The organism is Streptomyces sp. NPDC001070 (genome assembly GCF_053598835.1).
In genome coordinates this window covers 54,256-109,538 of the sequence record NZ_JBSFLB010000020.1, presented here as the reverse complement: position 1 = coordinate 109,538, position 55,283 = coordinate 54,256, and the positions used below count along the sequence as shown (strand labels likewise).

General features: G+C 73.8%; 54 protein-coding genes and 4 pseudogenes (1 of these 58 running past the window's edge). 34 read left to right on the top strand and 24 right to left on the bottom strand.

The features are described from left to right. Positions 1-450, top strand: partial view of a TIGR03842 family LLM class F420-dependent oxidoreductase gene (locus ACWDAS_RS24335; protein ID WP_450394509.1) — the end only. 573 nt of this gene lie to the left of the window's left edge; 450 of the gene's 1,023 nt are visible here — the last part of the coding sequence; its start codon lies off the left edge, out of view; its stop codon occupies positions 448-450. 76 nt (positions 451-526) lie between these two features. Beyond that, positions 527-2,059, top strand: coding sequence for an NCS1 family nucleobase:cation symporter-1 (locus tag ACWDAS_RS24330; protein ID WP_450394506.1), 1,533 nt, complete (start codon positions 527-529; stop codon positions 2,057-2,059). 40 nt (positions 2,060-2,099) lie between these two features. Here the strand turns inward: ACWDAS_RS24330 and ACWDAS_RS24325 are convergent, their stop codons facing one another. Then, entirely contained in the window at positions 2,100-3,743 is a 1,644-nt protein-coding gene (locus ACWDAS_RS24325; protein ID WP_450394504.1) for a PucR family transcriptional regulator, read from the bottom strand. A gap of 134 nt (positions 3,744-3,877) precedes the next feature. Here ACWDAS_RS24325 and ACWDAS_RS24320 point away from each other — a divergent pair. After that, a pseudogene (locus ACWDAS_RS24320) lies at positions 3,878-4,237 on the top strand (helix-turn-helix domain-containing protein); the annotation flags it as partial. On the opposite strand, the gene ACWDAS_RS24315 reads toward ACWDAS_RS24320, so the two are convergent. The 5 genes from ACWDAS_RS24315 to ACWDAS_RS24295 are packed head-to-tail and all read right to left on the bottom strand — an operon-like array spanning position 4,225 to position 8,495. Further along, a complete protein-coding gene (locus ACWDAS_RS24315; protein WP_450394501.1) occupies positions 4,225-5,073 on the bottom strand; it encodes an amidohydrolase family protein in 849 nt (282 codons plus the stop codon). The pseudogene ACWDAS_RS24320 and the gene ACWDAS_RS24315 sit on opposite strands and share 13 nt — an antisense overlap. Positions 5,074-5,075: 2 nt before the next feature. Beyond that, a complete protein-coding gene (locus tag ACWDAS_RS24310; protein WP_450394498.1) occupies positions 5,076-5,387 on the bottom strand; it encodes an L-rhamnose mutarotase in 312 nt (103 codons plus the stop codon). Next, entirely contained in the window at positions 5,384-6,376 is a 993-nt protein-coding gene (locus ACWDAS_RS24305) for an aldo/keto reductase (protein ID WP_450394496.1), read from the bottom strand. Before ACWDAS_RS24305 ends, ACWDAS_RS24310 begins: the two co-directional genes overlap by 4 nt. Positions 6,377-6,390: 14 nt before the next feature. Then, entirely contained in the window at positions 6,391-7,158 is a 768-nt protein-coding gene (locus ACWDAS_RS24300) for an SDR family NAD(P)-dependent oxidoreductase (RefSeq protein WP_450394493.1), read from the bottom strand. Next, a complete protein-coding gene (locus tag ACWDAS_RS24295) occupies positions 7,155-8,495 on the bottom strand; it encodes an enolase C-terminal domain-like protein (protein WP_450394490.1) in 1,341 nt (446 codons plus the stop codon). Before ACWDAS_RS24295 ends, ACWDAS_RS24300 begins: the two co-directional genes overlap by 4 nt. 225 nt (positions 8,496-8,720) lie before the next feature. On the opposite strand from ACWDAS_RS24295, the pseudogene ACWDAS_RS24290 reads away from it, so the two are divergent. Beyond that, positions 8,721-9,800, top strand: a pseudogene (locus ACWDAS_RS24290) (ATP-binding cassette domain-containing protein); the annotation flags it as partial. 2 nt (positions 9,801-9,802) lie between these two features. Continuing rightward, positions 9,803-10,849, top strand: a complete 1,047-nt coding sequence (locus ACWDAS_RS24285) for an ABC transporter permease (RefSeq protein ID WP_450394488.1) — start codon at positions 9,803-9,805, stop codon at positions 10,847-10,849. Between the two features lie 27 nt (positions 10,850-10,876). On the opposite strand, the gene ACWDAS_RS24280 is transcribed toward ACWDAS_RS24285, so the two are convergent. Both ACWDAS_RS24280 and ACWDAS_RS24275 read right to left on the bottom strand, forming a co-directional pair. Continuing rightward, positions 10,877-11,311, bottom strand: coding sequence for a nucleoside deaminase (locus ACWDAS_RS24280; RefSeq protein WP_450394485.1), 435 nt, complete (start codon positions 11,309-11,311; stop codon positions 10,877-10,879). A 2-nt stretch (positions 11,312-11,313) separates the two neighbouring features. Then, the gene (locus ACWDAS_RS24275) at positions 11,314-12,159 is read right to left on the bottom strand and encodes an LLM class flavin-dependent oxidoreductase (RefSeq protein ID WP_450394482.1); all 846 of its coding nucleotides are present in this window, start codon (positions 12,157-12,159) and stop codon (positions 11,314-11,316) included. Between the two features lie 93 nt (positions 12,160-12,252). On the opposite strand from ACWDAS_RS24275, the gene ACWDAS_RS24270 reads away from it, so the two are divergent. Beyond that, positions 12,253-12,714 (top strand): Lrp/AsnC family transcriptional regulator, encoded by a 462-nt coding sequence (locus ACWDAS_RS24270; protein ID WP_450394479.1) that lies wholly within the window; start codon positions 12,253-12,255, stop codon positions 12,712-12,714. Between the two features lie 2 nt (positions 12,715-12,716). Continuing rightward, complete coding sequence (locus tag ACWDAS_RS24265) at positions 12,717-13,094, top strand: nuclear transport factor 2 family protein (protein ID WP_450394477.1); 378 nt, start codon at positions 12,717-12,719, stop codon at positions 13,092-13,094. Between the two features lie 54 nt (positions 13,095-13,148). Here the strand turns inward: ACWDAS_RS24265 and ACWDAS_RS24260 are convergent, their stop codons facing one another. After that, positions 13,149-15,209 carry a phosphocholine-specific phospholipase C gene (locus ACWDAS_RS24260; protein ID WP_450394474.1) on the bottom strand — a complete coding sequence of 687 codons (2,061 nt, stop codon included), beginning with the start codon at positions 15,207-15,209 and terminating at the stop codon, positions 13,149-13,151. A 197-nt stretch (positions 15,210-15,406) separates the two neighbouring features. Here ACWDAS_RS24260 and ACWDAS_RS24255 point away from each other — a divergent pair, with 197 nt between their 5' ends. From ACWDAS_RS24255 to meaB, 4 genes are all read left to right on the top strand, one after another. Then, positions 15,407-16,168 carry a potassium channel family protein gene (locus tag ACWDAS_RS24255; RefSeq protein WP_450394473.1) on the top strand — a complete coding sequence of 254 codons (762 nt, stop codon included), beginning with the start codon at positions 15,407-15,409 and terminating at the stop codon, positions 16,166-16,168. Positions 16,169-16,265: 97 nt separating this feature from the next. Next, positions 16,266-18,161, top strand: a complete 1,896-nt coding sequence (mutA, locus tag ACWDAS_RS24250) for a methylmalonyl-CoA mutase small subunit (RefSeq protein WP_450394470.1) — start codon at positions 16,266-16,268, stop codon at positions 18,159-18,161. Then, on the top strand, positions 18,161-20,362 hold the full coding sequence (gene scpA, locus ACWDAS_RS24245) for a methylmalonyl-CoA mutase (protein ID WP_450394467.1): 2,202 nt from the start codon (positions 18,161-18,163) through the stop codon (positions 20,360-20,362). The genes mutA and scpA overlap by 1 nt, the downstream gene beginning before the upstream one ends. A 4-nt stretch (positions 20,363-20,366) precedes the next feature. Beyond that, entirely contained in the window at positions 20,367-21,350 is a 984-nt protein-coding gene (gene meaB, locus ACWDAS_RS24240; protein WP_450394464.1) for a methylmalonyl Co-A mutase-associated GTPase MeaB, read from the top strand. A gap of 11 nt (positions 21,351-21,361) precedes the next feature. Here meaB and ACWDAS_RS24235 read toward each other — a convergent pair whose 3' ends face one another. Further along, on the bottom strand, positions 21,362-21,649 hold the full coding sequence (locus ACWDAS_RS24235; RefSeq protein ID WP_450394462.1) for a hypothetical protein: 288 nt from the start codon (positions 21,647-21,649) through the stop codon (positions 21,362-21,364). A 175-nt stretch (positions 21,650-21,824) separates the two neighbouring features. Beyond that, a complete protein-coding gene (locus ACWDAS_RS24230) occupies positions 21,825-22,634 on the bottom strand; it encodes an AraC family transcriptional regulator (RefSeq protein WP_450394459.1) in 810 nt (269 codons plus the stop codon). Positions 22,635-22,708: 74 nt separating this feature from the next. Here ACWDAS_RS24230 and ACWDAS_RS24225 point away from each other — a divergent pair, with 74 nt between their 5' ends. The 3 genes from ACWDAS_RS24225 to ACWDAS_RS24215 all read left to right on the top strand — a co-directional run bounded on the left by ACWDAS_RS24225 (position 22,709) and on the right by ACWDAS_RS24215 (position 25,979). Beyond that, on the top strand, positions 22,709-23,293 hold the full coding sequence (locus ACWDAS_RS24225; protein WP_450394456.1) for a TIGR03086 family metal-binding protein: 585 nt from the start codon (positions 22,709-22,711) through the stop codon (positions 23,291-23,293). A 95-nt stretch (positions 23,294-23,388) separates the two neighbouring features. Then, positions 23,389-25,410, top strand: coding sequence for an FAD-dependent oxidoreductase (locus tag ACWDAS_RS24220; protein WP_450394454.1), 2,022 nt, complete (start codon positions 23,389-23,391; stop codon positions 25,408-25,410). Between the two features lie 26 nt (positions 25,411-25,436). Then, on the top strand, positions 25,437-25,979 hold the full coding sequence (locus ACWDAS_RS24215) for a PadR family transcriptional regulator (protein ID WP_450394451.1): 543 nt from the start codon (positions 25,437-25,439) through the stop codon (positions 25,977-25,979). 133 nt (positions 25,980-26,112) lie between these two features. Here ACWDAS_RS24215 and ACWDAS_RS24210 read toward each other — a convergent pair whose 3' ends face one another. After that, a complete protein-coding gene (locus ACWDAS_RS24210; RefSeq protein ID WP_450394448.1) occupies positions 26,113-27,204 on the bottom strand; it encodes a PP2C family protein-serine/threonine phosphatase in 1,092 nt (363 codons plus the stop codon). 154 nt (positions 27,205-27,358) lie between these two features. Between ACWDAS_RS24210 and rpmG the strand changes: the two genes are divergently transcribed. Then, positions 27,359-27,523: a 50S ribosomal protein L33 gene (gene rpmG / locus ACWDAS_RS24205; protein WP_450394445.1), complete on the top strand. Its 165-nt coding sequence runs from the start codon at positions 27,359-27,361 to the stop codon at positions 27,521-27,523. A 50-nt stretch (positions 27,524-27,573) separates the two neighbouring features. After that, positions 27,574-27,831 (top strand): type B 50S ribosomal protein L31, encoded by a 258-nt coding sequence (locus ACWDAS_RS24200; RefSeq protein ID WP_450394443.1) that lies wholly within the window; start codon positions 27,574-27,576, stop codon positions 27,829-27,831. Between the two features lie 25 nt (positions 27,832-27,856). Here the strand turns inward: ACWDAS_RS24200 and dhaM are convergent, their stop codons facing one another. The 4 genes from dhaM to ACWDAS_RS24180 all read right to left on the bottom strand — a co-directional run bounded on the left by dhaM (position 27,857) and on the right by ACWDAS_RS24180 (position 30,897). Next, the gene (gene dhaM / locus ACWDAS_RS24195) at positions 27,857-28,255 is read right to left on the bottom strand and encodes a dihydroxyacetone kinase phosphoryl donor subunit DhaM (RefSeq protein WP_361791652.1); all 399 of its coding nucleotides are present in this window, start codon (positions 28,253-28,255) and stop codon (positions 27,857-27,859) included. Then, positions 28,252-28,923: a dihydroxyacetone kinase subunit DhaL gene (gene dhaL, locus ACWDAS_RS24190; RefSeq protein WP_450394440.1), complete on the bottom strand. Its 672-nt coding sequence runs from the start codon at positions 28,921-28,923 to the stop codon at positions 28,252-28,254. Before dhaL ends, dhaM begins: the two co-directional genes overlap by 4 nt. 22 nt (positions 28,924-28,945) lie before the next feature. Continuing rightward, positions 28,946-29,938 (bottom strand): dihydroxyacetone kinase subunit DhaK, encoded by a 993-nt coding sequence (gene dhaK / locus ACWDAS_RS24185; protein ID WP_450394438.1) that lies wholly within the window; start codon positions 29,936-29,938, stop codon positions 28,946-28,948. Between the two features lie 248 nt (positions 29,939-30,186). Then, on the bottom strand, positions 30,187-30,897 hold the full coding sequence (locus tag ACWDAS_RS24180) for a GntR family transcriptional regulator (RefSeq protein ID WP_450394436.1): 711 nt from the start codon (positions 30,895-30,897) through the stop codon (positions 30,187-30,189). 95 nt (positions 30,898-30,992) lie between these two features. On the opposite strand from ACWDAS_RS24180, the pseudogene ACWDAS_RS24175 reads away from it, so the two are divergent. The 5 genes and pseudogenes from ACWDAS_RS24175 to ACWDAS_RS24155 all read left to right on the top strand — a co-directional run. Beyond that, positions 30,993-31,600: pseudogene (locus tag ACWDAS_RS24175) on the top strand (D-glutamate cyclase family protein); the annotation flags it as partial. A gap of 88 nt (positions 31,601-31,688) precedes the next feature. Then, positions 31,689-32,453, top strand: a complete 765-nt coding sequence (locus ACWDAS_RS24170) for a LamB/YcsF family protein (protein WP_450394433.1) — start codon at positions 31,689-31,691, stop codon at positions 32,451-32,453. After that, positions 32,450-33,079 (top strand): 5-oxoprolinase subunit B family protein, encoded by a 630-nt coding sequence (locus ACWDAS_RS24165; RefSeq protein WP_450394432.1) that lies wholly within the window; start codon positions 32,450-32,452, stop codon positions 33,077-33,079. The genes ACWDAS_RS24170 and ACWDAS_RS24165 overlap by 4 nt, the downstream gene beginning before the upstream one ends. Continuing rightward, positions 33,076-33,939 (top strand): 5-oxoprolinase subunit C family protein, encoded by an 864-nt coding sequence (locus ACWDAS_RS24160; protein WP_450394430.1) that lies wholly within the window; start codon positions 33,076-33,078, stop codon positions 33,937-33,939. Before ACWDAS_RS24165 ends, ACWDAS_RS24160 begins: the two co-directional genes overlap by 4 nt. Positions 33,940-34,029: 90 nt before the next feature. Then, a complete protein-coding gene (locus ACWDAS_RS24155) occupies positions 34,030-35,220 on the top strand; it encodes an acyl-CoA dehydrogenase family protein (protein ID WP_450394428.1) in 1,191 nt (396 codons plus the stop codon). 241 nt (positions 35,221-35,461) lie between these two features. Here the strand turns inward: ACWDAS_RS24155 and ACWDAS_RS24150 are convergent. Beyond that, positions 35,462-35,572 (bottom strand): annotated as a pseudogene (locus tag ACWDAS_RS24150) (IMP dehydrogenase); the annotation flags it as partial. 48 nt (positions 35,573-35,620) lie between these two features. Beyond that, the gene (locus ACWDAS_RS24145) at positions 35,621-36,793 is read right to left on the bottom strand and encodes an MFS transporter (RefSeq protein ID WP_450394425.1); all 1,173 of its coding nucleotides are present in this window, start codon (positions 36,791-36,793) and stop codon (positions 35,621-35,623) included. A gap of 473 nt (positions 36,794-37,266) precedes the next feature. Between ACWDAS_RS24145 and ACWDAS_RS24140 the strand changes: the two genes are divergently transcribed. The 8 genes from ACWDAS_RS24140 to ACWDAS_RS24105 all read left to right on the top strand — a co-directional run bounded on the left by ACWDAS_RS24140 (position 37,267) and on the right by ACWDAS_RS24105 (position 45,977). Continuing rightward, a complete protein-coding gene (locus ACWDAS_RS24140; protein WP_450394423.1) occupies positions 37,267-37,722 on the top strand; it encodes an SPW repeat domain-containing protein in 456 nt (151 codons plus the stop codon). 145 nt (positions 37,723-37,867) lie between these two features. Next, the gene (locus ACWDAS_RS24135) at positions 37,868-38,734 is read left to right on the top strand and encodes an oxygenase MpaB family protein (protein WP_450394421.1); all 867 of its coding nucleotides are present in this window, start codon (positions 37,868-37,870) and stop codon (positions 38,732-38,734) included. An 86-nt stretch (positions 38,735-38,820) separates the two neighbouring features. Then, positions 38,821-40,857 (top strand): tetratricopeptide repeat protein, encoded by a 2,037-nt coding sequence (locus ACWDAS_RS24130; RefSeq protein WP_450394419.1) that lies wholly within the window; start codon positions 38,821-38,823, stop codon positions 40,855-40,857. A gap of 9 nt (positions 40,858-40,866) precedes the next feature. Beyond that, positions 40,867-41,493, top strand: a complete 627-nt coding sequence (locus tag ACWDAS_RS24125; protein WP_450394417.1) for a hypothetical protein — start codon at positions 40,867-40,869, stop codon at positions 41,491-41,493. A gap of 54 nt (positions 41,494-41,547) precedes the next feature. Beyond that, positions 41,548-42,651 carry an NAD(P)H-dependent flavin oxidoreductase gene (locus tag ACWDAS_RS24120; RefSeq protein WP_450394414.1) on the top strand — a complete coding sequence of 368 codons (1,104 nt, stop codon included), beginning with the start codon at positions 41,548-41,550 and terminating at the stop codon, positions 42,649-42,651. Positions 42,652-42,664: 13 nt separating this feature from the next. Next, positions 42,665-44,233 carry an acyl-CoA synthetase gene (locus tag ACWDAS_RS24115; protein WP_450394412.1) on the top strand — a complete coding sequence of 523 codons (1,569 nt, stop codon included), beginning with the start codon at positions 42,665-42,667 and terminating at the stop codon, positions 44,231-44,233. A 147-nt stretch (positions 44,234-44,380) separates the two neighbouring features. After that, positions 44,381-45,202 (top strand): universal stress protein, encoded by an 822-nt coding sequence (locus ACWDAS_RS24110; protein ID WP_450394409.1) that lies wholly within the window; start codon positions 44,381-44,383, stop codon positions 45,200-45,202. A 73-nt stretch (positions 45,203-45,275) separates the two neighbouring features. Then, positions 45,276-45,977 (top strand): alpha/beta fold hydrolase, encoded by a 702-nt coding sequence (locus ACWDAS_RS24105; protein WP_450394406.1) that lies wholly within the window; start codon positions 45,276-45,278, stop codon positions 45,975-45,977. On the opposite strand, the gene ACWDAS_RS24100 is transcribed toward ACWDAS_RS24105, so the two are convergent. The 6 genes from ACWDAS_RS24100 to ACWDAS_RS24075 form a co-directional block, all read right to left on the bottom strand. Next, a complete protein-coding gene (locus tag ACWDAS_RS24100) occupies positions 45,943-46,368 on the bottom strand; it encodes a rhodanese-like domain-containing protein (protein WP_450394405.1) in 426 nt (141 codons plus the stop codon). The two genes, ACWDAS_RS24105 and ACWDAS_RS24100, sit on opposite strands and share 35 nt — an antisense overlap. Continuing rightward, complete coding sequence (locus ACWDAS_RS24095) at positions 46,365-46,952, bottom strand: cysteine dioxygenase (RefSeq protein WP_450394402.1); 588 nt, start codon at positions 46,950-46,952, stop codon at positions 46,365-46,367. Before ACWDAS_RS24095 ends, ACWDAS_RS24100 begins: the two co-directional genes overlap by 4 nt. A 217-nt stretch (positions 46,953-47,169) precedes the next feature. Next, positions 47,170-47,712, bottom strand: a complete 543-nt coding sequence (gene cpt / locus ACWDAS_RS24090; RefSeq protein ID WP_450394399.1) for a chloramphenicol phosphotransferase CPT — start codon at positions 47,710-47,712, stop codon at positions 47,170-47,172. A 300-nt stretch (positions 47,713-48,012) separates the two neighbouring features. Continuing rightward, the gene (locus ACWDAS_RS24085; RefSeq protein ID WP_450394396.1) at positions 48,013-48,432 is read right to left on the bottom strand and encodes a hypothetical protein; all 420 of its coding nucleotides are present in this window, start codon (positions 48,430-48,432) and stop codon (positions 48,013-48,015) included. Then, the gene (locus ACWDAS_RS24080) at positions 48,423-48,944 is read right to left on the bottom strand and encodes an isochorismatase family protein (RefSeq protein WP_450394393.1); all 522 of its coding nucleotides are present in this window, start codon (positions 48,942-48,944) and stop codon (positions 48,423-48,425) included. The genes ACWDAS_RS24085 and ACWDAS_RS24080 overlap by 10 nt, the downstream gene beginning before the upstream one ends. A gap of 50 nt (positions 48,945-48,994) precedes the next feature. Then, positions 48,995-50,626 carry an acyl-CoA synthetase gene (locus ACWDAS_RS24075; RefSeq protein WP_450394390.1) on the bottom strand — a complete coding sequence of 544 codons (1,632 nt, stop codon included), beginning with the start codon at positions 50,624-50,626 and terminating at the stop codon, positions 48,995-48,997. A 190-nt stretch (positions 50,627-50,816) separates the two neighbouring features. Here ACWDAS_RS24075 and ACWDAS_RS24070 point away from each other — a divergent pair, with 190 nt between their 5' ends. From ACWDAS_RS24070 to ACWDAS_RS24050, 5 genes are all read left to right on the top strand, one after another. After that, positions 50,817-51,620, top strand: coding sequence for a crotonase/enoyl-CoA hydratase family protein (locus tag ACWDAS_RS24070; RefSeq protein ID WP_450394387.1), 804 nt, complete (start codon positions 50,817-50,819; stop codon positions 51,618-51,620). A 20-nt stretch (positions 51,621-51,640) separates the two neighbouring features. Beyond that, positions 51,641-52,591, top strand: coding sequence for a Zn-ribbon domain-containing OB-fold protein (locus ACWDAS_RS24065; RefSeq protein WP_450394384.1), 951 nt, complete (start codon positions 51,641-51,643; stop codon positions 52,589-52,591). Beyond that, positions 52,588-53,649: a thiolase domain-containing protein gene (locus tag ACWDAS_RS24060; RefSeq protein ID WP_450394382.1), complete on the top strand. Its 1,062-nt coding sequence runs from the start codon at positions 52,588-52,590 to the stop codon at positions 53,647-53,649. Before ACWDAS_RS24065 ends, ACWDAS_RS24060 begins: the two co-directional genes overlap by 4 nt. After that, entirely contained in the window at positions 53,646-54,824 is a 1,179-nt protein-coding gene (locus ACWDAS_RS24055; protein ID WP_450394380.1) for a thiolase domain-containing protein, read from the top strand. The genes ACWDAS_RS24060 and ACWDAS_RS24055 overlap by 4 nt, the downstream gene beginning before the upstream one ends. Before the next feature lie 108 nt (positions 54,825-54,932). Further along, positions 54,933-55,172 (top strand): DUF397 domain-containing protein, encoded by a 240-nt coding sequence (locus ACWDAS_RS24050; RefSeq protein ID WP_450394378.1) that lies wholly within the window; start codon positions 54,933-54,935, stop codon positions 55,170-55,172. Positions 55,173-55,283 lie beyond the last annotated feature (111 nt).

Below are 55,283 nucleotides of genomic sequence, written 5' to 3'. Positions count from 1 at the left end.
GTCGCCGCGGGGCGCGACCCGTCCGAGGTGAAGATCTGCGTGGCCGCGCCCGCCTACGTCACCGAGGACGACTCGCCGCGGGCGCTCGCCCACGCCCGCGAGCAGTGCCGCTGGTTCGGCGGCATGGTCGGCAACCACGTCGCCGACCTCGTCGGCAGGTACGGCGAGGCGTCGAGCGCCGTCCCCCAGGAGCTGACGGATTACATCAAGGCCCGTCAGGGGTACGACTATTCCCACCACGGCCGTACCGGCAACCCCGACACCGCGTTCGTCCCCGACGAGATCGTCGACCGCTTCTGCGTCATCGGCACCGCGGAGCAGCACATCGAGAAGCTGCGCGCCCTCCAGGCCCTCGGCGTCGACCAGTTCGCCCTGTACAACATGCAGGACGCCAAGGAGTCCGTCATCGAAGTGTACGGCTCCACCGTCATCCCCGCGCTCCGCGGCTGACACCGGCCCCGCCATCCCCCCCCCGCACGGCACGTTCGATCCCCGTTTTCCCGCCTCGAACGAAGGGGCTGCTGCCATGACAGCCACCGCTCCACCCCCCGCCGGAAGAGCCGAGGCCGACGGCCGCGTCGAGCTCTCGCCCGACGCCGTCCCGTCCGGCCCTTACGCCAACGAGGACCTGCTCCCGGTTCCGCTCGCCAAGCGGAAGTGGACCACGTACAACTTCACCGCCCTGTGGGTCGGCATGGCCCACAACGTCGCCTCCTGGACCCTCGCCTCGGGCCTGGTCGCCCTGGGTATGGACTGGAAGCAGGCGGTGCTCACCATCGCCCTCGCCAATGTCATCGTGCTCGTGCCGATGCTGCTGACCGGCCACGCGGGACCCAAGTACGGCATCCCGTTCCCGGTCTTCGCACGCGCCTCGTTCGGCGTGCGCGGGGCCAACCTCCCCGCCCTGGTCCGGGCGGCCGTCGCCTGTGTGTGGTTCGGCATCCAGACCTGGATCGGCGGCTCCGGCATCTTCCTGCTCGCCGGGAAGCTGTTCGGCGACTCATGGGCGACCGCCGGGACGATCGGCGGCTACCCGTGGACGCAGTGGCTGTCCTTCGTCGTCTTCTGGATCGTTCAGGTCGCGATCATCGTGCGCGGCATGGAGATGGTCCGGCGGTTCGAGAACTGGGCCGCGCCCTTCGTCATCGTCGGCGCCATCGCCCTGCTGATCTGGATGAGCGTCAAGGCCGGGGGCTTCGGCCCGCTGCTCGACCAGCCGTCCGCGCTCGGCTGGGGCGGTGACTTCTGGAAGGTCTTCTTCCCCGCCCTCATGGGCATGATCGGCTTCTGGTCGACGCTCTCCCTCAACATCCCCGACTTCACCCGTTACGCCGCCGGCCAGCGTGCCCAGCTGTGGGGGCAGTCCCTGGGGCTGCCCACCACGATGACGCTGTTCGCCCTGCTGTCGGTGCTGGTGACCTCCGGCTCGCAGGCCGTGTACGGCGAGCCGATCTGGGACCCGGTGGCGCTGGCCGCCAAGCTCGACAACTGGGCCGCGGTGCTCTTCGCGCTCATCACCGTCCTGGTGGCCACCCTCTCCGTGAACATCGCGGCGAACGTGGTCTCGCCCGCCTTCGACCTGTCCAACATCGCTCCGCGCAGGATCGGTTTCCGCACCGGCGCGCTGATCACGGCGGTCGTGGGCGTCGTCATCTTCCCCTGGAAGCTGCTGGCCAGTCCGCAGGCGTACATCTTCACCTGGCTCGGCACCGTCGGCGGCCTGCTCGGCACCGTGGCCGGCATCCTCATCGCCGACTACTGGATCGTCCGCCGCACCCGGCTGGACCTCGCCGACCTGTACAAATCCGAGGGCCGCTACTGGTACGACGGCGGCTGGAACTGGCGGGCGCTGGCCGCCTTCGTGGTCGGCGGCGTGCTCGCCATCGGCGGCTCGCACTCCGGCCTGGACGCCAAGGGCGTCAAGCAGGGGCCGTTCCCGGTCGACGGGCTGATCCCGTTCCTGAAGCCGCTCGCGGACTACGGATGGGCCGTCGGCCTCGCCGGCTCCCTCGTCGTCTACTTCCTGCTGACCCGCCTCGCGCCCGACCGCAGGAGCTGACGCCGCACCGACCGCGCCCCGGGGCCCGGGCCCGCCGCCCTCAGCGGCCGGACCCGGGCCCCGCGGCGCGCTGGGCCTCGTGCGCGAGCAGCGCCACGTACAGCGAGGTGAGCTGCTCCCAGTCGTCCAGGTCGATGCCCAGCAGCGACTCGATGCTCTGCAGCCGCCGGTACAGGGCGGGGCGGCTGACGTGGTGCACCTGGGCCGCCGCCGACTTGTTGCGGCCGGTCGCGAGATAGGTGCGCAGCACGTCCAGCAGCGCGGGATTGCCCAGCAGCGGCCCGAGCTCCCGCCCGATGAAGGCCTGAAGTTCGGGTTCGTCCCGCAGCAGGCGCACCAGGCCGCGCAGCCGGACGTCCCGCAGCCGGGCCACGGGCGCCGCCGGCGGTCCGGCGACGGCCGCGTCCGCGACGTGCACCGCCTCGACGAAGGAGCGCCGGACCTCGTCCAGTTCCCGGCAGCCGAAGCCCGCGCCGACCACCGCGGTGCGGCCGCGTCCGGCCAGTTCCTCGTGCACCCGCAGCGCCACCTTGCGGACGGCGGCGTCGGCGTCCTGCCCGTACGGGATGCTCAGCAGGACCGCCGTGCCGGCGGACTCGATCCGCGCCGCCAGCCCGGCGACCCCGGGATGCTCGGCCAGCGCGTGCTCGATCAGCTCCGGCATGTCGTCCCGCCCGTCCGGCACCGGACCGAGGAGGCGTACGACGACGGGCACGAAGGTACGCCGGTTGACGGGGAGCCCCGCCGCGCGCACCCGGGTCACCAGTTGCTCGGGGCGGGCCGTGCCCGTGGCCAGGTCGTGCAGGAGCGACTCGGCGGCCTGGTCCTCCCAGCCCCGGTCCTGGTCGCCCAGGAGGCGGTGCATGGCCAGCGCCTCGGAGGCGCGGGCGCCCAGCACCCGCCCGAACTCCTCGGGGCCCTGGTAGCCGAAGAGCACCAGCCGCCCCCACTGCCGGCCCCGCGCCTCCAACGGCGCCACGATCCAGCCGTCAGGGCCGACCGTCACCGCGCCGCTCCCGGCGAGTTCGGCCACCTGCCCGGAGACCCGCTCCCAGTCGCGCAGCAGGTCGTTCAGCGAGCCCTTGTCGCCGGCGGAGGCCAGTACGCGCTGCGCGAGGTTCACGACGACCGCGGGACATCCGCTGTGCGCGGCTATCTCGTCCAGGACCTGCTGGAGGCTGGCCCCGGACAGGTTGAGCGCCGTCAGCGAGGAGCGGATCCGGTCGGAGAGGTCGAGGGCGGCGAACCGGCCGTGCACCAGTCGCGCGTGCACCTCCTCGGTGAGCCGCGCGAACGGCGCCGGCCGGTGCAGCACGACCAGCGGCACCCCGCAGCGCTCGGCGGCCCGGCGCATCGGCTCGGGCGTGGTCCGGAACGCGCGGCCGAGCCCCAGGACCACCGCCGCCACGTCGGCGCGCTGCATCGACTCGATGTACTCGCGCTGGGCGCGCTCGTCACCCGCCAGCAGCAGGCCGGTGGTCAGCACCATCTCCCCGCCGCTGAGCATGACGCCGACGTCCAGCGCCTCGGCCACGTGCAGCCAGCGCACCGCGCGGTGCAGATGCGCCGAACCGGCCACGACCTCGGGCACCCAGGGGGCCACCAGGTCCAGGTCGAGGACGTCGCGCACGGTGAGCCGCCCCGCCGCGCTCCGCGGGGGTGTGTCCGGTCTCTCGTCGCTCACGCGCCCACGCCCGTCCCTCGTGCTGCCAGGGGTGGGAGTCTAGTCACCCCCTCGTCGTGCAGCTTCTCGAAGAAGAACTCGTGCTCGGGGAACGAGGTGTCGTACTCGTGGCCGGGGTACGGCGGGCCCACCTGCCCGGCGAGGGCCGTCCCGGCACCCGGCACGGCGCCGTCGCCACGGCGACCGCCCACACCGAGGAGCACCTGGCGGGGCCGCTGTCCGTACCGGAGATCGCCCGCGTGGCCGGGGTGTCGCACAACAACCTGACCCGGCTGTTCCGCGCCGAGACGGGCGACACGACGGCCGCCTGGATCCGCCGGCGGCGCATGGAACGCGCACGACGTCTGCTGCGGGCCTCGACCCTGCCCATCCCGGCCGTCCCGGCGGCCGTGGGCATCGCCGGCCTCCAGGCCTTCGACAAGACCTGCCGGCGCGAACCGGGCGCGTCCCCCAGGGTGATCCGGGCGATCCGTGCGGGGGATCAGAGCCCGTAGACGCGCCGCGCCGTACCGGAGAAGACCGCCTGCCGCTCTCCGGCGTCCAGTCCGTCGGTCAGGGCGCGGGCGGCGTCGACGACCTCGGCGTACGAGGCGGCGAGCCGGCACACCGGCCAGTCGGAGCCGAACATGAGGCGGTCCGGCCCGAAGGCGTCGAGCACGGTCCCGGCGTAGGGCGCGAGGTCCGCCGTGGTCCAGGAGTCCCAGTCGGCCTCGGTGACCATGCCGGACAGCTTGCAGACGGTGTTGGGCCGGGCGGCCAGCGACCGTACGTCGTCGGCCCACGGCAGCGTCCCGCGCCCGGCGATGGGCGGCTTGCCCAAGTGGTCCAGGACGAGGACCAGCTCCGGCAGCAGGGCGGCGGCCCTGGCGGCGGCCGGCAGCTGGGAGGCGAGGACCACCAGGTCGTAGACCAGGCCCGCGTCGGCCACCGCGCGCAGCCCGCGCAGCACGTCGGGGCGGAGCAGCCACTCCGGGTCGGGTTCGCCCTGCACCTGGTGGCGGATCCCCACCAGGTGCTCCCCGCCGGGCAGTTCGCGCAGGGCGGCCAGCCGGTCGGCGACCCCGGGGTGCGTCAGATCGGTCCAGCCGACCACCCCGGCCACCAGGTCGCTGCCCGCGGCCAGCGCCAGGAACTCGGGGGTCTCCTCCGCCACCGTGACGGTCTGGACGAGGACGGTCGCGGTGACCCCGGCGGCCTTCGCCTCCGGCTCCAGGTCGGCGAGGGAGAAGTCCCGGCGCAGCGGGGCCAGCCGCGGGCCGCTGATCCAGTCCTGGTCGCGTACCGACAGGTCCCACAGGTGGTGGTGCGCGTCGACGATGCCTTCCGTCATGGTCACAGCTCCCATACCACCGGGAGGGGCGCCCCGGCACCGTCGGCGGAGTAGTCGTGGGCGACCTCCAGCAGCTCCGCCATCCGCGCCTGCCAGGCGATGTTGACGGGCAGTGACTCCAGGGCGGCCAGCATCGCCGGGTAGTCGTCGACGTCCAGCAGGTGGAACAGCTCGCCGCCGCTGCGCCAGATCGTCCACTCCCGCACGCCCGCGGCGCGGATGGCGGAGGTCAGTTCCGCGGGCACCTCGCGGTGCGCCGCCTCGTACGCGGCGATCCGGTCGGCGCGCACCCTCGTGTGCAGGGCGACCCTCACGAGGCCTCCTCGTCCGGTACCGGCACCCCGGCGCCGAGCAGGCCCTCGGCGCGCAGGTCTGACCAGAGCGGGGCCGGGACCGGGAGCCGCAGCATCGCGGCGGTGTCCCGCACCTCGTCCGCCGAGCGCAGCCCCACCAGCGTGCTCGCGACGGCGGGATGGGCGGCAGGGAAGCGCAGCGCCGCCGCGCGCAACGGCACACCGTGCCGGCCGGCCACGGCCTGCAGCCGCCGGGCCCGGGCGAGCACGGAGTCCGGCGCGGGGGCGTAGTCGTACGTGGCGCCCTCGCCCGGGTCGATCAGCAGCCCCGAGTTGAAGGCGCCGCCGACCACCACGCCGGCACCGCCGGCCGCCGCCAGGGGCAGCACCTCGGCGAGGCCCCCCTGCTCCAGCAGCGTGTAGCGGCCGGCCATCAGCACGACGTCGACATCGGTGTCGCGCAGGAAGCGGGCGAGCATGGCCGTCTGGTTCATGCCCGCGCCGATCGCGCCGACGACGCCCTCCGCGCGCAGCTTCTCCAGTGCCGGGTACGCCTGGCCGAAGGCCTCGTCGGCGTGCTCGTCCGGATCGTGGAGGTAGACCACGTCGACGCGGTCCAGGCCGAGGCGCTCCAGGCTGGCGTCGAGGCTGCGCCGTACGCCGTCGGCGCTGAAGTCCCACACCCGGCGCAGCGCGGCGGGCACGGCGAAGCCGTTGGCCAGGTCGTCCCCGCCCGGCCCGCCCGGCTCCAGCAGCCGCCCGACCTTGGTGGAGACGACGTACCCGGCTCGGGGCCGGTCGCGCAGCGCGGCGCCGAGCCGGCGCTCGGACAGGCCGAGCCCGTAGTGCGGCGCGGTGTCGAAGTAGCGGATGCCGGCGTCCCAGGCGGCGTCCACGGCCGCGAGGGCGGCGTCGTCGTCGACCGGGGTGAAGAGGTTGCCGATCGCGGCGGCGCCGAAACCCACTTCGGTGACGGCGACACCGCTGCGGCCCAGGGTGCTGTTGCGCATGGTGATCCCGGCCCTCACTTCCCGGCCGGGCGCAGCCGCAGGCCGGCCATGCCGCCATCCACGGCGAGCGCGGTGCCGGTGACGGAGGCCGCGGCCGGGCTCGCCAGATAGACGATGGCGGCGGCGACCTCGTCGGCGGTCACCAGACGGCCCATCGGCTGCCGGGCGTTGAGGGCTGCGCGCTCCGCCTCGGGGTCGTCCGCGGCGTCCAGCAGCCGGGCGACCCACGGGGTGTCGGCGGTGCCGGGGTTGACGCAGTTGACCCGGATGCCCTCGCGGACGTGGTCGGCGGCCATCGCCAGGGTCAGCGAGAGCACGGCGCCCTTGCTGGCGCTGTACAGGGCACGCTGCGGGAGCCCGGCGGTGGCGGCGATGGAGCAGGTGTTGACGATCGCGGGGTGGGCCGAGCGCCGCAGGTGGGGGAGGGCGGCACGGGTGGTGCGGACCATGCCGAGGACGTTGACGTCGAGGACGCGGTGCCACTGCTCGTCGGGGTTGTCCTCGACGGTGCCGGCCGCGCCGATGCCCGCGTTGTTGACGAGGATGTCGAGGCCGCCCAGTTCCTCCGCCGCCGCGCCGACGGCGGCGCGGGTGGAACCGTCGTCGCAGACGTCGGCCTTGAACGCCGACAGGTGCTCCGGCAAGCCGTCCGGCGCCAGGTCCAGTACGGCGACCCGGGCGCCGCGGGCGGACAGCAGCCGGGCCGTCGCCAGGCCGATGCCCGAGGCGCCACCGGTCACCAGTGCGCCGAGGCCCTCCAGATCGCGCAGACCCTCGCTCATGCCGTCCCACCTTCCTGCCGTGCCCGGTCGGCCACCCAGAACGTACCGTCGGGGTAGCGGAACGCGTCGATCGATTCCGGCCTCATCCGTGCGGAGAAACCGGGCGTCACCGGAGCGGCGTAGTGGCCACGGCGCATCACGACCGGGGTGACGAAGTGCTCGTGCAGGTGGTCCACGTACTCGATGACGCGGCCCTCGGTGGTGCCGGACAGCGCCACGTAGTCGAACATCGACAGGTGCTGCACCAGCTCGCACAGCCCGACCCCGCCCGCGTGCGGGCACACCGGCACGCCGAAGGCGGCGGCGAGCAGCAGGATGGCGAGGTTCTCGTTGACCCCGCCGACCCGCGCCGCGTCGATCTGCACCACGTCGATGGCGCCGGCCTGCAGCAGCTGCTTGAAGACGATGCGGTTCTGCACGTGCTCACCGGTGGCGACCCGGACCGGGGCGACGGCCTTGCGGATCGCGGCGTGGCCGAGGATGTCGTCGGGCGAGGTCGGCTCCTCGATCCAGTACGGGTCGAACTCGCCCAGCGTGGCGACCCATTCGATCGCCTCGCCGACGTTCCACCGCTGGTTGGCGTCGATCGCGATGCGGACGTCCGGGCCGACGGCGGCACGGGCCGCGCGCATGCGCCGCACGTCGTCCTCCAGGTCGGCGCCGACCTTCAGCTTGATCTGGGTGAAGCCGTCGGCCACGGCCTGCTCGGCGAGCCGGGTCAGCTTCTCGTCGGAGTAGCCGAGCCAGCCGGGTGAGGTGGTGTAGCCGGGGTAGCCCCGCTCCAGCAGCGCGGCCGTCCGTGCGGCGGCGCCCTGCCTGCCCTCGCGCAGCAGTTCCAGCGCGCGCTCGGGGGTGAGGGCGTCGGCGATGTAGCGGAAGTCGATCTGGGCGACCAGCCACTCCGGCTCGGCCTCGGCCAGCAGCCGCCACAGCGGCAGACCGCGCCGCTTGGCCGCCAGATCCCACACGGCGTTGACGACGGCCCCGATCGCCATGTGCATCACGCCCTTCTCGGGCCCGAGCCAGCGCAACTGGCTGTCCCCGGTCAGGTCGCGCACCACGGAGCCGGGGTCGGCGCACACCTCCTCGACCGGCCGGCCGACGAGATGGGGGCGGAGCGCCTCGATCGCCGCGACCTGGACGTCGTTGCCGCGTCCGATGGTGAAGACGAAGCCGTGCCCCTCGTGGCCGTCGTCGGCGTCGGTGCGCAGCACCACGTAGGCGGCGGAGTAGTCGGGGTCCGGATTCATCGCGTCCGAGCCGTCCAGCTCCCGTGAGGTGGGGAAGCGGATGTCGTGGGTGTCGATCGCGGTGATGCGGGCGGAGGTTGCGGACAAGTGGCTGCCTTTCACGCTCGGCCTGGCCAAGACATCGGAGGTCTCGCGCCACGGCGACTGTAGGCGCCAAGGGTGGGCCGTGGCAATCCATAGCTCGGATGTATCGTCGCATGAACGCGCTTCGATCGTGACCGCACAAGGGGTTGTCACGGCGACGGGACGGACTTACCTTCCTGTCGTCCGTGATACCTCGGATGAATCGCCCCGGCTCACCCGGACAGGGAATTCGGCGCGCGCTTCATCATCCTCGACGAACCCACCGCCCGGCTCGACGCCCGCGGCATCGCCCGGCTCTTCGACAAGCTCCGCGACCTGCAACGGCAGGGCGTGGCCTTCCTCTTCATCTCGCACCACCTGCAGGAGGTCTACGACCTGTGCACCGCGGTCACCGTCTACCGGGACGCGCGCCACATCGTCACCGCGCCGGTTGCGGAGCTGGACCACGACGCCCTGGTCGAGGCGATGACCGGGGAGAGCGCCGCCGCGCCCGCGGCCGGCGCACCGGCGGGCGGCCGTGCCGCGGCCGCCGGGGAGCCGCTGCTGGACGTGACCGGTCTGACCCTGCGCGGCGCCTACGAGGACGTCTCCCTGGCGGTCCGCCCCGGTGAGGTCGTCGGCCTCGCCGGGGCCACCGCCAGCGGGAACGTCCGGCTGGGGGAGACCGTCGCCGGGCTGCACCGCGCCGACGCCGGGCGGATCGCCGTGGCGGGCCGCGAGGTGCGCGCGTCCGGGGTTCCCGCCGCCCTGGCCGCGGGCGTGGGCCTGGTCCCCGAGGACCGGCACCACCAGGGCCTGGTCGGCACGCGCAGCGTGGCCGAGAACGCCACCCTCACCGTCACCGGCCAGCTCGGGCCGTTCGGCACCGTACTGCCCTCGCGCACCAGGGAGTTCGCCGAGCGCATGATCAAGGACCTGGACATCAGGACACCGGGCGCGGCCACCTCCGTCTCCGCGCTCTCGGGCGGCAACCAGCAGAAGGTCGTCGTCGCCCGCGCGCTGGCCACCGACCCCCACGTGCTGGTGGCCGTACGGCCCACCAACGGGGTGGACGTGCGGTCCAAGGAGTTCCTGCTGGGCAGGATCCGCAAGGTCGCGGACGACGGGCGGGCGGCGCTGGTCGTCTCCGACGAGCTGGACGACCTGAGGGCGTGCGACCGGGTCGTGACGATGTTCCACGGCCGCGTGGTCGCGGAGTTCGGCCGGGGCTGGCGGGACGAGGAACTGGTCGCCGCCATGGAGGGCGTGGCCGCCCGCCCCGGCGCGCGGGAGCGGGACACGGAACGGGGAGAGGAAGAGGAAGGGTAGCCATGTCCACCACCACAGACGTCACCGAGCCACCGGTGCCCGCCGCCGAGGCGCCCGCGGCCGGGACGCCGCGCCGGGTACCGGGCGGTCTCGCCCGCTTCCGCGAACTGTCCCTCGTCCCCGCGATCCTGGTGCTGGGCCTCATCGGCTTCATCGTCTCGCCGGCCTTCCTCACCTCCGACAACCTGATCGGCGTCGCCCAGCAGTCGACCGAGCTCAGCCTGCTGGTGCTCGCCGAGGCACTGATCCTCATCGCCGGCCGGATGGACCTGTCGCTGGAGTCCACCATCGGCGTCGCGCCCGTCATCGCCGTGTGGCTCGTGCTGCCCTCCGCGGGCGGCCGCTTCACAGGCCTGGAGCTGCTGCCGGTCTGGACTGCGATACCGCTGTGCCTGATGGTCGGCGCGGTCATCGGCGCCGTCAACGGCTTCCTCATCCTCAAGCTGCGGCTCAACGGCTTCATCGTCACCCTCGGCGCGCTCACCATGCTGCGCGGGCTGCAGATCGCCGTCTCCGAGGGCCGCTCCATCGTCGAACTGCCCGGCTCCTTCACCTACCTCGGCCACGCCTCCTGGGCCGGGGTCCCGGCCGCCATCTGGATCTGCGCCCTGCTCTTCGCTGTGGGCGGCTGCGCCCTCGCCTGGCTGCGGCACGGCAGGGCGCTGTACGCGATCGGCGGCAACCCCGAGGCCGCGCGCACCGCGGGCATCCGGGTGGACCGGATCACCTGGGCCGTGCTCATCGTGGGCGGAGTGCTCGCGGCCTTCGCGGGCGTGCTGTACAGCGGGCACTACGGCTCGATCTCGGCGGACCAGGGCAGCGGCTGGATCTTCCAGGTCTTCGCCGCGACCGTCATCGGCGGCGTCAGCCTCAACGGCGGCCGCGGCACGCTCTTCGGAGCGCTGACCGGTGTCCTGACCCTGCAACTCGTCGTCAATGTGATGACCCTGGCGGGCGTGCCCCCGCTGTGGAACCAGTTCCTCAACGGGGCGATCATCATCGTCGCCCTGATCATCTCCCGCTTCGCCTCGGGCGAGAAGCAGGAGTAGCGGGGGCTCCGGACGGGACCGGCGGGATCAGTAGTAGCCCTCGACGGGGACGCGGGCCTCGTCGTACAGGGCCGGCCCGTCCTGCGGCACGTGCGGGAAACCGGACTTCGCCGCGGGCGACTTGAGCCCGGTGAGCTGGTCGCCGGACAGGGCGTAGACGACACGGCCGAGCCCGGAGCGCTCGATGGCGCCCGCGCACATCCCGCAGGGCTGGCAGCTGGTGTACATGGCGGTGGCGGCCGCGGTGGCCGGATCGAGCTCCCGGGCCGCCCATCGCGCCAGTTTCAGCTCGGGGTGGGCGGTGATGTCCTCGTCGGTGAGGCAGCTGTTGCGGTCCTCGGCGAGCACGGTGCCGTCAGGCCCGGCGAGCAGCGAGCCGAAGGGCGGGTTGCCCGCCGCGCGGGCCTCCGCGGCCAGCGCGATCGCCCGGCGCAGCAGGCGGGTCGTGATGTCGTCGGTCATCGTCACTCCGTTCGTGAGCGGTGGGCGGCGACGGCGGCGAGCGCCTGCCACGCCACCTGGGGGCGCAGCGTCTCGCGGGGGTCGCCGTTGAAGGGGTCGAGGACGACGGTGTCCGCGCCGAGCGCGCGCAGTTCGCCGAGGTCGTCCGTGATCTGGTCGAGGGTGCCCTCACCGGCGAGCCGGTCAGGGCCGGTCACCATCGCCGGGGTGAGCCGCAGCGCGATGCGCGGCGCGAGGGCGGGTACGGGCCGTCCGTGCTCGCGCGCCCGCGCCGCGAGCCGGTCGACGGCCTCGCGCAGCCACGGCAGGGTGAAGCGCAGCGGATGCCACGCGTCGCCCAGCCGTACCGCCCGCCGCAGCGCCGCGTCGCTGTTGCCGCCGACCCAGACGGGAACGGGGCCGGCGGCGTAGTCCGCCTCGTCCTTCCAGGCCTCGCGCAGCGCCGTCAAATGTTCGTCCGTCAGGGCGCCGCGCCGCTCGTACGGGACCCCGAGCGCGGCGAACTCCTGCCGTGCCCAGCCCACCCCTACGCCCAGCACCAGGCGCCCGCCGCTGAGCCGGTCGAGGTTCGCGGCCATCCGGGCGGTCAGCAGCGGATGGCGGTACGGCAGGACCAGCACCGTCGTCCCCAGCAGGATCCGGTCGGTGACACCCGCCAGCCACGACAGAGTGGTGAAGGGCTCGTAGAAGGGCGCCGGGTACTGCTCGGCCACGTCCGGCGTCACCGCGACGTGGTCGGAGACCATCAGCAGGTCGAAGCCCAGACCCTCCACCGTCCGCGCCCAGTCGCGCAGCACGCCGGGGTCGGTTCCGGGCCCGAAATTCGGGACGTTCACACCGATTCGCACCCCGTCAGGCTATCCAGCCGCCCACCCGGGCCGGAAGGGATTCCTCCCGGCGTACACGGCGTCCGGCCGTGGATCCAGCGGTATCTTCGCCGTGTGGCCGAGAATCTCGACGCGACCGACTGGGCGATCCTCACCGAGCTCCAGCGCGACGCCCGTGTCCCCTTCACCGAACTGGCCCGCCGGGTCAGCCTCAGCGCCTCCGCGACCACCGAGCGGGTCCGCCGGCTGGAGACCCTGGGCGTCATCACGGGCTACCGGGCCGAGGTCGATCTCGCCAAGGCCGGTTTCCCCGTGCTGGCGGTCGTACGCCTGAAGTACCCCGGCAGCCGCCACGAGCCGCTGCACCGGCTGCTCGGCGAGCGCCCGGAGATCCTGGAGTGCCTGCGCACCACGGGGGAGGAGTGCTACGTGCTGAAGGTCGCCGCGGAGTCCATGGGGCACCTGGAGGAAGTCATGGACGAGCTGGCGCAGTTCGGGAGCGCGACGACCAGTGTGGTCTACCGGCAGACCTTGCCGTACCGGGGGCCGGGAGGCGCTCCGTCCGGCATGCTGTGAGTGTGGAGTCTGCGAAGGTCGTCGAAGAGCTGTGGCAGCGGATCCAGGCGCGGGACTGGGCGGGCGCCGGTGAGCTGATCGCCGAGGACGCCGTGGTGGAGTGGCCGGTGAGCGGCGAGCGCATCGTCGGCAGGGCCAACTTCCTCGCCGTCAACAGCGAGTATCCGCAGGGCTGGTCGGTCCGCGTGATCAGGGTCCTGGGCGACGGAGACGAGGCCGTGTCCGAGGTGGAGGTCCCCCATGTGGACCTCGGGCTCTTCCGCGCCGCGTCGTTCTGGACGGTCCGCGACGGACTGATCGTCCGCGGGCGCGAGTACTGGACCAGCCCGGGCGCCGATCCGCGCCCGCAGTGGCGCGCCCGCTACGTCGAGCCGATGTGACGGCGCCGGCCGCGACCCGGTGGCACCGGGCCGCGGCCGGAAGGGCGAGCGGGGTCAGCGGGCGGAGATGGCGGGATCGCTGGTGCTCGCGCGGCCGTTCTCCACGTGCGCGGCCAGGCGGCGTACGAAGCTGCCGTCGTGGTCGGCGGTGACGGTCAGGTCGTACCAGCCGTGGGTGCGCCCGGTCTCGACCACGTGCACCGCACGGGCGCCCGGGCGCAGCCGGTGGGAAGCCGGCTTGTGCTCGCCGTAGCCGTCCTTGACCGTGAGCGTGACGGTGGAGTCGCCGTCGTTGGTCAGGACCAGGCGCACGGTGCCGCTCCCGCCGTCGTGGCGGGCGCTGACCTCGGGCCCCGCGGCGGTGCCGCGGCCGGCGAGCCGGCGCAGGAAGCCGTTGGGGCCGTGCACGGTGACGTCGTAGGCGCCGTGCGCGCTCCCGGAGACGTCCCAGGTCCCGGAGAGCGAGTGCCCCGGCCCCACGGTGTACGTCCACGGGCCGGAGGCGTCCGTCGCGGAGGTGACCAGGAAGCCCGCGCCGGCCTCGCCGTGGGAGGCGAAGTCGATGCGCAGCGAACCCCCGGCGCCGACCCGGCCGTCGGCGGCGAGGTCGTACGGGACCGGCCGGGCGAGGCGCAGGCCGCGCTCCTGGCGGGGCAGCGAGCCCTTGGCGGGAGGGGTCGGCACGTAGTCGGGGTGCCGGTCGTTGTCCGGCGGAAGATAACCGCGGGTGTCCGGCAGGCGCGGGCTCTCGGTGTCCTTGTGCCGGAAGTCGAAGGCCGTGGTCAGGTCACCGCAGACGGCACGGCGCCAGGGGGAGATGTTGGGCTCGGCCACGCCGAAGCGGCGCTCCATGAAGCGGATGATCGACGTGTGGTCGAAGGTCTGCGAGCAGACGTAGCCGCCCTTGCTCCACGGTGAGACGACGAACATCGGGACGCGCTGGCCCAGACCGTACGGGCCCGCAGGGCGCCCGCTGTCGCCCGGGTACACGTCGCGGCCGACGTCGACGGTGGACTTGCCCTGCGCGGACGAGCCGGCCGGGAACGGCGGGACGACGTGGTCGAAGAAGCCGTCGTTCTCGTCGTAGGTGATGAACAGCGCGGTCCTGCTCCACACCTCGGGGTTGGAAGTGAGCGCGTCGAGGACCTGCGAGATGTACCAGGCGCCGTAGTTGGCGGGCCAGTTGGGATGCTCGGTGAAGGCCTCGGGGGCCACGACCCAGGAGACCTTCGGCAGCTTCCCGGCCTTGACGTCGGCGCGCAGGATGTCGAAGAAGTCCTCGCCCTTGCGGGCGTCGGTGCCGGTGCGGGCCTTGTCGTACAGCGGGTCGCCGGGCTTGGCGTCGCGGTACTGGTCGAAGTACAGCAGCGAGTTGTCGCCGTAGTTGCCCCGGTAGGCGTCCTCGATCCAGCCCCAGCCCCCGGCGGCGTCCAGGCCGTCGCCCACGTCCTGGTAGATCTTCCAGGAGACCCCGGCCTTCTCCAGGCGCTCCGGGTAGGTCGTCCAGGAGTAGCCCAGCTCGTCGTTGCCGAGGACCGGGCCGCCGCCCTTGCCGTCGTTGCCGGTGTGGCCCGTCCACATGTAGTAGCGGTTCGGGTCGGTGGAGCCCATGAAGGAGCAGTGGTAGGCGTCACAGACCGTGAAGGCGTCGGCGAGCGCGTAGTGGAACGGGATGTCCTCGCGGGTCAGGTGCGCCATCGTCGTGGCGGACTTGGCGGGGATCCACTGGTCGTACTTCCCCTTGTTGAAGGCGGCCTGGGTGTCCTTCCACCCGTGCGGCAGGTCCTCCAGGAACGCCAGGCCGAGGTCGTCGGCGTCCGGGCGGAAGGGGAGCACCTCCTTCGTGCCGTCCGACTGGTACCAGACCGGCCTGCCGCTCGGCAGCGTCACGGGGTGCGGGTCCCCGAAGCCCCTGACACCGCGCAGGGTGCCGAGGTAGTGGTCGAAGGAGCGGTTCTCCTGCATCAGGACGACGATGTGCTCGACGTCCTTGATGGAACCGGTGCTCCTGTGCGCAGGGATCTCCGCCGCGCGAGCGATGCTGGTGGACAGCGCGGTCAGGGCGGCGGTGCCGCCCGCCAGCTGCATGAACCGTCTGCGGTCGATGGCGTTCATGAGGGGCCTGTCTCCCGGAAGAACCGTGGGCCGTCGGGTGTGTGCGGCCGTCAGTGTTGCCAACTTGTCCGAACAAGTGGCGGCCGCTGTGCGAACCGTTCGGGAAACCTGCGCCAACCCGGTGCGGGGTCGGCGACGCCGCGACCAGGGCGTGGCCGCCGCTGGGGGCACGCAAGACGGGCGTGCACACTGAGCCCATGAACCGTCTCGAACGCTGGGAGCAACAGACCAGGGCGCCGCTGCTCGCACTGGCCGTGGTGTTCGGCGCGGCGTACGCCCTGCCGATCCTGGTGCCCGCCGCCCATCCGGCGCTCATCACCACCGCCCACTGGACGGAGCGCACCGTCTGGGCCCTGTTCGCCGGCGACTACGCGGTCCGTCTCGGGCTCAGCGAGCGGCGGTGGGAGTTCATCAAGCGCCAGCCGCTCAGCCTGGCGGTGGTCGTCCTCCCGCTGCTGCAGCCGTTGCGCCTGCTGCGGCTGGTGTCCGCGCTCTTCCTCGTCGGCCAGCGGGTGCGGATGGCGGCACAAGTGCGGCTGACGACGTATGTCGTCGGCGCCGTGCTGGGACTGCTGGCGTTCGGGTCGATCGCCGTGCTGGAGGCCGAGCGTCACTCCCCGCGCGGCAACATCCGCACCATCGGCGACGCATTGTGGTGGTCCTTCACGACCATGACGACGGTCGGGTACGGGGACCACGCGCCCACGACCGGCGTCGGCCGGCTCATCGCCGTCGGGCTGATGCTCTCGGGCATCGCCCTGCTCGGTGTGGTCACCGCCAACATCGCCGCCTGGTTCCTGGCCCGGTTCCAGGAGGACGAGGCGGAGAACCAGCGCATCCAGGAGGTCACCGAGGAACTGCTGGTGGAGATCCGCGAGCTGCGCCGCCAGGTGGCCGATCTCACCGAGGCGACGACCGGTGCCCGGTCCGCCGCCGCGCCCGAACGCGCCCTGGAATAGAGCATCCCGACGGGGTCGATCAAGGGCGCGCGGGAATGGGCAAGGTCACAGGTGTCGCCCCTGCTGCTCACCTGCTAACGGGCACTAACCTCTGAGCATGACGGTCCTGCCTGATGACGGGCTTTCTCTGGCCGCCGAATTCCCGGATGCGACCCATGAGCAGTGGCAGCGCCTCGTAGAGGGCGTCCTGCGCAAGGCGGGCAAGGACGTCTCGGGTCAGGCGGCGGAGGACGCACTGTCCACCACCCTCGAAGACGGGCTCACCACGCGCCCGCTGTACACCGCGCCCGACGCGCCCGACGCCTTCGGCGACCGCGTCGGCCTCCCCGGCTTCGCGCCCTTCACCCGGGGCGGCGCCCCGGCGGGCGGCGTCCTCGGCGGCTGGGACGTGCGCCAGCGCCACTCGCGGCCCGACCCGGCCGCCGCGAACGAGGCCGTGCTCGCCGACCTGGAGAACGGCGTCACCTCCCTCTGGCTCGTGCTGGGCGACGCCGGTCTGCCGGTGTCCGCCCTCGGCGCGGCCCTGAAGGGCGTCTACCTCGACCTCGCCCCCGTCGTGCTCGACGCCGGGGCGGACTTCGAGCCGGCCGCACAGGCGCTGCTCGCGCTCTACGAGGAGCGCGGCGTGTCCCGCGAGGCCGCCCGCGGCAGCCTCGGCGCCGACCCGCTCGGCCACGTCGCCCGTACCGGCGACGCGGACGCGCTCGCCGCGCACACCGCCGCGGCCGCGCGGCTCGCCCGCCGTGCGTACGAGGAGTACCCGGGGCTGCGGGCACTGGCCGTGGACGCCCTGCCGTACCACGAGGCGGGCGGCTCGGCCGCCCAGGAACTCGGCGCCTCCCTCGCCACCGGTGTGGCCTACCTGCGGGTGCTCACCGAGGCCGGACTGCCGGTCGACGCGGCCTGCGGGCAGCTGGAGTTCCGCTACGCCGCCACGGCCGACCAGTTCCTGACCATCGCCAAGCTGCGCGCCGCCCGCCGGCTGTGGGCCCGCGTCGCCGAGGTGTGCGGCGCGGGCGCGACGGCGGGGGCGCAGCGCCAGCACGTCGTCACCTCGCCGGTGATGATGACCCGCCGCGACCCGTGGGTGAACATGCTGCGCACCACCGTCGCGACGCTCGGCGCCGGTGTCGGCGGTGCCGACTCCGTCACGGTGCTGCCTTTCGACCACGCGCTCGGCCTGCCGGACGCCTTCGCGCGCCGCATCGCCCGCAACACCTCCACGATCCTGCTGGAGGAGTCGCATCTGGCCCGGGTCGTCGACCCGGCGGGCGGCTCCTGGTACGTGGAGCGGCTCACCGACGAGCTCGCCGAGGCCGCCTGGGCCTGGTTCCAGGAGCTGGAGCGGGCCGGCGGACAGGCCGCGGCACTCGCCTCCGGCCTGGTCGGCGAGCGCCTGGCCGCCACCTGGGAGCGCCGCACCCAGGCACTCGCCAAGCGCCGTGAGCCCATCACCGGCGTGAGCGAGTTCCCGCTGCTGTCCGAGACCCCGGTCGAGCGCGACCCGGCTCCGGCCGCCCCCGCCGGCGGCCTGCCGAAGGTCCGCCGCGACGAGGCGTACGAGACGCTGCGCGCCCGCTCGGACGTCCACCTCGCGGCGACCGGGTCCCGGCCGAAGGTCTTCATCGCAGCGCTCGGCCCCGCCGCCGCGCACACCGGCCGGGTGACCTTCGCCGCCAACCTGTTCCAGGCCGGCGGCATCGAGCCCGTCCACGACCCGGTGACCGTCGACGCCACGACCGTGGCCGCGGCCTTCGCCCGCAGCGGCGCGCAGGTGGCGTGCCTGTGCTCCAGCGACGCGCTGTACGAGGAGCAGGCGGGGCCCGTCGCCGCGGCGCTCAGGGCCGCGGGTGCGAGCCGGGTGTTCCTGGCCGGACGCCCCGGCGCGCACGAGCAGGCGTACACGGAGGCGGGCGTGGACGGGTTCGTCTTCGCGGGCGGCGACGCGGTCGCCGCCCTGACCTCCGTTCTCGACCGGATGGGAGTGGCGTGATGCGGATCCCGGACTTCTCGGAGATCGGGCTGGGAACCGGCGGCGGCGACGGCGCCGGCGAGGAGCAGTGGCGCGCGGCGGTCAAGGAGACCACCGGCCGCGGCGCCGAGGACCTGGTGTGGGAGACGCCCGAGGGCATCGGCGTCAAGCCGCTCTACACCGGCCGCGACCTGGAGGGCCTGGACTTCCTGGGCACCTACCCGGGCATCGCGCCCTACCTGCGCGGCCCCTACCCGACGATGTACGTCAACCAGCCCTGGACGATCCGCCAGTACGCGGGCTTCTCCACCGCCGAGGAGTCCAACGCCTTCTACCGGCGCAACCTGGCGGCCGGCCAGAAGGGCCTGTCGGTCGCCTTCGACCTGCCGACCCACCGCGGCTACGACAGCGACCACCCGCGCGTCACCGGCGACGTCGGCATGGCGGGCGTCGCCATCGACTCGATCTACGACATGCGGCAGCTCTTCGACGGCATCCCACTGGACCGGATGACGGTGTCGATGACGATGAACGGCGCCGTGCTGCCCGTGCTGGCGCTGTACATCGTGGCCGCGGAGGAACAGGGCGTACCGGCCGAGAAGCTCGCGGGGACCATTCAGAACGACATCCTCAAGGAGTTCATGGTCCGCAACACCTACATCTATCCGCCGAAGCCCTCGATGCGGATCATCTCCGACATCTTCGCGTACACCTCGCAGAAGATGCCGCGCTACAACTCCATCTCCATCTCCGGCTACCACATCCAGGAGGCCGGGGCCACGGCCGACCTGGAGCTGGCCTACACCCTCGCCGACGGCGTGGAGTACCTGCGCGCCGGTCTCGGCGCGGGCCTGGACGTGGACGCCTTCGCACCGCGGCTGTCGTTCTTCTGGGCGATCGGCATGAACTTCTTCATGGAGGTCGCCAAGCTGCGCGCGGCCCGTCTGCTGTGGGCGAAGCTGGTGAGGCAGTTCGAGCCGAAGAGCGTCAAGTCGCTCTCCCTGCGCACCCATTCGCAGACCTCCGGCTGGTCGCTGACCGCGCAGGACGTCTTCAACAACGTCACGCGCACCTGCGTGGAGGCGATGGCGGCCACCCAGGGCCACACCCAGTCGCTGCACACCAACGCCCTCGACGAGGCGCTGGCACTGCCCACGGACTTCTCCGCGCGCATCGCCCGCAACACCCAGCTGCTGCTGCAGCAGGAGTCCGGCACCACCCGGGTGATCGACCCGTGGGGCGGCTCCGCCTACGTCGAGAAGCTGACGTACGACCTGGCGCGGCGGGCCTGGCAGCACATCCAGGAGGTCGAGGCCGCGGGCGGCATGGCCCAGGCGATCGACGCGGGCATCCCCAAGATGCGCGTAGAGGAGGCCGCGGCCCGCACCCAGGCCCGCATCGACTCCGGCCGTCAGCCGGTCATCGGCGTCAACAAGTACCGCGTGGACAGCGACGAGCAGATCGAGGTCCTCAAGGTCGACAACTCCTCGGTGCGCGCCCAGCAGATCGCCAAGCTGCGCCGGCTGCGGGAGGAGCGCGACGAGGCCGCCTGCCAGGACGCGCTCGGCGCGCTGACCGCCGCCGCCGAGCGCGGCGCCGGGCAGGGCCTGGAGGGCAACCTCCTGGCGCTCGCGGTCGACGCGGCCCGCGCCAAGGCCACCGTCGGCGAGATCTCCGACGCGCTGGAGAAGGTGTACGGCCGGCACGCCGGGCAGATCCGCACGATCTCCGGGGTGTACCGCAACGAGGCAGGGGAGTCGCCGTCCGTGGACCGCACCCGAGCGCTGGTCGACCGCTTCGAGGAGGCCGAGGGCCGCCGCCCGCGCATCCTCGTCGCCAAGATGGGCCAGGACGGCCACGACCGCGGCCAGAAGGTCATCGCCACCGCCTTCGCCGACCTGGGCTTCACGGTGGACGTCGGACCGCTCTTCCAGACCCCCGCCGAGGTGGCCCGCCAGGCGGTGGAGGCCGACGTGCACATCGTCGGCGTCTCCTCGCTCGCGGCCGGCCACCTCACGCTGGTGCCGGCGCTGCGCGAGGAACTGGCGGCCGAGGGCCGGGAGGACATCATGATCGTGGTGGGCGGCGTCATCCCGCCGCAGGACGTCCCGGAACTGCTCCAGGCGGGCGCGGCCGCGGTCTTCCCGCCCGGCACGGTCATCCCCGACTCGGCGTACGACCTGGTCACGCGGCTCGCGGCCGCGCTCGGCCACGAACTGTGAGCCCATGCCGCCGACCATCGATCTCGACGCTTACGTCAAAGGTGTGCTGGAGGGCTCCCGGGCCTGGATCGCACGCGCCATCACCTTGGTGGAGTCCACGCGTGCCGATCACCGGGAGCTCGCCCAGCGGCTCCTGACCGAACTGCTGCCGCACGCGGGCAAGGCCCGCAGGATCGGCGTCAGCGGGGTGCCGGGGGTGGGCAAGTCCACCTTCATCGACGCCTTCGGCACCCTGCTCACCGGCCTCGGACACCGGGTCGCCGTGCTCGCCGTCGACCCGTCGTCCACACTCACCGGCGGCTCCATCCTGGGCGACAAGACCCGGATGGAGCGGCTGTCGGTGGACCGTGCCGCCTTCGTACGGCCGTCCCCGTCGGCCGGGACGCTCGGCGGCGTCGCCAAGGCGACCCGGGAGTCCATGGTCGTGGTGGAGGCCGCGGGCTACGACGTCGTGCTCGTGGAGACCGTGGGCGTCGGCCAGTCCGAGACCGCGGTCGCGGGCATGGTCGACAGCTTCCTGCTGCTCACGCTGGCCCGTACCGGCGACCAGCTCCAGGGCATCAAGAAAGGCGTGCTGGAGCTCGCCGACGTCATCACCGTCAACAAGGCCGACGGCCCGCACGAGCGCGACGCCCGCGCCGCCGCCCGGGAACTGTCCGGCGCCCTGCGGATGATGACCCCGGTGGACGCCGCCTGGACGCCGCCCGTGCTGACCTGCAGCGCCCGCGAGGGCACCGGCCTCGACACCCTCTGGGAGCGGCTGGAGCAGCACCGCACCCTGCTGGACTCCACGGGCCGGCTGGCGGCCAAGCGGCGCGACCAGCAGATGGAGTGGGCCTGGAGCATGGTCCGCGACGAGCTGCTGGGCCGGCTCCGCGACCATCCCGAGGTGCGCCGGCTGACCCCGGGGATCGAACAGCAGGTCCGTGAGGGCACGCTGACGCCCACCCTGGCCGCCGCGCGCATCCTCGACGCCTTCTCGGCCTGAGAGCCCCGGGATCAGGCCGCCCGCGCCTGGCCCCGGGGCACGGCGCACCGTCCGGACGACCACAGCGCCCCGGGCATGTTGCAGTCCGGACCGACCTGGTGGCGGTCGATGTAGGCGAACAGCCGCCGTGCCTCGGCCATGTGCGCCGCGCACGCGAACGAGCCGTGCCCGGGGAGCCACTGGATGTGCCACTGAGCGGGTGCTCCGCACGGTTCCGCCGCGCCGGTCGCGATGCGGCCGCACGGGGTCATTCCGTCGATGGGGATCGGGGTGAGCCGGGGCGTGATGGGATCGGCCATGGGGCAGGCCTCCTCTGCCGCGTGACGCGACGACACCTGTCTGCCTGTGGGGGGATCGAGCCGCTTCCGCGCACTCCATGTCGGTATGCCCCGTCGTGGGTGCCTGCGACGCCTGCGCGGAGGTCAGGAGTTGGTAACCGCTCCCCCTGTCGCCCCCGGCCGGCACCTTGCCGGTTCAGCGGGCGTACGCCGTCGGGGGGACGCCCACGGTCGCGGTGAAGTCCCGCACCAGGTGGGCCTGGTCGCTGTAGCCGAGCTCCGCCGCGAGGGCGGACCAGGCGACGGCCGTCCCGGACCCGGCGCGCTCCAGGGCCTCGTGGATGCGGTAGCGCAGGATGACCCACTTGGGGCTGACGCCGACGTACGCGGCGAACAGCCGCTGCAGGGAGCGGGCCGACATGCCCTCGGCGCGGGCGAAGTCCTCGACGCGCAGGATGGTGCGGTCGTGGCGGATGCGGTCGGCCAGGGCCACCGCGAGCTCCACCTGCGGGTCGGCCGCGGGGGCGAGCGACAGCAGGAAGGAGTCGAGGGCGGCCACCCGGGCTTCCTCGTCCTCCGGGCCCAGCACGGCGCGTGGTACGGCGTCGTGCCCGGGCAGCGCCTCGTCCAGCCGGACGCGGCGGCCTGTCCAGTGCGACACGGGCACGGCCGGCGCGAACGGCCGGAAGCCGCCGGGGCGGAACTGGATCCCGCACACCCGCCCGGCGGCCTCGAGCTTCTGCGTGAACAGCTCCAGCCCGATGCCCGCGAGCTCCCCGAAGTCCGGTGCGGTGCCGTGGCGCTGGAAGACGATGTTGACCGAGGGGTGCGGCACGACGTGGGACGCGTACGGCTCGGTGAGGTCCCAGTCGATCAGCCAGTAGTGCTCCAGGTACGGCCGCAGGGCCGGTGCGGGCGCCCGTCTCCGGAAGTGGACGCGCGCGAAGAGCTCCGGGGCGTCGACGATGCCCCGGGTGTCGCGTCGCGGGGTGTCCGGACTCCTCATGGAGGCGATCCTACGGGGCGCCCTGTCGCATTTCTTCAAGCCGCCGGAGCCGTCCCCGGCCTAGCGTCGGGCCCATGACGACAAGGACCGGTGAACTGCTCGCGACGGCCCGCGACCGGGCGCTGCCCCTGGTGCGGGCGCTGCCGGACGACGCCTTGGCCGCGCCGACGCCGTGCGCGGAGTACGACGTGCGGCAGCTGCTCAACCACCTCTTCCACGTGGTCGTCGGCTTCCAGGCCCTCGCGGCCCGTGAGGAGGCCGACTTCTCGGTCACCCCCGACCGCCTCGCCGAGTACGGCGACGGATGGCGCGCGCGCTTCGAGAAGGAGACCGCGCTGTTGGTCGAGGCCTGGGCGGTGCCGGGCGCCGACGAGGGCGTGGCCGGATCGATGAACCTGCCCGCCCGCACCGTCGGCGCCATGGCCCTGCTCGACCTGACCGTGCACGCCTGGGACCTGGCCCGCGCCGCCGGGCTGTCCTTCACGCCGGACGCGGACGTGGTGGCGGCCCTGGAGGAGCTGGTGGCCGGGATGGGTCCCACCGCCCGCAGGATGGGCTTCTTCGGGGAGCCGGTCCCGGTGCCCGCCGGGGCCTCCGCCTTCGAGGCGCTGCTGGCGGGCACCGGCCGCGATCCGCGGGGGCGCCATCCGGCGGAGTAGCGCGGAACACTTTTGCAACTGGTTGCACAATCCCTCTCGGGTGGTCTACAAAAGTCGCGACGACACCGCGCGCCGCCGCCCGAGGAGACCCCGCGATGAGCCCGTACCCGCACCTGCTGAGCCCGCTCGACCTCGGCTTCACCACCCTCCCGAACCGGGTGCTCATGGGCTCGATGCACATCGGGCTGGAGGAGGCCGAGCGCGGCTTCGAGCGGATGGCCGCCTTCTACGCCGCCCGGGCCCGGGGCGGCGTGGGCCTCATCGTCACCGGCGGCATCGCGCCCAACGACCGCGGCCGCCCCTACCCGGGCGGCGCCAGGATGACCACCGAGGCCGAGGCGGCGCAGCACACCGTCGTCACCGACGCGGTGCACCGCGCGGGCGGCCGCATCGCGATGCAGATCCTGCACTTCGGCCGGTACGCGTACCACCCGGACCTCGTGGCCCCGAGCGCGCTGCAGGCGCCGATCAGCCCGTACGTCCCGCACGCCCTCACCGACGACGAGGTCGAGCAGACCGTCGAGGACTTCGTGCGCGCCGCCGAACTGGCCCGGCGGGCCGGCTACGACGGTGTCGAGATCATGGGCTCCGAGGGCTACCTCGTCAACGAGTTCATCGCCGCCGCCACCAACCACCGCGAGGGCCGCTGGGGCGGCTCCTACGAGAACCGGACCCGCTTCCCGCTCGAGATCGTCCGCCGCACCCGAGAGCGGGTCGGCCCGGACTTCATCATCGTCTACCGGCTCTCCATGCTCGACCTGGTGCCCGGCGGCTCCTCCCTCGAAGAGGTCGTGCAGCTCGCCAAGGAGATCGAGGCGGCCGGTGCCACGATCATCAACACCGGCATCGGCTGGCACGAGGCGCGCATCCCCACCATCGCGACCTCCGTACCGCGCGCGGCGTACACCTGGGTGACGAAGAAGCTGATGGGCGCGGTCTCGGTGCCGCTGGTGACCAGCAACCGCATCAACACCCCCGAAGTGGCGGAGCGGTTGCTCGCCGACGGGTTCGCCGACATGGTGTCGATGGCCCGGCCGATGCTCGCCGATCCCGACTTCGTCGCCAAGGCCCGAGAGGACCGCGCGGACGCCATCAACACCTGCATCGGCTGCAACCAGGCCTGCCTCGACCACACCTTCAGCGGGCAGCTCACCTCCTGCCTGGTCAACCCGCGGGCCTGCAACGAGACCGAACTCGTCCTCCTCCCCACCCGCCTGCGCAAGCGCGTGGCCGTCGTCGGCGCCGGCCCCGCAGGACTGGCCTGCGCCGTCTCGGCGGCCGAACGCGGCCACTCCGTCACCCTCTTCGACGCCGCCGACCGCATCGGCGGGCAGCTGAACATCGCCCGCAAGGTGCCCGGCAAGGAGGAGTTCGACGAGACCCTGCGCTACTTCCGCACCCGCCTCGCCGAGGAGGGCGTGGAGCTGAGCCTGGGCACGCACGTCACGCCGGAGTCCCTGGTGGAGCGGGGCTTCGACGAGATCGTCCTGGCCACCGGCGTCACCCCGCGCACCCCGGAGATCCCCGGCGTGGACCACCCGAGCGTGCTGAGCTACCTCGACGTCCTGCGCGACGGCGCCCCGGTGGGGGAGCGGGTCGCCATCGTCGGCGCGGGCGGGATCGGTTTCGACGTCGCCGAGTTCCTCACCGACGGCGGCGAGGGCGCGAGCCAGGACGCGGAGACCTGGTTCCGCCAGTGGGGCGTCGACACGGACTACCGCGCGCCCGGCGGGCTGCGCGTCCCGGAGCGGCCGAAGTCCCCGCGCACCGTGCACCTGTTGCAGCGCAAGGCCACCAAGGTCGGCGCCGGACTCGGCAAGACCACCGGGTGGATCCACCGCACCGAGCTCAAGCACCGCGGCGTCACCATGGTCGCGGGCGCCGTCTACGAGCGCATCGACGACGAGGGGCTGCACATCACCGTGGACGGCGAGCCGCGGACGGTGCCCGTCGACACCGTCGTGCTGTGCGCCGGCCAGGAGCCCCGCCGCGAGCTGTACGAGGCGCTGCGCGCCGCCGGGCACTCGGTCCACCTCATCGGCGGCGCCGACGTCGCGGCCGAGCTGGACGCCAAGCGGGCCATCCGTCAGGGGACCGAACTGGCCGCGGCTCTGTGAGCCCGGCCCGTCCGTAGGATGCGGGCATGTCGCTGCCGCACGCCATCCTCACCGCCCTGCTGGAGAAACCCTCGTCGGGGCTGGAGCTGGCACGCCGTTTCGACCGCTCCATCCGCTACTTCTGGTCCGCGACGCACCAGCAGATCTACCGCGAACTGGGCCGGCTGGAGGAGGCGGGCCTGATCCGCGCCCTGCCCGCGGGCCGGCCCGCCCGGGGGCAGAAGAAGGAGTACGAGGTGCTGCCCGCGGGCCGGGCAGAGCTCACCGCCTGGGTCGCCGCCACCGAGGACCCCAAGCCCATCCGCGACCCGCTGCTGCTGCGGCTGCGCGCGGCGGCGGTGGTCGGGTCCCAGGGTCTCGCGGGCGAGCTGCGCCGCCATCTGGAGCTGCACGAGCGGCAGTTGGCGGAGTACACCGAGATCGAGCGGCGCGACTTCCCGCCGGGCAGCCGCGCCGACGAGGACCGGCTGCGGCATCTGGTGCTGCGGGCGGGCATCGAGCTGGAGACCTTCTGGGCGCAGTGGCTCGGAGAGGCGATCGCCGAGGCCGACTCCATGGAGCGGTCCTGACCGCCGCTGGTCAGTGGTCGGCGATGTCGTTGGCCGCGATGTAACCGAAGGTCATCGCCGGCCCGATCGTCGAGCCCGCCCCGGCGTAGTTCGGGGAAGGGTGAGCCCGCCACCGTGCCGGGCCCCGTGCCCGTCACCGCGTCCGGCGCAGGGCCAGCAGCGCCGCGTCGTCGCCGAGGCCGCCGCCGGTCCACGAGCGCAGGTCGGCGAGCACCCGGTCGAGCAGGGCGTCCGGGTCCTGCTCGGACATGCCGGGCAGGCGCTCGGTGAGCGGGTAGAAGCGGCCGTGCCGGTCACGGGCCTCCACGACCCCGTCGGTGAAGAAGAGCAGCAGGTCGTCGCGGAGGAACGGGATCGTCTGCGGCCGGTACCGGCCGCCGGTCAGCCCGAGCAGCCCCAGGGGCGGCGCCGGTGCCTCGGGCGTCAGCTCGCTCACCGCGTCGTCGTGCCGCAGCAGCGGCGCGGGATGGCCGCAATTGACGAGAACGGCCGCGCCGTCGGCCTCCGGCACGGTGAGCAGGAGGGCGGTGACGAAGTCCTCGCTGCCGCCGCGCCGGGTGAGCACGCCGTCCAGCCGGGCGGCCACCGCGTCCAGGCCCGGTTCTGTGCGGGCCGCCTCCCGGAAGGCGCCGAGCACGTCGGCGGCGGTCTCCACCGCGGTGAGCCCCTTGCCGCGGACGTCGCCCAGCAGGACCCGCACCCCGTACTCGGTCTCCACCACCTCGTACAGGTCGCCGCCGATCCGCGCCTCCGCCTCCGCCGCCACGTAGCGCACCGCCACGCGCAGCCGCCCGATCCGGGGCGGCGGCGGGCGCAGCAGGGCGCTCTGCGCCGCCTCGGCGACGCCGCGCACCTGGGCCAGCTCGCGCTCCCGCCCGGTGATCAGGACGACGGCACCGGTACTGGTGAAGGTCACGGCGAGCACGGTGATCGCGGAGGTCAGATGGATCAGCGCGGGGACCCCGTGGTTCGTCGCCGCGAGGACGAAGACCAGGCCGATCGCGATCACGCCGGCGGCCAGCGGCCCGCGGGCGCGTCGCGAGCGGGCGCCGGCCAGGACCGGGAGGGCGGCCAGCACGGGGGCCAGCGTGGTCCGGGGGCCGGTGGTCAGGTCCACGGCCACGCACCCGACGATCAGCAGGTAGGCCAGTGCCAGGAAGCATAGCGCCCCCCGGGACAGCGCGAGCGGAGGCGTCCGCGTGTGCTGCTGGGGGCCGCGGGCCATGGATGCCAGCCCTCCTGTCGCCGATGCCGGTCGCGCCTGTCCCCATCTTCGTCCGACCGCGCGGGGAACGGCGGGAATGGACGCGCGGCCCCTCGTGTTGTGGAGAGCGTCCGATGGAAATGAAAACCATTCTGGAAGCAGAAAGGACCTCGGCATGGCCCGCAGCGAGCAGCGCCCGGTGATCACGCTCCGGTCGACCGCCGGTACCGGCACGAGCTACGTGACCCGCAAGAACCGGCGCAACGACCCGGACCGCATGGTCCTCAGCAAGTACGACCCGGCCGTCGGCCGTCACGTGCCGTTCCGCGAGGAGCGCTGACCACGGCTGACGCCACCGTCCCCCGTCCCTTCCGCCGTCTGGAGCACACCGTGCAGCACACGATCCACCCCGCCTACCGTCCGGTCGTCTTCCGCGACCGCAGCGCGGACCACGCCTTCCTCACCCGCTCCACGATGACCAGCGAGAAGACCGTGGTCTGGGAGGACGGCAACACCTACCCGGTGGTCGACGTGGAGATCTCCTCCGCGAGCCACCCGTACTACACCGGCAACGCCCGCGTCCTGGACACCGCCGGACGCGTCGAGCGCTTCGAGCGCCGGTACGGGACCGGCGCCCACCGGCGCTGAGGCCCGCCGACGGCCGCGGCGCCGCTCAGGTCTTGCGGAACGTGTACGCGTCCTGGGCCGCCGCGGCCACCGCGTCCAGGTCGGCGCCCGCCGACGCGGTGACCACCGCGGCCACCGCGCCCTCGACGAAGGGCGCGTCGACCAGCCGGGTGCCCGGCGGCAGCTCGTCCTCGTCGGACAGCAGCGCCTTCACCGTCAGGACCGCGCTGCCCAGGTCGGCGAGGACGGCGACGCCCTCGCCCCGGTCCACGGAACGCGCGGCGGCGGCGATCTTCTCGGCGTCCGTGCCGAGCCCGCCGTCGGGCGTGCCGCCGGCCGCGGCCACCGGCACCTCGGCCCCGCCGCCGCTGAGGCCGGTCGCCAGACGGGCGACCGACTCCGCGACCGCGGCGCTGTGCGAGACCAGCACCACTCCCACGGTCATGCGCCGCCACCCTGTGCCGCGGTGGCGAGCACACCCACCAGGAGCGCCGAGGACGTCGCCCCGGGATCCTGGTGCCCGATGCTGCGCTCCCCGAGATAGCTCGCCCGCCCCTTGCGGGCCTGCATCGGCACCGTGGCCAGCGCGCCCTCGTCACCCGCGATCGCGGCTGCCGCCAGCGCCTCGGTGAGCCCCGCGCCCTTGTCGAGTGCGAACGACAGCGCCTCCACGGCCGGAACCAGCGCGTCCAGCATGGTCTTGTCGCCCTGTACCGCGCCGCCCAGCTGCGCCACCCCGTCGACACCCTCGCGCAGTGCCTGCGCGAACTGCTCGGGCGCCACCCGCTCGGCCTCGCCCAGGGCCTTGCCCGCCTTGCGCAGCAGCGTCCCGTACAACGGGCCGGAGGCCCCGCCGACCGTGCTGATCAGCTGCCGTCCGACCAGCACCAGCACGCCGCCCGGTGTGTCCGGCGGCTCCTTCTCCACCGCGGTGCGCGCCGCGATGAAGCCGCGCCGCATGTTCGCGCCGTGGTCGGCGTCCCCGATGGGGGAGTCCAGCTCCGTCAGCCGGTCCGCCTCACGCTCGATCACCGAGGCCGCGGCGGTGAGCCAGCGGCGGACGAAGGCCGTGTCGATCGCCTGGCCCGCTCCGGTGGACGATGCCTCGCTCATCTCTCCCGCTCCTTCTGCTCGCTCAGGCGCCCCAGCGCAGTCCCGGCGTGCTCACCGGCGCGTCCCACAGCCGCAGCAGCTCCTCGTCCGCCTGGCACAGCGACACCGACGCGCCCGCCATGTCCAGCGACGTCACGTAGTTGCCGACCAGTGTGCGGGCGACCGTCACGCCCCGCGCCTTGAGCACGCGGTGCACCTCGGCGTTGAACCCGTACAGCTCCAGCAGCGGCGTCGCGCCCATGCCGTTCACCAGCAGCAGCACCGGCCCGACCGGGCGGAAGTCGTCCAGGACCGCGTCGACGGCGACCTCAGCGATCTCGCCCGAGGTCATCATCGCCCGCCGCTCGCGGCCCGGCTCGCCGTGGATGCCGATGCCCAGTTCCAGTTCCCCGGCCGGCAGGTCGAACGTCGGGGCGCCCTTCGCCGGCGTGCTGACCGCGGTCAGCGCCACCCCGAAGCTGCGCGAGAGCTCGTTGACCCGCCTCGCGACCGCCTCCACCCGCTCCAGCGGCGCCCCTTCCTCCGCCAGCGCGCCCGCGATCTTCTCCACGAAGAGCGTGGCGCCGGTGCCGCGCCGTCCCGCCGTGTAGAGGCTGTCGGTCACGGCGACGTCGTCGTTGACCAGGACCTTGGCGACCATGATCCCCTCGTCCTGGGCCAGCTCGGCGGCCATGTCGAAGTTCAGCACGTCGCCTGTGTAGTTCTTCACGATGAACAGCACCCCGGACCCGCTGTCCACCGCCGCGGCGGCCCGCACCATCTGGTCCGGGACGGGGGAGGTGAACACCTCGCCCGGGCACGCCCCGTCGAGCATCCCGCGTCCGACGAACCCTCCGTGCAGCGGCTCGTGGCCCGACCCTCCGCCGGAGACCAGCCCGACCTTCCCGGCGACCGGAGCGTCCCGGCGCACGATCACCCGGTTCTCCACGTCCACGGTCAGCTCCGGATGCGCGGCCGCTAGCCCCCGCAGCGCGTCGGCCACCACGGTCTCCGGGACATTGATCAGCATCTTCATCGAACGGCTCCGTCCAAAGGCTGGGTCTGGCGGTGCTGCGCTGTGACATCAGCCTACGGATCCGCCGCGCTGTGGGCAGTCCCGGTGACGCACGAGTCTCGCGTGCGCCGTGCACGGGTTGCCGGGCCCGTCCGGATCGGTGCGCCGCATGCCGGCGCGGACCGCCGGAGGGGGTTCGGTGACCGGTCGGCACCACGGTCTTTCGTGGAAGGCGACTCCCATCCCCGTGAAGGATCGTTGAACGATCCCTACCGCTGGTGCGCGACGACCGCGACGATCTCGGAATACCGCCGGACGAGCTGCTTCTCGGCGTCGCCGAGGTAGGACGCCAGCAGCAGCTCCGCCTTCACCAGATCGGCCGTCTTCAGGGCGGAGAGGATCTCCCGGTTCCCGCTCAGGTACGGCTCGTGGAACTCCCGCGGATTGTCCATCGCGTGGAAGACCAGGCGCAGTTCGGCCAGGACACCCGTCATGAGCCCCGTCAGCCGGGCACTGCCCGCGAGGTCGACCACCGCCTGGTGGAAGTGGATGTCGGCCGTGCCGAGCTCGTGCCACTCCGCCCCGGCGGCGGCCCGCTCGCCCTCGGCGACGGCGTCCTCCGCCCCGGTCAGGTCGTACGGCGGTGCCCCGAGGTGCCGGACGACGGAGCACTCGATCAGGCGCCGCACCCGGTAGACGTCGACGACGTCCTCAACGGCCAGCACCCGGACGAAGACCCCGCGGTTGAGTTCGTGCACCAGCAGCTTCTCGTGCGTCAGCAGGCGGAACGCCTCGCGGAGGGTGTTGCGGGACACCCCCAGCGCCCCGGCGACGAGGTCCTCGGAGAGCTTGCTGCCCGGCGACAGATGGCCCTCGGAGATCCGGGTGCGGAGGATGTCGGCGACGCGGTCGGCGGTGCTGGAGCGTCCGAGCAGCGCGCGGTCGCCCGCGAGAACGGCCGGATCCACACCGGCTGCCATGGCCCCACCTCTTTCGCTCCACCCGGCACTCCGGGCCCGGGACTCCGGGCCAGTCAATCGAATGGCAGGGAACGAGACAACACAGATCTTGTCGGATTGTTCAACGAGACTCTACGGTGACCGATGTGGACGCAGCCCTTCTGACGCCTGTCCAGGCCGGGACGCGCTTCCGGGACGGCGCGTCCCGGCCCACCGCCGGCTGGTGCCCGGCGTACACCCAGGTCGACGTCATCACGGTCCCGGCCGGCCGGGCCGGGGAAGTGACGCTGTTCCGCCGGTGCAACCCGGTGCCCTGCCCGGTCCTCGACGTGACGGAGCCCGGCTCCTGGACCACGCCCCTCGCCCCCGGGGCCGATCCGCGGACCGACGTCCCCCGCTACCGCGTCTGGGCGGACGGGTGCCTGGCCGGCGAGACCACGGACGTCCGCGCCCACGGGCGTGACGGCCTCGTCACCTTCCTCATCGCCACGGGCTTCGCGCCTACGGGGTCGGCGCGCGGGGGCCGTTCGCGTACCGCGCCCCTGTGCACAAGGGGAACCCGGCGGCCCCGGGCATCGCCGCGCTCGGCGGCCCCGGCATCGGCGACCCGCTCGCCGTCGAACCGGGCGACACACCGGTCTTCCGGCCCTGCGCGGTCACCGTGCAGGCCGCGCTGATCGCCTCCCGGCCACCCGTCGCCAACACGCACGCGCCGGGGTGCATGTCCATCGCCGACGCGCAGGTCACCTCACCTCACCTCACCTCGCGTCGCCCGACCCGACACGATCCTCCAAGGAGTTCGAGCCATACCCATGACAGACCTCGTGATCGATCTCAACGCGGACCTCGGGGAGGGCTACGGACGGTGGGTCCTCACCGACGACGAGGCCCTGCTCTCCGTCGTGACGAGCGCCAACGTCGCCTGCGGCTTCCACGCGGGCGACCCCGGCATCATGCGCCGGGTGTGCGACACCGCGGCCGAGCGCGGGGTGCGGATCGGCGCCCAGGTCTCCTACCGGGACCTGGCCGGGTTCGGGCGCCGGGCGATGGACGTGCCCGCCGGTGAACTGGCCGACGAGATCACGTACCAGATCGGCGCGCTCGAGGTCTTCGCCCGCGCCGCCGGGGCCCAGGTGGCGTACGTCAAACCGCACGGGGCCCTCTACAACAAGGTCGTCGTCGACGACGAGCAGGCCGCCGCCGTGGCCGCGGGCACCCGGCTGGCCGATCCGTCGCTGCCGGTGCTCTGCCTCCCCGGCTCGGCCATGGAGCGCGCGGCCCGGCGGGCCGGGCTCGACGTGGTGGGGGAGGCCTTCGCCGACCGCGCCTACACCGCCGCCGGGACGCTCGTCCCGCGGGGCGCCTCGGGCGCGCTCATCGCCGATCCCCACGAGGTCACCCGGCAGGCGGTGGCCCTCGCCCGCGACGGCCTCACGACCGCCCTGACGGGCGAGCGGGTGACGGTACGGGCCAGGTCGCTGTGCCTGCACGGCGACTCCCCGGGCGCGGTGGCCACGGCGCTGCGGGTGCGGGCCGCGCTGGAGGACGCCGGCGTGCGGCTGGAGGCGTTCGCGTGAGGGTGCTCGCGGTCGGGGAGGACTCCCTTCTCGTCGATCTGGCGACCCCCGAGGAGGCGCAGGCCTGGCACGCCGAACTCCTGCGCCGCCGCGGGGACGGCGCCCTCGGCCCGGTACGCGAGATCGTCCCCGGGGAGCGGACCGTGCTGCTCTACGGGGTGCCGGACGTCGCCCTGCTCCGCGCGGAGCTGCGCGGATGGACGGTCACGGCCCGGGCGGCGCGGACCGGTCCGCTGGTGGAGATCCCCGTCCGCTACGACGGCCCCGACCTGGGGGTGGTCGCCGAGCGGTGGGGCGTGGGCGAGGAGGACGTGGCCCGGGTGCACAGCGGATCCGAACACCGTGTCGCCTTCTGCGGGTTCGCCCCGGGCTTCGCCTACATGACCGGCCTCGGCGAGCGCTACGCCGTGCCGCGCCGGGCGGAGCCGCGCACCTCCGTCCCCGCCGGCTCCGTGGCCGTCGCCGGCCACTACACCGGCGTCTACCCGCGCTGTTCACCGGGCGGCTGGCAGCTGATCGGCACCACGTCCGTCCGCCTGTGGGACCTGGAACGCGAGCCGGCCGCGCTGCTCGCGCCCGGCGCCCGGGTGCGCTTCGTACCCGAGCGCGCGGGGGCGGGCGCATGAGCGAGGGCAGGCTGGAGGTCGTCAGGGCCGGTGCGCTGACCACCGTTCAGGACCTCGGACGGTACGGCCACGCCGCCCTCGGTGTCGCGCGTTCCGGGGCCCTGGACCAGCCGGCCCACCGGCTGGCCAACCGCATGGTGGGCAACCCCGTCGCCGCCGCGACCCTGGAGACCACGCTGACCGGGGTGACCGTGCGCGTCACCCGCCCGGCCGTCGCCGCGGTCACCGGCGCCCCGGCACCGGTCCTGCTGGACGGCCGCCCCGCCCCCTGGGGCACCCCCGTCCGGCTGGCCGCCGGGGCGGTGCTCGAAGTCGGGCCCGCCACGCGGGGCGTGCGCAGCTACCTGGCGATCGGCGGCGGTGTCGCCGTACCGCCGGTGCTCGGCAGCCGCTCCACCGACCTGCTGTCGGGGCTGGGGCCGGCGCCCCTGAAGGACGGCGACGTCCTGCCACTGGGCCCGCGGCCCGCGCTCCCCGTCCACGCCGACCTTGCGCCGCACGCCGGACCGCCCGGGGAGCTCGTCCTCCCGCTGCGGCTCGGGCCGCGCGACGACTGGTTCACCGCCGCCGCCGTACGCACCCTCGCGGCGGGCCGCTTCTCGGTGTCCGACCGGAGCAACCGCATCGCGCTGCGGATGAGGGGACCGGCCCTGGAACGGTCCGTCCACCGGGAACTGCCCAGCGAGGGCATGGTCGTGGGCGCGGTACAGGTGCCGCCCGACGGACGGCCGGTCGTCTTCCTCGCCGACTCGCCCACCACCGGCGGCTATCCGGTCATCGGGGTCGTCCCCGAGCGCGGCCTGGCCGCCGCCGCGCAGGCCGTCCCCGGGCTCCCGGTCCGCTTCCACCCGCAAGGCTGAAGCCGGTCACGGCCCTTCCAGATTTCTGCAACGCGTTCTAATCTTTGCGCCGTCGTCGCTCAGGGACGCGACCGGACCTCTGGAGGGGCCGTGCACCTGGACCACACACCGGAGCAGCAGCGGCTGCGCGCCGAACTCAGGTCGTACTTCGCCGGACTGGTGCCCGACAACGCCTACGCCCGCCACTTCGACCGGGCCGCAGCCAAGCGCTTCTACCGCGACACCATCCGGCGCCTCGGCGGCGACGGCTGGCTCGGCGTCGGCTGGCCGGAGGAGTACGGCGGCCGCGGCATGACCCCCATGGAGCAGTTCATCTTCTTCGACGAGGCAGCCCAGGCCGGCGTCCCGCTGCCGCTGATGGCGCTCAACACCGTCGGCCCCACGATCATGCAGTTCGGCACCGAGGAGCAGAAGGCGTACTTCCTGCCGCGCATCCTCTCCGGCGAGATCGACTTCGCCATCGGCTACTCCGAGCCGGACGCCGGCACCGACCTGGCCGCGCTGCGGACCCGCGCCGTACGGGACGGCGACGAGACCACCGGCCACTACACGGTCAACGGCCAGAAGATCTGGACCACCAACGGCGACACCGCGGACTGGGTCTGGCTCGCCGTCCGTACCGATCCCGACGCCCCGCCCCACAAGGGCATCTCCATCCTCCTGGTACCGACCACCGCCCCCGGGTACTCCTGCACGATCATCAACACCCTCGCCTCCCACGACACCACCGCGAGCTACTACGAGGACATCCGCGTCCCCGCCGACCGCCGGGTCGGCGAGGAGAACCACGGCTGGCGGCTGATCACCACGCAGCTCAACCACGAGCGCGTCACCCTCGCCGCCCACGGCACCATGGCGATCCGCGCCTTCCACGACGTGCGCCGCTGGGCCGCCGACACCAAACTGGCCGACGGCCGCCGCGTCATCGACCTCGCCTGGGTCCGCGGCCGCCTCGCCCGCGCCCACGTCCGCCTCGACGCGATGAAGCTGCTCAACTGGCAGATGGTCGACGCCCTCCAGCGCGGCACCCTCACCCCGCACGACGCCTCCGCCGTCAAGGTCTACGGCTCCGAGGCCCGCCGCGACGCGTACGCCTGGCTCATGGAGATCACCGCGGCCGCCGGCGCGATGAAGGAGGGATCGGCGGGCGCCGTCCTGCACGGGGAGCTGGAGCGCGGCTACCGCAGCGCGGTCATCTTCACCTTCGGCGGCGGCAACAACGAGATCCAGCGCGAGATCATCTCCTGGATCGGGCTGGGGATGCCGCGGGTGCGGAGGTAGGGCACGAAGCGGGCGCGGCCGGGAGTCCCGGTGGCGAGCAGCGCGGGTCCCCAGGCCGGGGCGGGCCCTCGCCGATCTTGAACAGTTCGCCGGCACCCACCTCGCCGCGGTGACCGAGGCCGGCGGCACGCTGCTCGGCTACGCCACGATGGAGGACGTCCTCGAGGAGCCCGTCGGCCCAGACCCGCCGCTGGAGGAGGCCGTCTGAGCAGCCCGGACGGCGGCGTCCCGGGCCGCTGTGTCAGGGGCGCAGCAGCGCCTTGACGGCGCGGCGTCCGTCCATGGCGCGGTAACCCTCCGCGGCCCGGTCCGGCGGTTGGGTCAGGTCGAAGACCCTGCCGGGGGTGGGTCTCGTGGGGCGGCGCCGGCCACCGGACCGCCCCCGGGGCCGCGAGCCGACTCAGCGGCGCCGCGGCACGGCCAGCGGGCCCCGGCGCCCGGCCGCCCACACGGCGAGCGCGAAGCAGCTGAGCACCATGCCGGCGATCGCCACGGCCGTCCAGCCGCCGGCGGCCCAGAGCAGGGAGGCGACGGCGGAACCGATGGCGCCGCCCACGAAGTTGCACGTCATGTAGGCCGTGTTGAGCCGGCTGCGGGCCTGGTGGGAGACGGTGAACATGCGCGCCTGGTTGAGCAGGTTCACCGCCTGGACGGCGACGTCGAAAAGGACGATCACGACGACGACCAGCACGGCGGAGTGCCCCGCGAACGCCGCGAGGACGAAGGCAACGAGTGACAGCGCCCATGCCGCGCCCGTCGCGGGGACCGACCAGCCCCGGTCGTGCAGGCGGCCCGCGCGCTGGGCGGCGACGGCCCCGGCCACCCCGGCGAGCCCGAACAGCCCTATGACGGAGACCGGGTAGCCGAACGGCGGCGCGCTCAGCAGGAAGGTCAGCGACGTCCAGAACATCATGAACGCGGCGAACCCGGTCGCGCCGAGGACCAGCGTCCAGCGGACCGTGCGCTCGCGCCGGACCGCCGTTGCGACGGAGGCGATGAGCACGGGGTAGGCCATGCGCGTCTTCGGCGTGAGCGGCGGGATCGCCCGGTACAGCAGGAAGGCGAGGACGACGGCGGCGCCCGCCGCGACGACGTAGATCGTGCGCCATCCGGACGCCTGCGCGACGAGCCCGCTGATGGTCCTCGACGCCAGGATGCCGGTGAGGATCCCGGAGACGACGGTGCCGACCACGCGGCCCCGGTCTGCTTCGCCGGCGAGGTCGCCCGCGAGGGGGGTGAGGAGCTGCCCGGTCACGGTCGTCACGCCGAGCAGCGCGATCGAGACGAGGAGCACACCGAACGAGGGCGCCAGCGCGCACGCGACCAGGGCGGCGGCGGCGCAGAGCAGCATCACCGGGATGAGACGGCGCCGGTCGAGGACGTCGCCGAGCGGCACGATGAACAGGATGCCGGCCGCGTAGCCGAGCTGGGTGGCGGTGACCAGCCAGCCCGCGGTCGCGGCGGACGCGTGGAGGTCCGCGGCGATGAAGTCCAGGAGCGGCTGCGCCCAGTAGAGGTTGGCGACCGCCATACCGCCGGCCACGGAGAAGAGGAACGTCAGCCCGCGGGTCATGACACGTGACCGTGCGGCGGCGGGGCCTCCCGCGGTGCGGGACTCCTGTGTTGCCGGCGGCGGCCGGTCCGGTGTGGCCACGGGCGCTTCTCCGTTGTCGGGTTCCGCGGCGGTGCGGGCGGCGTGGGCCCGGTTCGGGGCGGTCGATGGCCGGCCCCGGCCGTTCCCGCGCGAGGAGGATGCTCGTTCGCGACGGCTGCGGCGGGGGAGGATTCCCTCCCGCCCGCGCCCGGTCGCGCTGCCCTCCTCTTTGGTCCAATGCTCGGCGCGCGTCCCGACATTCCCCCTGAGGGGAAGGTGCGCCGTGGCCGAGAGGGAGCCGCCGGACAGGACGTTCGCGGCAACCCGCCTAAAATGGGAGGAGTCCATACTCCGGCCTGTCGCCCGGAGCGGATGCCGGTGTCCCAGCCGACAGGCGCCGCAAGGCGTGCCCCGCATGCCGGGCGACGCGGCTCCCACCGCGGGAGGACACCATGTCCCTGGCTACGCGTCCTGGCACCCGGATTCGCACGGCGGGGCACACCGAGACCCCACCGGCCGACATCCGCGACTCGCTGTTCACCGCGCCCCTGCTGCTGATCGGCGGATGGCTGTTCGCGGCGGGCTGGGCGCTCGCGTATCCCGACACGCCCATCGGCAACAACGTGCGTCTTGTCGACCTCGTCTTCTCGATCGTGATCATCCTCAATGCCCTCGCGCGCGTGGCGCGCACCCGTGGCCCGGGCAGTGACGTCATCACCATCGTGTGCGGGGCCTGCCTGGTCGCCGCGCCCTTCGTCTTCGGCTACTACGACGACCCGGGGGCCGGTCTGGCACCCCTGAACCAGATCGTGACGGGGGTGGGCCTGATCGTCCTCGGCGCCGTCAGCCTGGCGCTGATCGAGCGGCGGCGGACCCACCCACCGGGTGACGCGGCGCCCGCCCGCTGACCGCGCCGCAGGGGCACGCCCGCCGCGGGGCAGACTCGGCGGGCGACGCGGTCCTATGCTCGGCGCTGCGGGCACCACGCCTGGTCGCAGCCCCGGTTACGGGCGGCGGGGGCCGGCCGTGGTCGCACGGCGACAGGAGGCTGCGATGCGCGATGCCGACCCCGGGCTCTTCGGGCCCGCCTCGGTCACCTGGCAGATGCACGGCGACCCCATGATGTGGGTCGCCGGCGTACGGGCGCTGTACCTGCAGGCGCTGCACCCGCGCGCCGTGCGCGGCGTCACCCAGAACTCCGACTTCCGCGAGGACGCCTGGGGCCGTCTGCTGCGCACCGCGGACTTCGTCGGCACGATCACCTACGGCACCACGCTGGAGGCCGAGCGGGCCGGTGCCAAGGTGCGCGGCATCCACCGCCGGCTGTCCGCGACGGACCCCGGCAGCGGTGAGTGCTTCCCCGTCGACGATCCCGAGCTGCTGCTCTGGGTGCACTGCGCCGAGATCGACTCCTACCTGGAGGTCGCCCGCCGCTCCGGCTTCCCGCTGACCGACGCGCAGGCCGACGCGTATGTCGACGAGCAGCGCGAGGCCGCTCGGCTGGTGGGCCTGGACCCGGCGGAGGTCCCCGGCGACACCGGGTCGCTGGCCGCGTACTTCGAGAAGGTCAGGCCCGCGCTGGCCGCCACACCGGAGGCGCTGGAGGTCTTCACCTTCCTGCAGGGGCCGCCCGTGCCGCGGGCGCTGCTCCCGCTGCGGTTCGCGGTGTGGGGCCGGGCCACGGCTCTCGCCTACGCCGCGCTGCCGCCCTTCGCCCACGAGTTGTACGGCCGGCCCGCCCCGGCCGTGCCCGTCACCGGGCGGAGGCTGCGCGGCATGGGCCGGCTGCTGCGCGCGATCCCCTGCTACGTGCGCTGGCAGCTGCCGCCCGGGCACATCCTCAAGGCCGTCGGACGGCTCGGCCCCGGTACGCACCCGTCCGCCTACCGGCTGCGCGAGCAGGCGCGCTCCCGTCGGTGACGCCGGGAACCGCCGGGTCCCCAAGCACGCGTCCCGCGGCCATACTGGGGGCGGGGAGAGACAGACGACCGGGGGCGGCGTGCACCATGACGGCGGGTCAGTACGACGGGGGAGCACTGCTGTGCGAGCGGTACCGGCTGCGGGAGCGGATCGGGCGCGGCGGCATGGGCGAGGTGTGGAAGGCGCTGGACGAGTCGCTGGGCCGTGAGGTCGCGGTCAAGTGCCTCAAGCCGACGAGTCCTTCGCTGGACCCGTCCGTCCACCGCGTGCTGCGGGAGCGGTTCCGCCGGGAGGCGCGCGTCGCGGCGGCGCTCCAGCACCGCGGCATCACCGTGGTCCACGACTTCGGCGAGAGCGAGGGTGTGCTCTTCCTCGTCATGGAGCTGCTCGAGGGCCGCAATCTGCGGCAGCTGCTCGGCGACAACGAGGGCCGGCCGCTGCCGCTGCCCGACGTCACCGACATCGCCGTGCAGACAGCGGCGGCCCTCGCGTACACCCACGCCCGGGGCATCGTGCACCGCGACCTGAAACCGGCCAACGTCATGCGGCTCACCGACGGCGACGTGAAGATCTGCGACTTCGGCATCGCCCGCCTCGGCCACGACATCGGCTTCACCTCGCGGCTCACCGGCACCGGGGTCGCCATGGGCACGCCGCACTACATGTCGCCGGAGCAGATCGGCGGCGAGGACGAGGTCGACCACCGCAGCGACCTCTACTCGCTCGGCTGCGTGCTGTACGAGATCGCCACCGGCGCCCCGCCCTTCGACCTCGACGACACCTGGGCGGTCCTCGTCGGCCATCGCGACACCCCGCCCCGCCCGCCGCGCGAGCACCGGCCCGACCTGCCGGCGGAACTGGAGCAGCTCGTCCTCGACCTCCTCGCCAAGAGCCCCGAGAACCGCCCGCAGAGCGCCGCCGACGTCGCCGGCCGGCTCAAGACGCTCCAGGACGGCGGCACCCGTGCCGAGCCCGGACTGCCCGCGTGGGCGCGGCGCCTGGAGCTGGCGTCGGGCGCGCCCAGCGTGCACGGCGCCGGGGCCCTGGCGAACCGGCACACCGCGGCCGTCGGGCTCGCCCGGCTCGGCCGCTGGTCCGAGGCCGAGCGCTCGCATCGCGCCGTCGCCGAGGAGCGGGCACGGTTGCTGGGCGCGGCCCATCCCGACACCCTGGCCAGCCGCTACGAGCTGGCCCTCTGCCTCAGCCGCGGCGGCCGCCACGCCGAGGCGCTGCGGGCGTACGAGGAGGTGGCGGCGGTGCGGGCGAAGGGGCTGGGCGCCGACCACCCCGACACGCTCGCGGCCCGCCAGGAGGCCGCGTACGCCCTCGGCCGGCTGAGCCGCCACGAGGAGGCCCGCCAGGGGTACGCCGCCGTGCTCGCCGCCCGTGAGCGGCGGCAGGGCCCCGACCACCCCGACACCCTGCACTGCCGCCACAACCTCGCCGTCACGCTCGGGCGGCTCGGCCGTACGCAGGAGGCGTACGCCCTGGCGGCCCAGGTCGCGGAGGCCCGCACCCGCGTCCTGGGCCCCGCCCACGCCGACACGCTCACCACCCGCTGCGAGGCCGGCCACCTCCTCGGGCTCCTCGACCGCTGGCCTGAGGCCCGTGCCACCTACGCCCACGTCGCCGCCGTCCGGACGGGGCTTCTCGGGGCCGACCACCCCGACACGCTCGCCGCCCGCCACGAACTGGGCATCTGCCTGGGGCGGATGGGCCTCGGCGCCGAGGCCCACGAGCTCTACACCGACCTCGTCGCCGTCCGCACCCGCGTCTCGGGCCCCGCCCACCCCGACACCCTCCGCGCCCGGCACGGCCTCGGCGTCAACCTCGGGCGGCTCGGCCGCTGGCGGGAGGCCCTGGCCGAGGCCCGCGACGTCGCGGCGGTGCGCACCGGGGTCCTCGGCGCCGACCACCCGGACACCCTGGTCAGCCGCCGCGAGATCGCCGTCGCCCTGGGATGGCTGGGCGACTGGCGCGAGGCCCTCGCCCTCCACGGCGCGGTCGCGGAGGCCCGGGAGCGCGTCCTCGGCCCGGACCACCCGGACACGGCGGCCAGCCGGGAGGACTGCGCGCGCTGCCGGGAGCACCTGGGCCTGCCGGGCCGACCTGGCGGGGGATAGCGTGCGGCCATGGCCGGGCACTCGTACGACCCGTCGCGGATCGTCCTCCTGGAGTTCGACGCCGCTGTGCGTGCGCGGCCGGGGATGTACTTCCGTCACGGGCGGGGCGATCGGAGACTGCCGACCTCGGTGCTGTGCGCCGTCACGGGACATGTGCTGCACCCGGCGACGGCGGTGGCCGCGGTGCACTCCCTGAGCGCGCTCGTCGAGATCACCGGTGACCTCGCCTTCACGGTGACCTTCGACGAGCCGCACTCCTGGGAGGGGCACGAGGGGCTCGCCACAGGCCACTTCGGAGCCCTGCCCGGCCCCGAGTGGCTCTACCCGGCCGCCGCCGCGGCGCTGAGCACGCGCGCGGTGGCGGAGGTGTGGCGCGGCGGCCGCGGCTTCCGGCAGGAACTGCGGGGGATCCGGCCCTGCTCGGTGCCGCGGGAGTATGCCGCGCCCGCCGGGAGCGGGACCCGGTGGGAATTCGTCCTGGACGCGGACTACTTCGGCCAGGATGCCTCCCTCGCCGCGGAGCCCGGCCGGCTCGATCCGTGCGGACCGGACTGCGCCGAGCCCGCGGGGCCCGGGTACGTCCTCGTGCGGGACCTGCGCGACGGCGGCCGTGAGGCGAGGTTCCCTAAAATCTGACGCTACATCAGAAAATCTCTTCCCCCGGCCGGTCCGCTCGGGCATCCTGCCCCCATGGAGACGGAGCTGAGCAAGAGGCTGGGCATCGAGCACGCCATCTTCGGCTTCACGCCGTTCCCGGCCGTCGCGGCCGCGATCAGCCGGGCGGGGGGCATGGGCGTCCTCGGGGCCGTGCGCTACACCGCGCCCGACGAACTGGCCCGGAGCCTGGAGTGGATGGAGGCGCACACCGACGGCCGCCCCTACGGGCTGGACGTCGTCATGCCGGCCAAGAAGGTCGAGGGCGTCACCGAGGCGGACGTCGAGGCGATGATCCCCGAGGGGCACCGCCAGTACGTCCGGGAGGTGCTGGCCAAGCACGGCGTGCCCGAGCTGGAGCCGGGGGAGGCCTCGGGCTGGCGGATCACGGGCTGGATGGAGCAGGTGGCCCGCTCGCAACTGGACGTCGCCTTCGACTTCCCGATCGGGCTGCTCGCCAACGCCCTGGGCTCGCCCCCCGCCGACGTCGTACGACGCGCCCACGACCGGGGCGTCCCCGTCGCCGCCCTCGCGGGCAGCGCCCGGCACGCCCGCCACCACCAGGAGGCGGGCATCGACATCGTGGTCGCGCAGGGCTACGAGGCCGGCGGGCACACCGGCGAGATCGCCGGGATGGTGCTCGTGCCCGAGGTCGTCAGCGCCGTCGACCCGCTGCCCGTGCTCGCCGCAGGCGGCATCGGCACCGGCGAGCAGGTGGCCGCGGGGCTGGCGCTGGGCGCCCAGGGCGTCTGGCTGGGTTCGGTCTGGCTGACCACCACGGAGGCCGAACTCCCCTCCTCCGCCCTGGTCCGCAAGCTGCTCGCGGCGGGCTCCGGCGACACCGTCCGCTCGCGCGCCCTGACCGGCAAGCCGGCCCGCCAGCTGCGCACCGAGTGGACCGACGCCTGGGACGACCCGGCCGGGCCCGGAGCACTGCCGATGCCCCTGCAGGGCCTGCTGGTCGCCGACGCGATCACCCGGATCCAGACGTACGAGGTCGAGCCGCTGCTGGGCACCCCGGTCGGCCAGATCGTCGGCCAGATGCGCGAACTGCGCAGCGTCCAGGCGGTCTTCGATGATCTGACCCGCGGCTTCGAGCGGGCCGTGGACCGCATGAACCGCATCGCCGGACGCGCGTGAGGAGGCGGCACCGATGACATCGACCACGCCGAGTGCCCCGAACGGATTCTGGGCCCAGGCCGCCGCCGACCCGGAACGGATCGTGCTCACCGCCCCCGACGGCGACCAATGGAGCGCGGGGCGGCTGCACGAGGAGTGCAACCGCCTCGTCCACGGCCTGCGCGCCGCCGGACTGCGGCCCGGCGACGCCTTCGCGGTCGTCCTGCCGAACGGCGCCGAGATCTTCACCGCCTATCTCGCCGCCTTCCAGGCCGGGTTCTACCTCGTCCCGGTCAACCACCACCTCGTGGGGCCCGAGATCGCCTGGATCGTCGCGGACTCCGGCGCCAAGGCGCTCATCGCCCACGAGCGCTTCGCCGTCCAGGCCCGCGCCGCCGCCGACGAGGCGGGGCTCCCCGCCGAGCGCCGGTACGCCGTCGGCGACGGGGGCATCGACGGCTTCCGCCCGTACGGGGACCTCCTGGACGGCATGCCCGGCACCCCGCCCGGGGAGCGCACCACCGGCTGGGTGATGAACTACACCTCCGGCACCACCGGCCGCCCCCGCGGCATCCGGCGCGCCCTGTCCGGCCGGCCCCCGGAGGAGACGTACCTCGGCGGCTTCCTCGGCATTTTCGGCATCCGCCCCTTCGACGGCAACGTCCACCTCGTCTGCTCGCCGCTCTACCACACGGCGGTGCTGCAGTTCGCGGGCGCCGCCCTGCACATCGGCCACCCCGTCGTCCTGATGGACAAGTGGACGCCCGAGGAGATGCTGCGGCTGATCGACGTCCACCGCTGCACGCACACCCACATGGTGCCGACCCAGTTCCACCGGCTGCTCGCCCTCCCGGAGCAGGTCAGGGGCGGTTACGACGTCACCTCGATGCGGCACGCCATCCACGGCGCCGCGCCGTGCCCCGAGCACATCAAGCGGGCCATGCTGGAGTGGTGGGGGCCCTGTGTCGAGGAGTACTACGCGGCCAGTGAGGGCGGCGGCACCTTCGCCTCCGCCGCCGAGTGGCTGAAGAAGCCCGGTACCGTCGGCAAGGCCTGGCCGATCAGCGAGATCGCCGTCCACGACGACGACGGCAACCGCCTGCCGCCCGGCGAACTCGGCACCGTCTACATCAAGATGAACACCCCCGGCTTCCGATACCACAAGGACGAGGCCAAGACCCGGGCCAACCGCATCGGCGACTTCTTCACCGTCGGGGACCTGGGCTACCTGGACGAGGACGGCTACCTCTACCTCCGCGACCGCAAGATCGACATGATCATCTCCGGCGGCGTCAACATCTACCCCGCCGAGATCGAGGCCGCCCTCCTCACCCATCCCGCGGTCGCCGACGCCGCCGCCTTCGGCATTCCCCACGACGACTGGGGCGAGCAGGTCAAGGCCGTCGTCGAACCCGCTCCCGGCCACGAGGCGGGGCCCGAGCTGGCCGCCGCCGTCCTCGCCCACTGCGAGGAGCGCCTGGCGGCCTACAAACGCCCCCGGTCGGTGGACTTCGTCGCCGAGATGCCCCGCGACCCCAACGGCAAGCTCTACAAGCGCCGGTTGCGCGACCCGTACTGGGAGGGCCGCGAACGGCCCGTGTGACGGGATCCCCGGAGCGCACCGGTGTACCCGGTCGCGCGGACCGCACACCCGCACGGGGGTGTCCGGTCCCGCGGACCGGACCCCGCGTCCGCCGGGGCGCCGCGCGGGGCGGCGGCGCCTACTGTGGAGGCAAGGGAGGCACATCCGATGACCCGACCCGTCACCGTGGGCCTGGACGGCTCGCCGGAAAGCCACGCCGCCATGGACTGGGCGGCGGAGGAGGCGCTGCGGCGATCGGTGCCGCTGCGCCTTGTGCACGCCGGGGGACACCCGTACGGCGACGCCCTGGTGCGCGACGCCGCGCAGGAGCTCACCGAGCGGTACCCGGAGCTCCCCGTGACGACCGATGTGGCCGATGCCCCGCCCGCCGAGCTGCTGGTCGCGGAGGCGGGCCGGAGCGAACTGCTGGCGCTCGGCTCGCAGGGACTGAGCGGGCTCAGCGGGTTCCTCCTCGGGTCGGTCGGCCAGGCGACGCTGGCCAGGGCCGAGGGCCCCGTCACGGTCGTCCGTACCGGCCAGGAGGCGGCGGCCGACGACGACCGGCGGCCGGTGGTGCTCGGCTTCAGCCTGCGGAAGGGCGCCGACGAGGTGATCGCGTTCGCCGTGGAGGCGGCCCGGCGGCGCGGGGCGCCGCTGCGGGTGGTCCACGCCTGGTCGTACCCCGCCACCTACGGTTACGTGCCCGCTGCCATGGACCCCACCTGCGGCGCGGAGATCTCGGCGGCGGAGCGGCACGCGGTGCGCGCCGCCCTCGCGCCGTGGCGGGAGAAGGCGCCCGGGGTGGAGATCACCGAGGAGGTCGCCGCGGGCAACGCCGCGCAGCCCCTGGTGGACGCGGCGGCCGGGGCCGCGCTGCTGGTGGTCGGGCGGTGCCGGAACCGGCCCGCAGGCGTGGGCCCGCACCTGGGGCCCGTCGCGGCCGCGGTGCTGCACCACGCGGCCTGCCCGGTGGCCGTCGTCCCGCACTGACGCCGGTCGGCCCGGACCGGAACGGGCGACGCCCGGACGGGTGCGTCCCACGGCACCGGGTAGGGTCGCCCGGGTGAGCGATCTCCGCACCGTCCATGTGAACGGCATCCGAATGGCCTACCGCACCTGGGGCGAAACGGACGCGCCGCCGCTCGTCCTGCTCCACGGACGCGGCTCGGACGGCGCCGACTGGCAGCCGGTGGTGCCCGCGCTGGCCGCCACGCACCGCGTGTACGCCCCCGACCTGCGCGGCCACGGCGCCAGCGACTGGCCGGGCGAGTACGCCTTCGAGGCCATGCGGGACGACGTCGTGGCGTTCCTGGACACCCTCGGCCCGGAGCGGGTGGTGCTGGCCGGGCACTCGATGGGCGCCGTCGTCGCCTATCTGGTGGCCGCGGCGCAGCCGACCCGGCTCACCGCCCTCGTCCTGGAGGAGCCCGTACCGCCGGACCCGGAGGTGCCGCCGCGGGCCGTGCCGACCGGCCCGGCAGGGGACGAGCCCTGCGACTGGCGGGTGATCGCGGCCGTCAACCGCTGGCGCAACGCGCCCGACCCCGGCTGGTGGGACCTGCTGGCGGGGATCGCCTGCCCGACGCTCGTCCTCGCCGGCGGGAAGGGCAGCCACATCCCCCAGGACGGGGTCGCGGCCGTCGCCGCCCGAGTGCCGGGGGCGCGGCTGGTCACCGTGGAGGCGGGGCACCTGGTCCACCAGGAGCGCCCGGCGGACTTCCTCGCCGAGGTCAGGAGCTTCCTCCCGGCGCCCCGGCGCCCTTGACCGGCAGCCCGGCCCGCAGCCAGGCCTGGAAGCCGCCCTCCAGATCGGTGGCGCGCGCCAGGCCGACGTCCAGCAGCGAGGCCGCGGCCAGGCTGGAGGTGTAGCCCTCGGAGCACGCCACGATCCAGCGGACGTCCGGGCCGGTGGCCTCGGGGATGCGCGCGTCGCTCAGCGGGTCGAGCCGCCATTCCAGGACGTTGCGCTCGATGACGAGGGCGTCGGCGAACTCGCCCTCGCTGGCCCGCTGCGCCGCCGGGCGGATGTCGACCAGCAGCGACTCGCCCGCCGCGATCTCGGTCGCCGCCTGTTCCGGCCCGATCCGCTCCAGCCGGGCCCTGGCCCGGGCGAGCAGCCGGTCGATCCCGGACGGGACGGTGGTGGGTCGGCTCATCGGACGGCCTCCGGAACGGACGCGGACGCGGACAGGGACTGAGACAGGGACAGGGCCGACGGTGCGCGTCGGGGCACCGCCGAGGGCTCCGGCTCGTCGGTCAGCACGGTACGCGTACGCCGCAGCGAGCCCGTGTCGTCGACCGCGTAGTAGGACATCGCCGTGAGCGGCGGCGAGTACGCGTGCACGCTGACCGCGGGCGCGGCCGAGGCGTTGACGACGTCGTGGACGTGGCCGAGGGGGAAGGCGGCGCCGCCGCCGGTGCCGAGACCGCGGGTCGCGATCCGGCCGGCGCCCCGTGCGTCGTGGAGCCAGCGGTGCTCGGTGAGCGTGCCGCCCACGACGGTGAGCGCGCCGAGCGAGCCCGCGTGGTCGTGCAGTTCGGTGGAGGTGTCGCGGGGCCAGGTGATCAGCCAGACGTCGACGTACGGGTCCTGGTGCAGCCGGGTGTACCAGCGGCGGTCCGGCAAGTGGACGGGCGGATGGGCGCCGCCCTCGACGGCGGCGGCATAACCGAGGACGAGCGCGCGCAGTTGGGGGAGGACGAGCGGGGTGGGGCCGCTCGCCCTGTCGTGCAGGGCCATGGGAGGCACTCCGGAGCGGAAAACACGACGTGCCCCGCCTGGGCGGGGGCAGGTCATGAGGTGGTCGGGGGCGGCGGAGGTCAGCCCCGGCGACAGCTCTGGTCGAAGTGGTGCGCACGGCGTCCCGGCCACAGGGGGCCCAGGTTCCAGATGTTCGTGCGCATGGGCCCATGAAAGCACAGGACCGCCGGCTCGGTCACCGCCGGCGTCGCAGACGTCACATGGGCGACACATGAGCGGCGATGACCCGCGCGCACTCCATCGACTCCGTCTGTGTCGTGTCCACTTCGATGTCGTAGACGACGCCCTTGTGGACCGATTCGGCCTGCGCCGCCGCCATGCCCGGCGCCCGGTCGCCCCGGGCGGTCTCCCGGCCCGCCGCCACCGAGGGAGCACAGCGGACGCCGACCCACAGCACCTCCAGGCCCTCCAGGGCGCGGCGCCAGCGGTCCTGCGACGCGGGGCCGCCGAGGAACACCTCGTCGACGATCACCTGCGCCCCGGCCCGCGCCATCGCGGCGATGCCGATCGCCCAGGCCTCGTCCAGGGCCCGGAAGGCGTCGCCGACCGACACGCTGCCGTCGTCGCCGAAGTCGATCCCGGAGCCGGAGCCGCGCAGCCCGGCGGGCATCCCGTCGACGAGTGTGTCGGCGCCGAACGTCAGCCACGCGTCGGGCAGCAGCACCGCCTGCAGGCAGCGGGCGATGCCCGACTTGCCGGAGCTGGAGCCGCCGTTGAGCACGATCACCTGGTGAGCCATCGCGCCAGGCTAGGCGGCCGCCGGGCCGGCGCGCGACTCAATTGCCGCCCGCGGTGCGGCGGGCGAACCGACCCAGCCGCCGCTCCTCGCCGGGCGGTGATCGCCTCGGCCGTGCGCGGGGCGGGGTCCGTGCGGTGGGCGCGCGGGAAGCCACCGAGGAATTCGCGCAGCCCGGTGTTCTCGAGCCGGACCCGGGCTGACGCCGCGCAGGACGGCGACGGTGAGCGCGACGCCGACGGCCGGGTCGCCCGCGGCGGCGTTGCCCGAGCCGATCAGCACCGGGCCGCCCCCGGGTGAGGATCACGTTCTCCGGGTGCGGGTCCAGACGGAGGACGCGGTCCCGGCCTGCGTCCCCTGCGGCGAAGCGGCGGCGCAGCCGGCCGGGCGCGGAGGCGTCGTGCCTGTACGCCTGGAGCCCGGCCGGCAACCGGCCGTGGGTGTGGGGGCGCCACGGGCGCGGCCGGGGTCCAGCGCCACGGTCGGCCCGGTGGTGCGGTCCCTGATGAGGCCGGTACCGGTCCGCCCGGGGGCGACGAGGTCGACCCGGACGCCGCGGGGGGCGGCGTGCACGGCCCCGTGCACCCGTGGCACGGCGGAGCCGCGGTCGGCCGGGTGGGTGATCAGCCAGGCCTCCTCCCGGGCTGCGCCGCCGTGCCGGTGGTGGTACGGGACGCGCCCGCCGTGCACGCCGGCGTCGCTGCCCGCGCCGGTCAGCTCCACAGTGCCTTCGCCAGCTCGGCGGCCGGGGCGATGTTGCCGAAGCGCGGCAGGCCGAGGGTCACGGCCGCCTCGTGCTCCGCCTCGGTGAGGGCGGTCATCGCGTCCTCCGCGAAGTACAGCCCGTAGCCGTGGTCGGCGGCGGCGCGGGCGGTGGACTCGACGCCCATGTTCGTCGCGATGCCGGCGAGCACGAGGGTCCCGACGCCCCGGGCCCGCAACTCCCCGTCCAGGCCGGTGTCGTGGAAGGCGCCCACGGACCGCTTGACGATCAGGATGTCGCCCTCCCGCTCCAGCCCCTCCACCAGCTCGCTGCCCGGCGGCTGCTCGTCGACGCCCGGACGCTCGACGCGTACGAGCACGACGGGCGACCCCGCCTCCCGGAAGGCGGCGGCGAGCCCGAGGGAGGCCAGCACGACCTCCTCCCCGGACCGCGGGGCCAACGGCAGCTCCACGATGCGGTCCATCAGGTCGATCACGACGAGTGCGGTGCGCTGGGGGTCGAGACGCGTCATGGACACACCCTAAGCACCCGGACCCGTACATGCGCCGCGTATGCCGGCGATCAGTTCTCGCCGAAGCCCTCCGCGGCCACCGCCCGGGCCCAGCGGTAGTCGGCCTTGCCGCTGGGGGAGCGCTGGACGAGGGGCGTGATGACGAGGCTGCGCGGCACCTTGTAGCCGGCGAGGCGGGCCCGGCAGTGGGTCTGGATCTCCTCCAGGGTGGGGGTCGCGGCGCCGTCGCGCAGTTGGACGACGGCGGAGACGTGGTGCCCCCACTTCGGGTCCGGGACCCCGGCGACCAGGGCGTCGTACACGTCCGGGTGCGCCTTCAGCGCCTCCTCCACCTCCTCCGGATAGACCTTCTCGCCACCGGTGTTGATGCACTGCGAGCCGCGGCCGAGCACGGTGACGATGCCCTCGTCGTCGACGGTGGCCATGTCGCCGAGCAGCACCCAGCGCTCCCCGTCGCGCTCGAAGAAGGTCTCGGCGGTCTTCCCGGGGTCGTTGTAGTAGCCGAGCGGCACATGGCCGCGCAGCGCGATGCGGCCCGCCTCGCCGGGGGCGGCGGGCTTCAGGGAGGCGGGGTCGACCACGGCGATGTGCGCGCTGACACGCAGCCGGAAGCCCCTGCGCGGGCCGGAGTCGTCGGTGGCGGTGCCGTTGAAGCCGGACTCGGAGGAGCCGAAGTTGTTGAGGATCATGCAGTTCGGGGCGAGTGCCCGGAACTGCGCGCGCACCGTCTCCGAGAGGATCGCGCCCGAGCTGGAGAGGCTGAACATGGAGGAGACGTCCGTGCCCTTGAGCGGCCCGGCCAGGGCGTCGGCGAGCGGGCGGAGCATGGCGTCGCCGACCAGCGAGACGCAGGTGACCTTCTCGCGCTCGATCGTGCGCAGCACTTCCCCGGGGACGTACTTGCTGTGCACGACGACCTTCTGGCCGTAGTGGAAGCCGATGAAGGCGGTCAGCGTGGAGGTGCCGTGCATCAGCGGCGCGGTGGGGAAGAAGACCAGGCCCTCGCCTCCGGCCGCGACCCGCTCCGCCAGCTCCTCGGGCCGCGAGACGGGGACACCGGTCGGGGCTCCGCCTCCCATGCCGGAGAAGAAGAGGTCCTCGTGGCGCCACATGACGCCCTTGGGCATGCCGGTCGTGCCGCCGGTGTAGATGATGAAGCGGTCGTCGGCGGAGCGTGCCGGGAAGTCGCGCACGGGTGAGCCGGAGGCCTCGGCCGCGGCGAAGCCGACCGGGGCGACGGCGGGTTCGGGCGCGTCCGCGGGCGGCGCTCCGACGCGTATGAGGTGGCGCAGGCGGTCCGTACGGGGGAGCGCCGCCGCCACACGGTCGGTGAAGCCGGCGTCGAAGACCAGCGCCACGAGGTCGGCGTCGCGGTAGAGGTAGACGAGTTCGTCCGCCACGTAGCGGTAGTTGACGTTGACGGGTACGGCGCGGATCTTCATGCAGGCGAGCGCGGTCTGCAGGTACTCCACGCCGTTGAGCAGGTGCAGGCCCACGTGCTCGCCGGGCGCGATGCCGTGCGCCGCCAGGTGGTGCGCGAGGCGGTTGGCCGCGGTGTCGAGCTGCGCGTACGTGAGGCGGCGCTCGGCCCCGCTGCCCGGGTGGTCGAGGTGGACCAGGGCCTCGCGGCCGGGCACGGCGTCGGCGACCGATTCGAAGAGGTCGGCAAGGTTGTACTCCACGGCTCCTCCTGACCGGGGACCGGGGGACCGGGTGTGCGGCTGGCTCCCAGCCGGTCATCAGAGCACCCCGCAGGGGGGCTGTGAAGGGGTCCCGCGACAAGAATCTGACTGACTGTCAGAAAAGTATTGAACTTGACCTGCGCCTACTGCAACCTGTTCTAGGTCCGGTACGCGACGCGGGAGGACGGCGATGGGCGGCACCGAACACCTCACGGTGGAGCGCGTCGGCGCGACACTCGTACTGACCCTGAACCGGCCGGAGGCGCGCAACGCGCTCTCCCTGCCGATGCTGGTCGGCCTCCACGACGGCTGGCTGGAGGCCGACGAGGACGACGCGGTCCGCTCCGTGGTCCTCACCGGCGCCGGCGGGGCCTTCTGCTCCGGCATGGACCTCAAGGCCCTCGCCGCGAACGGCGGCATGGCGGGGCAGCAGTACCGGGAGCGGCTCACCGCGGACCCCGATCTGCACTGGAAGGCGATGCTGCGCCACCACCGCCCCCGCAAGCCGGTGATCGCCGCCGTCGAGGGGCACTGCGTGGCCGGCGGCACCGAGATCCTGCAGGGGACGGACATCCGCGTCGCGGGTGAGAGCGCGGTCTTCGGCCTCTTCGAAGTGCGCCGCGGGCTCTTCCCCATCGGCGGCTCCACCGTCCGCCTCGCCCGCCAGATACCGCGTACGCACGCCCTGGAGATGCTCCTCACCGGCCGCCCCTACACCGCGGCCGAGGCCGAGCGGATCGGGCTGATCGGCCACGTCGTCCCCGACGGCACCGCGCTGGACAGGGCGCTGGCGATCGCCGAACTGATCAACGCCAACGGCCCGCTGGCCGTCGAGGCCGTCAAGGCCTCGGTCTACGAGACCGCGGAGATGACCGAGGCCGAGGGACTGAAGTCCGAACTGGAGCGCGGCTGGCCCGTCTTCGCCACCGACGACGCCAAGGAGGGCGCGAAGGCCTTCGGCGAGAAGCGCCCGCCGGTCTACCGCCGCGCCTGACACGGGAGGTCACCACCGCCATGCCCGAACTGCTCACCGCGCCCCTCGTCGTCGAGTTCCCCTTCACCCGCTCCCTCGGACCGGTGCAGAGCGCCTTCCTCACCGGGCTGCGCGAACGCACCGTGCTCGGCGTGCGCACCGGCGACGGGCGCGTCCTCGTCCCGCCCGTCGAGTACGACCCGGCCACCGCCGAGGAACTGCGCGAACTCGTCGAGGTCGGCGCCACCGGCACCGTCACCACCTGGGCCTGGAACCCCGCCCCCCGGCCCCAGCAGCCGCTCGCCACCCCCTTCGCCTGGGTCCTGGTCCGCCTCGACGGCGCCGACACCGCGCTGCTGCACGTCCTGGACGCACCCGGCCCGGAGGCCGTCCGCACCGGCATGCGGGTCCGGGTCCGCTGGGCGGCGGAACGCACCGGCGCCATCACCGACATCGCGTGCTTCGAGCCGGCCGGGGAGGACGCCACGGCACGGGCCGTGGCCACCCCGCACACCGGCGGGTTCGCCGAGCCCGTCACGGGCATCACCGTCCCCGCCCGGCTGGAGTACACCTACGCCCCCGGCCGCGCCCAGACCCGCCATCTCGCCGCACTCGCCGAACGCCGCACCGTGGGCGAGCGCTGCCCCTCCTGCCGCAAGGTCTACGTCCCGCCCCGCGGCGCCTGCCCCACCTGCGGCGTCGCCACCGACGACCAGGTCGAGGTGGGCCCGCGCGGCACTGTGACGACCTACTGCATCGTCAACATCAAGGCCAAGGGCCTCGACATCGAAGTGCCCTACGTCTACGCCCACATCGCGCTCGACGGGGCCGGTCTCGCACTGCACGGACGGATCGGCGGCATCCCCTACGACCAGGTGCGCATGGGCCTGCGCGTCGAGCCCGTCTGGACAGGCGACGGCCGCTACCCCGACCACTACCGGCCCACCGGCGAGCCCGACGCCGACTACGACACCTACAAGGAGCTGCTGTGACCACGGCGACGAGGCGGGACGTGGCGGTCGTGGCCTTCGCCCAGACCCGGCACGTGCGCGACAGCGCCGCCCTCTCCGAGGTCGAGATGCTGCTGCCGGTGCTCCACGAGGTCCTGGACCGGGTCGGCCTCACCGCGGACGGGATCGGCTTCACCTGCTCCGGCTCCTCCGACTACCTCGCGGGCCGGGCCTTCTCCTTCACCATGGCGCTCGACGGGGTCCGCGCCTGGCCGCCGATCTCCGAGTCCCACGTGGAGATGGACGGCGCCTGGGCGCTCTACGAGGCCTGGGTCAAGCTGCTCACCGGCGAGGCCGACACCGCCCTGGTCTACTCCTACGGCAAGTCCTCGCCGGGGCGGCTGCGGGACGTGCTGACCCGTCAGCTCGACCCGTACTACCTGGCGCCGCTGTGGCCCGACGCCGTCTCCCTGGCCGCGCTCCAGGCCCAGGCGCTGATCGACGCGGGAGGCACGGACGAGGCCGCGCTGGCGGCCGTGGCCGACCGCAACCGGACCGCCGCCGAGGCCAATCCGTACGCGCAGGCCCCCGGTGACCGGCCGCAGGGCGAATACGTGGTCCGGCCGCTGCGGCGCGGCGACTGCCCGCAGGTCGGGGACGGCGCCGCCGCGGTCGTGCTGGCCGCCGGGGACACCGCCCGGCGGCTCTGCTCCCGCCCCGCTTGGATCCGCGGCATGGACCACCGCATCGAGGCCCACGCCCTCGGGGTCCGCGACCTCACCGACTCCCCGTCCACCCGGCTGGCCGCCGAACGCGCCGGGGCCTTCGACGCCCCCGTCGACACCGCGGAGCTCCACGCCCCCTTCACCTCCCAGGAGGTCGTGCTGCGCAAGGCGCTCGGCCTGGGCGACGACGTCGTGGTCAACCCCTCCGGCGGCCCGCTCGCCGCCAACCCCGTCATGGCCGCCGGGCTGATCCGGCTCGGTGAGGCCGCCTCCCGCATCCACCGCGGCGAGTCCCACCGGGCGCTCGCCCACGCCACGTCCGGGCCCTGCCTGCAGCAGAACCTGGTCGCCGTCCTGGAAGGAGAGGACCGATGAGCGCGGTGACCGGCAAGGAGCCCGTCGCGGTCGTCGGCGTCGGCCAGACCCACCACACCTCGGCCCGCCAGGACGTCTCCATCGCCGGGCTCGTCCGCGAGGCCGCGCAGCGCGCCCTGGCGGACGCCCGGATGACCTGGGCCGACATCGACGCGGTCGTCATCGGCAAGGCCCCGGACTTCTTCGAGGGCGTGATGATGCCCGAGCTGTACCTCGCCGACGCCCTCGGCGCGGTCGGCAAGCCCATGATGCGCGTGCACACCGCCGGTTCCGTCGGCGGCTCCACCGCGCTCGTCGCGACGAGCCTGGTGGCCGCGCGGGTGCACCGCACCGTGCTGACGCTCGCCTTCGAGAAGCAGTCCGAGTCCAACGCCATGTGGGGCCTGTCGCTGCCCGTCCCCTTCCAGCAGCCCCTCCTGGCCGGCGCGGGCGGCTTCTTCGCACCCCATGTGCGCGCCTATATGCGGCGCACCGGCGCGCCCGACACCATCGGCGCCCTCGTCGCGTACAAGGACCGGCGCAACGCCCTGCGGAACCCGTACGCCCATCTGCACGAGAAGGACATCACCCTGGAGAAGGTCCGCTCCGCGCCCATGCTCTGGGACCCGATCCGCTACTCCGAGACCTGCCCGTCCTCCGACGGGGCCTGCGCGATGGTGCTCACCGACGACGCGGGCGGACGCCGCGCGGCGGGCCCCGTGGCATGGGTGCACGGCGGCGCGATGCGCAGCGAGCCGACGATGTTCGCGGGCAAGGACTTCGTCAGCCCCCGGGCCGGGCGCGACTGCGCCGCCGACGTCTACCGGCAGGCCGGGATCACCGATCCGCGGCGGCAGATCGACGCCGTCGAGATGTACGTGCCCTTCTCCTGGTACGAGCCGATGTGGCTGGAGAACCTCGGCTTCGCACAGGAGGGCGAGGGCTGGAAGCTCACCGAGTCCGGGGTGACGGAGCTCGACGGCGATCTGCCCGTCAACCCGTCGGGTGGTGTGCTGTCCACCAACCCGATCGGCGCCTCGGGGATGATCCGCTTCGCCGAGGCCGCCCTCCAGGTGCGCGGCACGGCGGGGGAGCACCAGGTCGACGGCGCACGGCTGGCGCTGGGTCACGCGTACGGCGGCGGTTCGCAGTTCTTCTCCATGTGGGTGGTCGGATCCGGACACCCCGGAGAGTGAAGCGGGCATGAACCGACCCCGGGCCCGGGCAGGTTCTTCCATGACCTGTCCGGGCCCCGGCACGGTCGCTAGGCTGGCCCGGACGACGGAGTCGGGAGGAGAGCGGACGTGGCCGAGAGCACGATCGGATCGCCGTTGGCCAACGGGAAGAAGCCGCAGCTTGATCTGGCCAACGCAACATGGCAGTCGAGCAGCCAGGGCACGGGAGACGTCCAGATCGCCTTCGTCGAGGGCTACATCGCGATGCGGGACGGCCGCAACCCCGAGGGACCCTCGCTGATCTTCACCCCGGCGGAGTGGCGGGCCTTCGTCCTCGGGGCGCGTGACGGCGAGTTCGACCTGACCTGACGCGCCGTCCGGTCCCGCGTCCGGTCCCGGGCGCTCAGCCCGTCCGGCGGCTCGCCCTCGGCCACGAGGGGGGGGCGCCGGGGGGGGCCGGGCGAGGTGGGGAGTGGGGCG

Coding starts and splice junctions, on each gene's coding strand:
- ACWDAS_RS24330 (WP_450394506.1), top strand. CDS start 527: ATGACAGCCACCGCTCCACCCCCCGCCGGAAGAGCCGAGGCCGACGGC.
- ACWDAS_RS24315 (WP_450394501.1), bottom strand. CDS start 5,073: ATGACGGAAGGCATCGTCGACGCGCACCACCACCTGTGGGACCTGTCG.
- ACWDAS_RS24305 (WP_450394496.1), bottom strand. CDS start 6,376: ATGCGCAACAGCACCCTGGGCCGCAGCGGTGTCGCCGTCACCGAAGTG.
- ACWDAS_RS24300 (WP_450394493.1), bottom strand. CDS start 7,158: ATGAGCGAGGGTCTGCGCGATCTGGAGGGCCTCGGCGCACTGGTGACC.
- ACWDAS_RS24285 (WP_450394488.1), top strand. CDS start 9,803: ATGTCCACCACCACAGACGTCACCGAGCCACCGGTGCCCGCCGCCGAG.
- ACWDAS_RS24280 (WP_450394485.1), bottom strand. CDS start 11,311: ATGACCGACGACATCACGACCCGCCTGCTGCGCCGGGCGATCGCGCTG.
- ACWDAS_RS24260 (WP_450394474.1), bottom strand. CDS start 15,209: ATGAACGCCATCGACCGCAGACGGTTCATGCAGCTGGCGGGCGGCACC.
- ACWDAS_RS24255 (WP_450394473.1), top strand. CDS start 15,407: ATGAACCGTCTCGAACGCTGGGAGCAACAGACCAGGGCGCCGCTGCTC.
- mutA (WP_450394470.1), top strand. CDS start 16,266: ATGACGGTCCTGCCTGATGACGGGCTTTCTCTGGCCGCCGAATTCCCG.
- scpA (WP_450394467.1), top strand. CDS start 18,161: ATGCGGATCCCGGACTTCTCGGAGATCGGGCTGGGAACCGGCGGCGGC.
- meaB (WP_450394464.1), top strand. CDS start 20,367: ATGCCGCCGACCATCGATCTCGACGCTTACGTCAAAGGTGTGCTGGAG.
- ACWDAS_RS24235 (WP_450394462.1), bottom strand. CDS start 21,649: ATGGCCGATCCCATCACGCCCCGGCTCACCCCGATCCCCATCGACGGA.
- ACWDAS_RS24230 (WP_450394459.1), bottom strand. CDS start 22,634: ATGAGGAGTCCGGACACCCCGCGACGCGACACCCGGGGCATCGTCGAC.
- ACWDAS_RS24225 (WP_450394456.1), top strand. CDS start 22,709: ATGACGACAAGGACCGGTGAACTGCTCGCGACGGCCCGCGACCGGGCG.
- ACWDAS_RS24220 (WP_450394454.1), top strand. CDS start 23,389: ATGAGCCCGTACCCGCACCTGCTGAGCCCGCTCGACCTCGGCTTCACC.
- ACWDAS_RS24215 (WP_450394451.1), top strand. CDS start 25,437: ATGTCGCTGCCGCACGCCATCCTCACCGCCCTGCTGGAGAAACCCTCG.
- ACWDAS_RS24210 (WP_450394448.1), bottom strand. CDS start 27,204: ATGGCCCGCGGCCCCCAGCAGCACACGCGGACGCCTCCGCTCGCGCTG.
- rpmG (WP_450394445.1), top strand. CDS start 27,359: ATGGCCCGCAGCGAGCAGCGCCCGGTGATCACGCTCCGGTCGACCGCC.
- dhaM (WP_361791652.1), bottom strand. CDS start 28,255: ATGACCGTGGGAGTGGTGCTGGTCTCGCACAGCGCCGCGGTCGCGGAG.
- dhaL (WP_450394440.1), bottom strand. CDS start 28,923: ATGAGCGAGGCATCGTCCACCGGAGCGGGCCAGGCGATCGACACGGCC.
- dhaK (WP_450394438.1), bottom strand. CDS start 29,938: ATGAAGATGCTGATCAATGTCCCGGAGACCGTGGTGGCCGACGCGCTG.
- ACWDAS_RS24180 (WP_450394436.1), bottom strand. CDS start 30,897: ATGGCAGCCGGTGTGGATCCGGCCGTTCTCGCGGGCGACCGCGCGCTG.
- ACWDAS_RS24170 (WP_450394433.1), top strand. CDS start 31,689: ATGACAGACCTCGTGATCGATCTCAACGCGGACCTCGGGGAGGGCTAC.
- ACWDAS_RS24160 (WP_450394430.1), top strand. CDS start 33,076: ATGAGCGAGGGCAGGCTGGAGGTCGTCAGGGCCGGTGCGCTGACCACC.
- ACWDAS_RS24145 (WP_450394425.1), bottom strand. CDS start 36,793: ATGACCCGCGGGCTGACGTTCCTCTTCTCCGTGGCCGGCGGTATGGCG.
- ACWDAS_RS24140 (WP_450394423.1), top strand. CDS start 37,267: ATGTCCCTGGCTACGCGTCCTGGCACCCGGATTCGCACGGCGGGGCAC.
- ACWDAS_RS24135 (WP_450394421.1), top strand. CDS start 37,868: ATGCGCGATGCCGACCCCGGGCTCTTCGGGCCCGCCTCGGTCACCTGG.
- ACWDAS_RS24130 (WP_450394419.1), top strand. CDS start 38,821: ATGACGGCGGGTCAGTACGACGGGGGAGCACTGCTGTGCGAGCGGTAC.
- ACWDAS_RS24125 (WP_450394417.1), top strand. CDS start 40,867: ATGGCCGGGCACTCGTACGACCCGTCGCGGATCGTCCTCCTGGAGTTC.
- ACWDAS_RS24120 (WP_450394414.1), top strand. CDS start 41,548: ATGGAGACGGAGCTGAGCAAGAGGCTGGGCATCGAGCACGCCATCTTC.
- ACWDAS_RS24115 (WP_450394412.1), top strand. CDS start 42,665: ATGACATCGACCACGCCGAGTGCCCCGAACGGATTCTGGGCCCAGGCC.
- ACWDAS_RS24110 (WP_450394409.1), top strand. CDS start 44,381: ATGACCCGACCCGTCACCGTGGGCCTGGACGGCTCGCCGGAAAGCCAC.
- ACWDAS_RS24100 (WP_450394405.1), bottom strand. CDS start 46,368: ATGAGCCGACCCACCACCGTCCCGTCCGGGATCGACCGGCTGCTCGCC.
- ACWDAS_RS24095 (WP_450394402.1), bottom strand. CDS start 46,952: ATGGCCCTGCACGACAGGGCGAGCGGCCCCACCCCGCTCGTCCTCCCC.
- cpt (WP_450394399.1), bottom strand. CDS start 47,712: ATGGCTCACCAGGTGATCGTGCTCAACGGCGGCTCCAGCTCCGGCAAG.
- ACWDAS_RS24080 (WP_450394393.1), bottom strand. CDS start 48,944: ATGACGCGTCTCGACCCCCAGCGCACCGCACTCGTCGTGATCGACCTG.
- ACWDAS_RS24070 (WP_450394387.1), top strand. CDS start 50,817: ATGGGCGGCACCGAACACCTCACGGTGGAGCGCGTCGGCGCGACACTC.
- ACWDAS_RS24065 (WP_450394384.1), top strand. CDS start 51,641: ATGCCCGAACTGCTCACCGCGCCCCTCGTCGTCGAGTTCCCCTTCACC.
- ACWDAS_RS24055 (WP_450394380.1), top strand. CDS start 53,646: ATGAGCGCGGTGACCGGCAAGGAGCCCGTCGCGGTCGTCGGCGTCGGC.